The sequence below is a fragment of the Terriglobales bacterium genome, from assembly GCA_035573675.1.
Taxonomy (GTDB): Bacteria; Acidobacteriota; Terriglobia; order Terriglobales; family Acidobacteriaceae; genus DATMAB01.
The window spans coordinates 229,958-286,947 of the sequence record DATMAB010000018.1 but is presented as its reverse complement, the minus strand read 5'-3'; the positions used below and the strand labels follow the sequence as shown (position 1 = coordinate 286,947).

Genomic DNA, 56,990 nt, shown 5'->3' with positions numbered 1-56,990 from the left:
TCACCGGCCCGACGGGGACGAATGTGAGGGATGTGAGGGTGATGATGGCGTATTGAGGCGATTTGGAAGTTTGGAAATTTGGTAATTGAGTAATTTGGTGGTTGGAGAATCGAAGAATTGAATCAGTGAATCAGTCAATCATTGAGTCAGTGAAAGTCCTGGATTGAACATGGGGCGCAGACCGGAAAGCGGCCAGCCGAGAGCGGAAGGCCGAAACTGGAAAGCAGAGGCCGCAGAGCGGGAAGCCAGGAGCCAAGACCAAACAATCTAGAAGAAGCGCGTTACACCTTCCTCCAACACCACCACGCGATCGCTGACGCCGTGGCGGCGGGCTTCGTCGGCGAGGAACTGCAAGGGTTCGTGGAAGGGCTCGTGCGACAGGCGGAAGCTGCCATAGTGCATGGGTACCAGCCAGCGTGCGCCGAGATCGAGGAAGGCCTGCACGGCGTCGGCGGGGCTGGTGTGCACGGCGCGGAAGCTGGGCGGGTCGTAGGCGCCGATGGGCAGCAGGGCCAGGTCGGGACGCAGGCGGCGGCCGATCTCGCGGAAGCCTTCGAAGTAGGCGGTGTCGCCGGCGTGGTAGAGCGACTGGTGGCCGTTGCGCAGGACGTAGCCGCCGTATCCGCGATGCATGTCGGTGAGGACGCGCGCGCCCCAGTGGCGCGAGGGGACGTGAGTGATTTCGACACCGCCCAGGCGCCAGGTGTCCCACCAATCCATCTCGATGATCTCGCGGAAACCGAGGCGGCGAACCAGGTCGCGCACATCGCGCGGGACGACGATGGCGGGCGCGTGCCCGGTGAGCCGGCGGGTGGCGCGCGCGATGGCGCGCAGGGACGGCCGGTGCAGGTGGTCGAAATGGGCGTGAGTGACGAGAACGGCATCGATCGCGGGAAGGTCGGGGACGCGCAGGCCGGGACGCCGCAGGCGCTTGAGCACGAACAGCCAGCGGGCGAAGTTGGGATCGACGACCAGGTTCCGATGGCCGATCTGGATGAAGAAGGCAGAGTGGCCGATGAAGGTGAGGGCCAGTTCGCCGTTGCGCGCCAGGATGGGGCGGTGGGTGCGTCCGGTGCGCGGCGTGACCGCCGAATGGCGGATGAGGCGCGTGAAGTTGCGCGCCCGGCGGCGCAGAGGAACGTCCATCATAGATACAGATGTTGCCGGCCCAGCCGGCGATGCGGCGCCGAAGGCCGGAAAGTGGATGATACAGGAAAGTGGTTGTGATGCACGAGAGGAAGGGCGATCTCAGCGAGTCGGCCGTGCAGCCTAGCGGTTAGGCATTTGGTGAATCCGGGTAGGACCGAGTTTCCCTAACAGGCGAGCAACGAAGCGCTCGCCAGGGATTGGTGGTACCTCTTGGCCGTCCCTCGTTAGGATCGAAGCGCACACACGGACACACTCAGAGCAGATGAAGGCATTGTTGTCAGGTGCGGCGATGACAGACTCAAGTTCCTCGCCGACTTCTTGCAGAAGGAACACCTTGCAGGACCGGACATGGCAGTAGCCTACCGCTTCTCCCGGGGGTGACGCCACAGGTTCATTGAGAACTTCTTCCCATAAGGCGGTCGGCCGACCGGGAAGGGGTGAAAAAAGGCAACCCTACGGTCCCTCGACTCGCCCTCGCTTGCCCCCTCGTCCGCCATGGCGGACGAGCGGCCGCTCGGGCTCGCTCGGGGATGGCAATCAAAAATGGATGGATAACGGCACGGCTGAAGCCGTGCCCTGATACGAATCGAGAGAGGTAAGTGTCGTCCCTACGGGACTCCTTCCTACGTGACCAGTCTTCCCAGCACTTCCGTGCTGGGCTAACGGATTCCGTCCGCCTGAGGCGGACTGGATCCTATAAGGACCGCCGGTGCGTCGGGGCTCCACGGATATGGGCACCGTTGAGGTAGCTATCCCACGTCTGTGCCAAAAGGCGTGGCGCAGACGTGGGGCACCGTCGAGGTGGTGGGGCACCGTCGAGATGGCTCGAACCGGCAGCATCCGCGCACATTCAAGTTCGGCTGCTTGACCACGGGGCCACGCTCCTTTGTAATCGGAGATTCGATTTCCCGACAGGAGGAATCATGCGGATTGCGTTCCTTGGCATGGGCATCATGGGGCGGCCGATGGCGGCCAATCTGGTGAAGGCCGGACACGAAGTCACGGTGTGGAACCGGACGCCGGGGAAGGCACCGGAAGGAGCGCGTGAGGCGGCGTCGGCGCGCGAAGCGGCGCGTGACGCGGAAGTGGTGTGGATGTGCGTGCCGGATACGGCAGCGGTGGAGCAGGCCTTGTTCGGTCCGGAGGGAGCGGAGAGCTCGCTGCGGCCGGGCATGGTGGTGGTGGACTCGAGCACCATCTCACCGGAGGCCACGCAGCGCTTCGCGGAGCGGGTGCGCGGACGGGGCGCCGAGTATGTAGACGCTCCCATGACCGGTTCCAAGGCGGCGGCGGAAGCCGGCACGCTGATCTTCATCGTGGGAGGGAGCGAATCGGCGATCGAGAGGCTGCATCCGCTGTGGGGCGCGATGGGCAAGCAGGTGATCCGGATGGGGGGCACAGGTATGGGCCAGGCGGCAAAGCTCGGACAGAACCTGATGGTGGCCCTCGCGTACGAAGGCTTTGTCGAGGCGCTGACGCTGACACGCAGGCTGGGCGTGGCGCCGGATTCGTTCCTGGCGCTGGTGCGGTCGTCGATGGCGCGCTCCGGGGTGGTGGACTACAAAGCGCCGTTCGTCGAGCGGCGCGATTTCTCCCCCAACTTCCCGCTGCGGCTGATGCACAAGGACCTGCACCTGATGCTGGAAGCGGCGCGGCGGCACGGCGTGCGGCTGCCGGGCGTGGAGGCCGTGGACGCGGTGTACGAGGCAGCGAGTCGCGAAGGACACGATGATCTGGACTATGCGGCGACGTTGTTGATGATCGAGAAGTGGGCGGGGGCAGAGGCGGCGTAGAACAAGCAATTACAGAACTATTACAGATGGGGCGGCGGGGAGTTGGTAGGCTGAGCCATCGGTTGATGTGAGCCGACCCGCGAGCGAGGACATGGAACAGGAAACGGCGGCGCTGGAGAGGCCGAAGCAGATCAACTGGGTGACCGCTGTCTTCATGGCAATCTTCCATGCGGGGGCGGTGGCGGCGCTGTTCTTCTTCAGTTGGTCGGCGCTGGCGGTGGCGGTCTTCCTCTACTGGTTGGCGGGCAGCCTGGGCATCGGGATGGGATATCACCGGCTGCTGACGCATCGTGGATACAAGACGCCCAAGTGGGTGGAATATTTCCTGACCCTGTGCGGCGTGCTGGCGATGCAGGGCGGGCCGATCTTCTGGGTGGCGACGCACCGCATTCATCACCGCTTCAGCGACGTGGAGGGCGATCCGCATTCGCCGCGCGACGGCGGATGGTGGGCGCATATGGGATGGATCCTGACCGGGCGGGCGCTGCATCATGACGCCGCCATCCTGGCCAAGTACGCGCCCGACCTGGCGAGAGACCGCTTTCAGGTTTGGATCAGCAAGTATCACTACGCGCCGCAGGTCGTTCTGGGAATCGCTTTGTTGGCGGCGGGCGGGTGGCCGTGGCTGCTGTGGGGCATGTTCCTGCGCACGGTGCTGGCCCTGCACAGCACCTGGCTGGTGAATTCGGCGACGCACATGTGGGGCAGCCGGCGCTTCCAGACGCGCGACGATTCGACCAACAACTGGTGGGTGGCGTTGCTGAGCTTCGGCGAGGGCTGGCATAACAATCACCATGCGCATCCGACCTCGGCGCGGCACGGGCTGGCGTGGTATGAGCTGGACATGAACTGGATGGGCATCTGGACCTTGAAGGTGCTCGGCCTGGCGCGTGACATCAAGCTGGTGAAGCTGAAAGAACCGGCGAGAGAAGAAAGCGAAACCGTGCCGGCCTTGGCAGAAGCCGCAGGCGATTAGTCCGCCATCACCCCTCCCAAGCCTGCAGGGTACAATCCTTGCAGGCTCTTTCTCTTCTGCGGTCCTGGCGATGAACCTGCGCACACGACGCAAGTCGGTGGTGTTCTTCGTGACGCTCGGCGCCTGCCTGATCGCGGCGGCCGTGGCGCTGAACGTGAGCTGGATCGTGCTGCACTGGCGCACGCTGGGCTGGCTGCTGCTGGGCTCGATCCTGTCGCTGGCCATCATCGCGGGGCTGGTGCTGAACACCATCTTCCTGGTGCGGGAGATCCGGCGCAACGAACAGCACGACAGTTTCCTGAACGCGGTCACGCACGAGCTGAAGACGCCCATTGCATCGCTGCGGCTGTACCTGGAGACGCTGAAGTCGCGCGAGGTGGACGAGCAGCAGCGGCGGGAGTTCTACGACGTGATGCTGACGGACAGCGACCGGCTGCTGCGCACGGTGGAGCAGGTGCTGCTGGCGGCGCGCACCGGGCAGGCTGGCCGCAGCCTGGCGCGGACGCCGATCGACGTGGCGGAAGTGGTAGAGGAGTCGGTGGCGCTGGCGCGAACGGCATACAAGCTCAACCCGGAGGCGGTCCGCTTCCACGCCGCCAATGGACACGGCGCCCCGGTAGTGCTGGGAGACCGCAACGAACTGCACGCCGCATTCACCAACCTGATCGAGAACGCCATCAAGTATTCGCATCAAGGCGTGCAGGTGGAAGTGGAGGTGGCGACGCCGGACACGGAGCACGTGACGGTGCAGGTGCGGGACCGCGGCGTCGGCATCCCGCAGGACGAACTGAAGCGCATCTTCAAGCGCTTCCATCGCGCGCCGGGGCGACTGACCACGCGGGTGAAGGGCACTGGTTTGGGGCTGTTCATCGTGCGCTCGGTCATCGAGAAGCACGGCGGACGGGTGCGCGCGGAGAGCGCGGGTGCGGAGCGGGGCAGCACCTTCACGGTGCAGTTGCCGAGAGCGCGGGCATGAGCGCGGTGCTGATAGTCGAGGACGAAAAGCACCTGGCCAACGGCCTGCGCTTCAACCTGGAAGCGGAAGGCTATCGCGTGGAGCTGGCGGGGGACGGGGAGCGCGCGCTCGAACGGCTGAAGGCACCGGAGGCAAGCTACGACGCGGTCATCCTGGATGTGATGTTGCCGGGTGTGGACGGCTTCCAGGTGGCGACGGAACTGCGGCAGGCGGGCGTGTTCACGCCCATCCTGATGCTGACGGCACGCGGCCGGCCGGAGGACGTGCTGCGCGGATTCGAGGCGGGCGCAGACGACTATCTGCCCAAGCCCTTCGACCTGGCGATCCTGCTGGCCCGGCTGCGCGGCCTGCTGCGGCGGCATCGCTGGTCGCGGAAGAGCGGGGAAGAGGCGGCGCCCGCGAACGCCGGCACAAAGTCGCGTCCGGCCAACGGGCCGGAAGCGGATGAGTTCGTTTTCGACGGCAAGCGCATCGATTTCGGCGCTTTGGAGTTGCATGTGGCGGGCCAGGTGGTGCGGCTGACGGCCATGGAAGCGGAACTGCTGCGCTACCTGGTGCAGCACGCCGGCAAGGCCGTGTCGCGCAAGGCGATGCTGCGCGACGTATGGGGCTTGAGCGAGGAGACCGACACGCGGGCCATCGACAACTTCATCGTGCGGCTGCGGCGGTACATCGAGAAAGTGCCTTCCCGCCCGCAGCACCTGCTGACGGTGCGCGGGGTAGGCTACAGGTTCATTCCGGTCCCGGGGAAGCCTCCGGAGTAAAGGCCGCGCCCCGTTGCTTGAGCCCGCGGGCGGTGACCCGAGGCATTGATTTCGAGTAGAATCTGCGAGTTATAAGTAGTGGGGTTCCTGGGACCGGTTTCGTGCCGGTGGAAGGAGAACGTCCCATGACCGCCCCGCACCGCAATCGTCCGCATGATGGACAGGGCGTCGAGGTGAGCGCGCCGCGCGGCAAGCTGATCGTGCTGGCCGCCAGCGATTCCGAATCCTCCGAATACCTGCGCAGCACCTGGCGGCAGATGCTGCTGGCCACACTGCCCTATCGCTACGCCAAGTGGATGGGAACGGACTGGTCGCTGGCCAACGAACTGGCGGCCGACGGCCAGGCCAAGTACGTGCCCCACGGTCTGCGCGTGGTGGAAGCGCTGCTGCTGAAGAAGTTCACGCCGGAGCAGATTGCGGTCTGCTATCCCGACCAGTTGGAACTCTTCGTCGGTAGCGAAACGCGGGTGGTCGGCGTACACGCCCACAACCCGCTGGGCATCACGTTCGCCACCGACATCTACCCGATGCTGTACGGCGCCACCGCCGAGCCCATCAACGCCTACGAGTTCCGGCGCATGATCCTGCATCCGGCCATCTGGCGGCACAAGGAACATCTGAAGGTCATCGTGGGCGGGCCGGGCTCGTGGCAGATCGAGAAGAAGAACCTGCAGGACGAATGGGGCGTGGACTGCCTGGTGGACGGCGAAGCCGAAGACGCCGTCCTGCCGCTGTTCGAAGCAGCGGTGCGCGGCGAACCGCTGCCGCGCAAGGTGGAGTGCCACAGCCCGCGGCTCGACCACATTCCGCCCATCCAGCACCGCTCGACGTTCGGCGTGGTGGAGATCACGCGGGGCTGCGGGCGGGGCTGCCAGTTCTGCTCGGTGGCGCTCAGGGGAGGCAAGAGCATCCCGCTGGAGCAGATCCTGCACAACGTGCGCGTGCAGGTGGCCGAGGGCGCCGACACCATCCTGTTCACGACCGAGGACCTGTTCCTGTACGAGCAGGGGCCGAAGTTCCAGACCAATCGCACGGCGCTGAAGAAGCTGTTCGAATCGGTGGCCGCAGTTCCGGGCGTGAGGCACATCATGTTGACGCACGGCACCATCGCGCCGGTGGTGCTGGAGCCGGAGGTCATCGAAGAACTCTCGCCCATCGCCGTGCCCATGGCGGTGGGCCAGCACAAAGCCTCCACGCATCCGGACCACCGCTACGCCAACCTGTTCGTCGGGCTGGAGACCGGTTCGCCACGCCTGTTCACCGAATACATGAAGGGCAAGGGCTACCCGTTCCGTCCGGAGCAGTGGCCGGACGTAGTGTTGAAGGGGATGGAGATCCTGAACCGGCACAACTGGTTCCCGTTCTGCACCTGGATCATCGGGCTGCCGGGTGAGACGCGCGAGGACACCAAGCAGACGCTCGACCTTCTCTACTGCCTGAAGGACGCCAAGTGGTGCGCCATCCCCACGCTGTTCGTGCCGCTGGAAGACACGCGGCTGGAGAAACAGGAAAGCGCGAAGCTGGTGAGAATGACCGACCTGCAGTGGGAAGTGTTCTTCACCTGCTGGCGGTACAACCTGGACTTCTATCGCAACACTCCTTCCGTGCAACTGAAGTTCAACCTGGGCGTTCCGATCTATTACTACCTGCTGGGGCGGCGGCTGTTCGGTCCGGAGATGAAGTATCCGCTGTTCCGGCTGGGCCACTTTCCGGAACGCTTTCTGCGGCGCAAGCTCTACCTGGACTTCAGCGGAGGCACGAAGGCACGCTATCGCGTTCCCGAGTCCGTTCCCGTGCCGGAGCACCATTCGCGGCCGGCATTGCCGGAACTGGTGCCACTCGGGGGAGCGCTGAGTGCGGGAGCGAGCGCGGACGACTAAGTTCTTCAGGCAATCTGCGGCTGCCCCACGTTTCCGCTGCTGCGGAGGATAATCCTGACCATAATCGGGCAACAGCTCGGTCACTATCGCATCGAGGCGCAGATCGGCGCGGGCGGCATGGGTGTAGTGTATCGGGCGCAGGATGAGAGCCTGGGCCGCGCGGTGGCGCTGAAGCTGGTGGGCGAGCGCTTCCTGGCTGACCGCAAAGCTCGTAAACGTTTGATTGACGAGGCGCGGAATGCCTCCGCTCTGAACCATCCCAGCATCTGCACCATCTTCGAGGTCGGAGAAGCCGACGGTCACACCTACATCGCCATGGAGCATGTGGAAGGGCGCACGCTCAGCAGCATGGTCCTGGGGCAGGGGCTGCCGCCGGAAACGCTGCTGCGCTACGCGGTGCAGATTGCCGATGCGCTGGCGCATGCGCATCAGCGTGGCGTGATCCATTGTGACTTGAAAAGCGCGAACGTGATGATCACGCCGGAGGGGCGCGCCAAGGTGCTGGACTTCGGCCTGGCGAGGCGAGAGCGGGAACAGGAGATCGAGGAGGCGACACGCTCACGCATGTCGCTGACGGAAGCCAAGACGGTAGCGGGCACGCTGCACTACATGCCGCCGGAGGTGCTGCGCGGCCAGGCGGCGGATGAGCGCTCCGACATCTGGTCGCTAGGGGTGATGCTGTACGAGATGGCGGCCGGCCGGCTGCCGTTCACGGGAGCGACCACCTACGAGCTGAGTTCGGCCATCCTGCGGGAGCCGTTACCAGCGCTTCCGGCAAACACGGGAAGCGGGTTGCGGGCGGTGGTGCAGCGCTGTTTGAAGCGCGAGCCGGGGGAGCGTTACCAGAAAGCCAGCGAAGTGCGGGCGGCGCTGGAGACGCTGGAGTCGAGCACCGAGGTGACCGTTCCGGTGCGTCCGGCAGGAGAACGCCGACGCGTCCGGTGGTGGGCGGTGGCTGGTGCGGCCCTGCTCAGTGCCGCAGCGATGATTGCGGTAGTGATTGGTGAAATGCCATTCAAGGCCGGGGTCGCTCCTGTCGCGAAGCGCGACCCAATGTTGGACTCGGACGGCAAACCGTCTGCACATGAAGAAGCCAATGAATACTTCCAAAAAGGACTGTTGTTTCTGAACACGCAATTCCAGGTGCCGCGGGCGCGAGAAATGTTTGAACGGGCACTGGTAATTGATCCCCGTTTCGGCAAGGCGCGAGCGGTTTATGGGTTCTCTTTCGTGCTCCTGGTCGAGGGTGGCTACTCGAACGATTCCGCCCTGCTCTACCGGGCGGAAGCAGAAGCGCGGCGTGCGCTGCAAGACGACCCTACGGCCCGGCAGGCACGAATCACGCTGGCGGGCGTCTATCTGCTGCAAGGACGCAAAGAGATGGTTCCTGGGGAACTTGAGCAGGTATTTCAACTCGACCCGGGTTCCGGGCTGCCGGCCACGATGTGGGGGCTGCTTTACCACAGGTTCAATGGGGACTACGGGCGTGCGGAAGAGCTAGCCAAAGAAATGCTTGCCGGCAAGCCGACGTTTTTCCCGGCCCGCACCTACTTGGGAGAGATGTTGCGCGAGCAGGGCAAGCTGGAGGACGCCATTCGCGAGCAGGAAAAGGTATTGGAGCAGGACCCGACCAATATTCTGGCTCTCGGCCACCTCAGCCGCACCTACCTCGACCTGGGAGACACGGCCAAGGCGCGGGCGACGCTTGAACGTGTGAAGCCGGAAGACCGCCAGAACTACCGCGTCCGGCTCGCGCGCGCCCTGGTGCTGGCCCGGGAAGAAAAACAAGCGGAGGCGCTGAAGGAGATGGACGCCGAAGTGGAAAGGTATGCCGGAGCCCACTCGCTCATGAATGCCCAGGCGGCTGCCTTCTATGCGGCAGTGGGGGAGAAGGAAAGGGCCTTGGAGTGGCTCGACCGTGCCGTGCGCAATGGAGATGAACGAGCGGAGTATTTCCAGCGCGACCCGCTGTTGGCCGGCATTCGCGACGAACCACGGTTCAAACAGGTGCTGGAGTCCATCGCCTACCGGCGCCAGCAGAGAGTGGGGAAATGAGCGGTCCGGTTTGAGCGATTCGGAATCAGCTCTGCTCGTCCCCGACGTGAGCTCGCTACTCCGTGATCTTCACAAACGTCCGCCAGATTGGACGCGTCTCCAGGACCACGTCGAAGCGATAGACTCCCGGGGAGACGTTAGCGATATCCACGTCCCACGTGCTGTACGACGATGTGCCCGGATTCAGGCGCAGCGTTCCGGGTTTAGCCTGGTTGACCAGACGGTTGTTAACGTCGTAGATGAGCAGGGAACTCTTGCCCTTGCGCTTCTCCTGGGGTCTCCAGAGCACGTAGACGGTGATTTTCTGGTCGCGGCGCGAGTATTCCCATCGCTCATCGACCGGCAGGGCAAAGGGAGCGCGCTTGTCCAATGCGCGAGCCACAGTCCCGCGATCGACGTTGCGGTCGCCCTCGAGCGCGGGAATGAAATAACCAGCGGCGGCCATATCGAGCAGGCTCCTTCCGCCCGACGTGCGGCTGGTTTCGGGAACCAGGTCAATAGGAACCGCAGTCACGCTGCGAAAAGCAACGTTCTGACTGGCCATGTTGCCCGGAAACGCACTCCAGTGGCTGGAGAGCGAGCTGATTCCGGGGATGACGGCCCCACCCATTACGCCGATTACCTCGCCATATTCATTCAGCAGCGGCGAGCCGACTGCACGCGTTGACAAGTGGTGGGAAACCGTGAGGCGCCCGCCGGCGTCCGGAAATCTCTGTGCGCCCTGGATGTCGGCATCGACAATGTTGCGACCGCCCGTGGCAGGAGCTTCGAGCGTGAAGCAGCGATCCCCAACCTGCCAGGACTTGGCGGGAGCCCGCGGCAGCGGAGGAGGCGAGCCACCGTCAAGACGCAGCAGCGCCCAGTCCTGCCAACGGTTGAAGTTCGCCACCAGGCTGACAGGAATGCGACGGCCATCGGCGGTGACCGCCATCAATGCGCTCGCACCGTCGATGACCTGAAAAGCCGTCAACACCAAGCCATCACCGAAGACGAAGCCCGAGCCGGTGCCTGTCGTGCGGCCGGTGGAATCCAGCCGCTCCAGGAGCACGGTTGAAGCCAGAGCACGCTGGTAGATCTCCGAGACCGGAAGCAAGCGGCGCGAAGGCGTCTGCTCAGCCGGCTTGGGTTCGGCGACGATCTGGAAAGCGTGCGTTCCGGCGTGCTCGCCATCCACGTACGCCTCGAGCGCCCACAGCCCAGGTGCGGTGCCATCGGTCAGCGTAAGGGACCAGTAGGCGCCAAAGCGTTTCTGCCGCGCCTCATAACTGAAGTCGGAGAGCACGACCACCTTGCCCTCCGGATTCTTCCATCTGCCTTCGAAGCGATGGCTGCCCAATGGGCCGTCCCATTCGAAGTAAACGATGACGTGCCGGTCGTCCTTCAGGCTGAAAGTCGTACGTGGATCTTCGACGGTGTAGCGGCCGTTCTGCTCGGAGCCGTGAGACCCAGAGATGGAGCGCACCAGACGGAAGCGCGGCTCCGAAGCCGGCACGGCACCGGCCGATTGCGCCGCGAGATGAGCGGGGAGAGCGGCAGAGATGCAAAGATAACCTGCGAAACCAAATACGATGGAAGCAATACGGGGCCCAATGCGAGTCACTCCTGCAGCGGGCATGGGTTAAAGTCGTTCCTCCTCGACGTGGTTAGATCGTGATCCAGCACCACTCTTTCGTCAGCGGGGTCTGGTTGAACTGTTCGCCGCCCGTCTTCGTCACCCGCACCAGGTTGGAGTGGTTGTAGCCGAAGCCGCCCTCCGGATTGTAGAGGCCGGGCTCGTTGGAGAAGGTCATGTTCTCTTCCAGCACCATGGTGTCGCCGAGGGCGAGGTAAGGAGCCTGATGGCCTTCACTGCCTTCTCCGTGGGCGGGTCGATGATAGACGTATTTTTCCAGGCCCGCATCCTTGGCCAGCTTGAGCACACCTTCACCGACAACGTTGCAGGGCGTGCCCGCCTTCATGAGCTTCTGCTGCTCGAGGGTCATGGCGGTGTGCACTTCCCACATCTTGCGGTGGAGGTCGCCTACGCCGGGGCCGGCGATCTGCATGGCGCGATAGCCTTCGCCGCCGTAGCCGCCGATGCGGACGCCGGCGGCGATCTGGATGGCGTCGCCGCGCTCGATCTTCTTAAAGAAGAACTGGTTGGGGTGGGGGTAGGCGGTAGAGACGCCGGTGCGGCAGCCGAATCCGACATCGACGCCGACGCCGGTATGCGGCCGCCCGTCGAGCTTGAGGTACTTGCTGAGTTCGGCAGCGCCGAAGCCGCTGGCGGCGTGGCCGACTTCGAAGTCGGTGGCGTCGGTCCCGTAGGCCAGGATGTAGCTGCGGGCGAAGTCCATCATGCGGTCGTGCAGCGCGATGCCTACGCGGCAGAGCGCCAGCTCTTCCTCGGTCTTGACCTGGCGCATGCGCAGGAGCGTGTCCGCAACCGTCTTCCACTCGGCTTTCATCTGCGGCGTGGTCTTGCGCAGTGAGGCGGCTTCGTCGTCCGACAGGCGCGCCTCGAACCCGATGCGGCTGGAGCCGTGGCCGCGCTTCTCCAGCCCTTCGAGCATCCAGGCGAACAGATCGGCGGTGGGCCCGGCCGTCCACACCACCCGGTTGTAGGGGCCGTGATGGTGGTAGTCGAAATACCATTCGCCATCCTTGATCCACCAGGTCTGCCACAGGTCGCGGTCGAGGCCGGGATAAAAGATGGCCGGGTCGCCTTTCGCGGGCACGAACAGCCAAATGGCGCGCTCGGTGGTGGTGGCAAAGGCGCCGGTGAGGTACTGGATGTTGTCGGAACTGGTGATGACGGCGCCATCGAGCTTCTGTTCCACGAGCTTCTGCTGGAAGCGGCGCGTGGTCGCCTGGTACCACTCGGCAGGAAGACGGAAGGGACCGGTGAGCGGTGGATACTCCGTGGTGGGGAGCTTTCCGGCCTGGTTCTCGGCGCGCATCATGGCGCGCGCCGTATCGGGCGCAGCCAGCGCCGCGCCGGCCAGGGCGACCGACGACGACTTCAGGAACTTGCGACGTTGCATCAGCGAGTCTCCTCTCTGGTTAGGGCGCAGACATTCTACTCTGCAGGAAGCACATTCCAGGTCACAAGCCACGGTAGCTGCCACCATCGACCAGCAGCGTTTGCCCGGTGATGTAGGAAGCGCGCTCGGAGGCCAGCCAGACGATGGCGTCGGCGACTTCTCGCGGCTCTCCGATGCGGCGCAGGGGGACGTCGGTGGCCCAGCGCTCGTACATCTGCTGCACGCTGATGCCGGCCGCCAAGGCGCGCGTGGCTGCGAGCTCCCGCAGGCGGTCGGTGGCGGTGTATCCGGGAGCGACGTTGTTGACGGTGATGCCGTCCTTGCCGAACTCATTGGCCAGGCTCTTCACCAGCCCTACGACCGCGGCGCGTACGGCGTTTGAGAGCACCAGGTCCGCGATGGGCTGCTTGACTGAGACCGACGTGATGGTGATGAGGCGTCCCCAGCGATTGCGCTGCATGTGAGGCAACACGGCGCGAGCGAAGTGCACCACGCTGAGAAAGTTCTGCGCTACGGCCTTTCGCCAGTCGTCCTCCGAGGTGGAGAGGAAGTTTTTGGCGGGCGGGCCGCCGGCGTTGGTGACGCACACGTCGAGGCGCCCGAACTCGCGGGCCACCGACTCGACAAAGCGCGCCACGGCTTCAGCGTCGGTGACATCGAGGGCCTGCGCGAACACGCGGGCGCGGTGCTGGCGGCGGATCTCCTCGGCGGTGGACGCCAGGGTCTTTTCGTTGCGGGCGCACAGGGCAACGCTGGCGCCTTCCGCCGCGAAGGCTTCGGCGGCGGCGCGGCCCATCCCCTGGCTGGAGGCGGCGACGATGACGGCGCGGGCCTTCAATCCGGTGTCCATGAGGAAGGGAGATTATGCCAGAGTTTTGCCGTGCCTCCGGCCTCCGGGCGGGTTCGGTGCGCTTCCATAGCGCACCGTATAATCGGTGTGATTCCTTTGTGAGGACCTCATGTTTTCCTATGCGCGTGGCGCTCTGCTTTTCCTGGTGATCCTGCCGGCCGGATCGCCGGCTTTGGCCCAGGAGCCGCAAGAACCGCCGGATACCAGCGCCGAGATGTCCGCGACGCCACTGGAGCCGCAGTTTCCCCCGGGTCGCCGGCGTGAGAAGGATCCGCAGCAGATCGAGATGGAGCGCCGCCAGGCCAAGGCGCTGAACAAGCAGCGGCACGAAGAGCTGAAGAGCGACACCGAGAAACTCCTCGGGCTGGCCGAGCAACTCAAAGAGTACGTGGACAAGACCGACGAAAACATGCTCTCGCTCGACGTCATCAAGAAGGCCGAGGAGATCGAGAAGCTGGCCAAGCGGGTGCGCGAGAAGATGAAGGGCTACTACGGCCCGGTCATCAAGCCCTGAGGGCCCCGCCCGCAGAAAAAATCTGTAACCTCGAGGGCGGCGAGTCGCTCTCTTGCATACAGGAGATCAGTCATGCCTGAGGAGCAGGTGGTGACGGTGGGCGCGGCTGCCCATCTGAGCGACGAAGAGATCGTCGCGCGCGTGTTGGCGGGCGACCGGGCGCTGTTCGAGATCCTGATGCGGCGTTACAACCAGCGCCTGTATCGCGTGGCGCGGGCCATCCTGCGCGAGGACGCGGAGGCGGAGGACGTCATGCAGGAAGCCTACGTGCGCGCCTACGAGCATCTGGACCAGTTCGCCGGGCGCGCCAAGTTCTCCACCTGGCTGACCAAGATCGCCGTGCATGAGGCGCTGGCCCGGGCGCAGAAGCGCGGCCGTTTCGACGGGCTGGATTCCATTGCGGATTTGGAAGGAGACATCATGGCGAGCCTCAGCAAGCCCGAGCAGACACCCGAACGAGCGGCCGCCCAGGGGGAAACGGCCCGGCTGCTGGAGCAATCCATCGAGGCGCTGCCGGCCGCCTACCGGTCGGTGCTGGTGCTGCGAGACGTGGAAGAGATGAGCACGGCGGAGACGGCCGAGGCGCTGGGCCTCACGGAGTCCAACGTGAAGATACGCCTGCACCGCGCGCATGCCCTGCTGCGGAGGGAACTTTATGCGCGCGCGGGCGCGAAGAGCGTGGACGCGTTCCAGTTCCACGCTTCGCGTTGCGACCGAGTGGTGGAGAACGTGATGGCGCGCATCGCGATGCAGCCGGCAGGGCGCGCCTAAGCTCTAGGGTACACCCGGCGTCGTTCCGATCATCTCTGGCTTTGTTTCGGCGGCGTGGGTGATGCGCATGCCGTAAAACGACCGGTAGACGAAGAACACCGAAACGGCAAAGAACGCGGCGGCCAGCACATGGCTGGCGGCGGCGCCGGCATCGTAGGTCAGCTTGACGGCCAGTTCCACGGCCAGCAACCCGAACAGCGTGGTGAACTTGATGATGGGGTTCATGGCCACCGACGAGGTGTCCTTGAAGGGATCGCCCACCGTGTCGCCCACCACGGTCGCGTCGTGCAGGGGCGTGCCCTTCTGCTTCAGTTCGACCTCGACGATCTTCTTGGCGTTATCCCAGGCGCCGCCGGCGTTGGCCATGAAAATGGCCTGGTAGAGGCCGAAGATGGCGATGGAAATCAGGTAGCCGATGAAGAAGAACGGCTCCACGAAGGCGAAGGCCAGCGTGCCGAAAAACACTGCCAGAAAGATGTTGAACATGCCGCGCTGCGCGTACTGCGTGCAGATGTGGACGACCTTCTTGCTGTCCTCGACCGAGGCCTTTTCCACGCCTTCCAGCCTGATGTTGGCCTTGATGAACTCCACGGCGCGGTAAGCGCCGGTAGTGACGGCCTGGGTGGAGGCGCCCGTGAACCAGTAGATCATGGCGCCTCCGGTGATGAGGCCGAGCACGAAGGGAGCATGCAGCAACGAGAGCAGTTCCTTGTTCACCGTGAGGCCCTGCGTAAGGGCCATGATGATGGAGAAGATCATGGTGGTGGCGCCCACGACGGCGGTCCCGATGAGCACCGGCTTGGCCGTGGCCTTGAACGTGTTGCCGGCGCCGTCGTTTTCCTCCAGCATGTGCTTGGCGCGATCGAAGCTGATGTCGAAGCCGTGTTCCTTGCGGATCTCCTCCTTCACGCCGGGGATCTGCTCGATGAGCGACAGTTCGTAGATGGACTGCGCGTTGTCCGTGACCGGGCCGTAGGAATCGACGGCGATGGTCACCGGGCCCATGCCCAGGAAGCCGAAGGCGACCAGGCCGAAGGCGAACACCGGCGCCGCCACCATCACGCTTTCCAAGCCCTGCGAGGCCACCAGGTAAGAGATGGCCATGAGCGTGACCATGGAGAGGCCCAGCCAGTATCCGGAGAAGTTGCCGGCCACAAAGCCGGAGAGGATATCCAGCGAGGCGCCGCCCTCGCGGGCCGAGGTCACGATCTCCTGCACGTGACGGGATTGCGTCGAGGTGAAGACCTTCACCAGCTCGGGGATGAGAGCGCCGGCCAGGGTGCCGCAGGAGATGATGCTGGCCAGCTTCCACCACAGGCTGCCATCGCCGCCGAGCTCCGGAATAATGAAGTAGGAAACGACGTAGGTCAGCGCGATGGAGACGAAGGAAGTAAGCCAGACCAGCGTGGTGAGCGGGGCCTCGAAGTGCATCTCGGTAGCGTGGCCGTAGCGCGCCCGCGCTACCAGGTCGTTCAGAAAGTACGCGCCCGCACTGGCGACCAGCATCATGATGCGCATGAGGAAGATCCACACCAGGAGCTGCACCTGGACGACGGGATCCTTGACCGCCAGCAGAATGAAGGTGATCAGGGCCACGCCGGTAACGCCGTAAGTCTCGAAGCCGTCGGCGGTGGGGCCTACCGAGTCGCCGGCGTTGTCGCCGGTGCAATCGGCGATGACGCCGGGGTTGCGGGCGTCGTCTTCCTTGATCTTGAAGACGATCTTCATCAGGTCGGAGCCGATATCGGCGATCTTGGTGAAGATGCCGCCGGCGATGCGCAGCGCGGCCGCGCCCAGCGATTCGCCGATGGCGAAGCCGATGAAGCAGGGGCCGGCGTAGTCGCCGGGCACGAACAGCAGGATGAACAGCATGATGAGCAGCTCGACGCTGATCAGCAGCATGCCGATGCTCATCCCCGCCTTGAGCGGGATGGCATAGATGGGGAAGGGCTTGCCGCCCAGGCTGGCGAACGCCGTGCGCGAGTTGGCAAAGGTGTTCACGCGGATGCCGAACCAGGCCACGCCGTAGCTGCCGCCGATGCCCACCAGGCTGAAGAGCAGGATGATGACCACACGGATGGCCTCGAACTTCAGCAACACGCCGAAGTAGAGGACGATGACGGCGGCGATGAACGCTTCCAGCACTAGGATGAACTTGCCCTGGGTGACGAGGTAGGTCTTGCAGGTCTCATAGATGAGCTCGGAAATGTCGCGCATGGCGCGGTGCACGGGCAGGTTCTTGAGCTGCATGTAGATGACCAGGCCGAACACCAGTCCGAGGATGCAGAACAGGATGCCCACCAGCAGCAGGCGGTGGCCATCCACGCCCAGGAAGTGGACCTGGGAGACGTCGGGCAGAATCAGGGACGCTTCGCCGCCGGGCTGGTGCTCCGGGGTTTGGGCGAACGCGGGCGCTGCCAGAAGCGCCAGCAGCGAGAGAGCCACGATGAGGGCCTTGGCAGGGCGGACAAGCGCCGCCGGGACCGTGCGCATAGTACCTCCGAAATCCAACCTCATGTAGGGGTGTGACGCGCTTCCACTAGAAGGGAACAGAGGTAGCTTGGCCGCGCCGCGCGTCCCCCAGAGCACGCGGCACTGGCGGGACGAAACATTTTTATAGCACCGGGCCTCGGGGGCGGTCAACGCGAGGCGCCCGATCCGTCATTCGTAACGCAAGGCTTCAATGGGGTCGAGCCTGGCCGCTTTGAGCGCCGGCCAGAAGCCGGACGCCACGCCGACCAGCGTCAGAATCACAAACGAGATGGCCATCACAGAACCGGAGGCGCGCAGGATGATATCGCCCTCGTTGTTGGGCGTCTTGTAGAAGTCGCTGTAGAGCGGCATGGGCGGGATGATGTGGGTAAGGGCGATGGCCAGCAGCATGCCGATGAGCCCGCCGGCGAAGGTCAGCACCAGCGACTCGATGAGGAACTGCATCAGGATGTGGCGCGGGCGGGCGCCGATGGCCTTGCGCAGCCCGATCTCGCGCGTCCGCTCAGTCACCGAAACCAGCATGATGTTCATCACCCCGACGCCACCCACCCCCAGCGTCATGGCGCCAATCAGGCCCATCAGGACCTCCAGGGCGATGGCGAACTGCCGCATCTCGATGTTGTTCTCCACCGTATTCCAGACCGGCGTGGCCTTCTCATCGTTGGGATGGAAATGGTGGCGGCGCGCCAGGACGGCACGGGTGGCCGCGATCGCCTTCAGGTGCACGGCCTCGTCCACCGGCTGAATCAGGATCATGTCGGGGTCGCGGATGCTCATCAGGCCGCGCAGGGTCACGTAGGGGACGAAGGCGCAGTCGTTATCCTGGCAGTTGTTGGAGCTGTCCTGGATCTTCAGGCGCAGCATGCCGATGACTTCGAACTGGCTCCCGTTGATGCTCACGAACTCACCCACCGGGATGCGGTTGCCGAAGACCTTCTTGGCGGCATCCGGACCGAAGATGACCACGCGGCGCTGTTCGATGAAGTCGCTTTCCTGGAAGTAGCGGCCGTGCTCGACATCGAGCTTGCGCATCTCGCCATAGGGGTATTCGACGGCCTTCACCATCACCGAGACGACGCGATTGTTGTACTTGAAGCCGAAGTTGTCGTCATATTCGGCGCTAGCGTTCTTGACCAGCGGCACTTCTTCGCGGATGGCCTGCACGTCCTCGAAGGTGAAGCGGATGCGCTTGCCGGCGCGCTGGCCTCCGGCCTGCATGCTGGTCTGGCCTCCCCAGAAGTGGACCACATTGTTGCCGATGCCCAGCATGGCGTTGATGACGCTGTCGCCCAGCCCCTGTCCGTAGGCCAGCAGGATGACCACCGAGGCCAGCCCCCAGACGATGCCCAGCATGGTCAGGGCGGAACGCAGGCGGTTGCGCATCAGCGAATGCCAGCCCTGCACGATGGTTTCTCTCAGCAGCATAGGTTCACTCGTAGCGCAACGCCTCCACCGGGGTCATCTCGGCGGCGCGGTTGGCCGGATACATGCCGGCGGCGATGGTGATGATGGAGAGCGTGAGGAACGAAACCACCAGCGCCCAGGGCGAGATGACCGGAGCGGGGATGAACTCGGGCCGAGGCATGTTGTCCATGGCGATGCAGATCCCCAGGCCGAACAGCAGCCCGCCGACGCCGCTCACCAGAGTGATGACGGCGGATTCAGCGAAGAACTGGCGGGCGATATCCTGCTTGGTCGCGCCGATGGCCTTGCGCACGCCGATCTCGCGCGTCCGCTCGGTCACCGAGACCAGCATGATGTTCATCACCCCAATACCGCCCAGGCACAAGGTGGTCACCGCGATGGCGCCGAAGAAGATGGTCATCACGTCGAAGATGCGCTGCACCAGCTTCGACCCCTGCATGGTGTTCCAGATGAAGAGCGCGTCCTTGTCGTTCCCGTCGAAGTGGTGCATGCGGCCCAGGACGCGCCGCACCTGCATCTCCGCTTCCTCGTGGTTCTCCGGATCGACCACCTCGAACACCAGGTTGTTGATCCAGCCCGGGAAGGTGCCGGGAAAACGGGGCGGGAAATCACGCGCCATCGCGGAGTAGGGAACGAAGAGCTGGGTATTGTCCGGGCCGCTGCCGTAGCTGGAGTTCTGGTTCTTCTTCTCCAGCACGCCGATGACGGTATAGGGAAAGCCGTTCATGGAGAGGGTGGCGCCCACGGCCGGCTTGCCCGGAAAGAGCTGGTTGCGGGCTTCCACCCCCAGCAGGACGACGCGCCGCGCCTGTTGCTCGTCTTCGTCGTTCATCAGGCGGCCCTCGGCGGGGCGCAGGGAGCGGAAGTTCTGGAATGCGGGCCAGACGCCGCGCACCGGCCGGTTGGCAGAATTGAATTCGCTCACTTCGAAGACCGCTCGGCGCAGTTCGGGGCTGACGTTCTTCACCAGATAGCATTCCTTGCGGATGATCTCGGCATCGCGCACCTGGAGCTGGATCTCGCGTCCGGCGGCGTAGCCACCGGCCTGCTGGCTGGTGCGGCCACCCCACACGATCACCAAGTCGGTGCCCAGGGTCTTCATGCGCTCCCTCTGGTCGCGGCTGAAGCCTTTGCCCAAGCCCACCATGAGGATGACCGAGGCGATGCCCCATACGATCCCGAACATGGTGAGGAAGCTGCGCATCTTGTGGGCGCGCAGCGTGGAGAAGGTCTGCCGCAAGATCTCGTACAGGTTCATGGCCGCCTGCGGACCTGCGAGATTGGACGCAGTGGAGAAGTCTTGGTTATCCGCCTAGCGGATGTCGATGTTGCCCGAGCCAGTTTCCAGGCGGATGAGCGAGCCGCCGCCGCCCACCGTGCCCCGCACCAGATCGCGACGCAGCGCGCCCTGCATGGTGATGGGGCGGCCGATGCGCACCGTGCCCGAGCCCGTCTCCGCATAAAGCTCGAAGCCGGAGCTCTCGGGGATGTGCAGGGTGATGTCGCCGGAGCCCGCCGTCAGTTTCCAGGGAGCGGTGGGTACGCCTTCCGCCTCGATCTCGCCGCTTCCGGTTTCCGCGGCGAGCGCCCCGCGAACGCCACGGATGCGCGCATTGCCGGAGCCTGTCTGCACCCGCACTTCGGAAGACTCGGTGAGCTCAAGGGTGACGTCGCCCGATCCGGTCTGGGCCGAAGTGCGGCCGGTGATCGCAAATGCGCGGATGTTCCCGCTGCCGGTATTGGCGCGTAGGCCGCCGGCGAGCGAATTCAGGTCGAGGTCGCCGGAGCCGCTTTCCGCGAACACTTCCTGGCGAATGGAGGAGATGCGCACGTTACCGGAGCCGGTGGAAGCTCGCACCGGGCCCTCCACGCCTTCTACAGACTGGTCGCCTGATCCGGTCGACGAACGGAGCTTGCTGGTGGCGGGTGTTACCACCTCGTAGCTGATGGAGACGTTCTGGCGCAGGTCTTCATCGCGAATCTTGCCGATGCGGATGATGTTGCCCACCTGGTCGATGGGCGGATTCGCCTGGATGCGCTGCACTTTTTCGGTGGCGGTGAGGCTCTCGAACAGCTTGCTGCGGGCGTGGATGCGGGCCCGGATCTGAACTGTGCCCGCAGTTCCCGGACGCACAGTGATGTCGCCCGAGCCGGTCTCGACGCTGAGATCGACCGGGCCAGTGACCTGAAGCGTGCGCTCGAATTGGCCAGTCGCCTCGTCGGCCAGAGCCGGCAGGGAAGCACTGAACAAAAGGGTCAGGAGCGCGGCTGGCCCGAGAAGTCGGCGGTAGTTCATGATCGCCTCCGGCCCGGCGGCGCGCAGGCCGCCGGGCTCGACAATCTGTCGTCACTGCAGGACAACCTGGTCGTTTTCCTTCAGCCCTTCCAGGACCTCGGTCTTGGCGCCGTTGGAGATCCCGATCTTCACCGCCAGCTTGCGCTTTCCGTCCTTGCCTTTCTTGTCCGGCACTTCGACGGATGCGTTGCGGTCCTTGTCGTAGATGAGGGCGCCCTCGGGAATCATCAGCACGCCTTTGTGCTCCTCCAGGAGGATTTCCGCGTTGGCTGTCATGGCGGCCTTCAGCTCGCCGGTGGCATTGTCAATGGACACCCGCACCTCGAAGGTGGTCACGTTGTCCTTCTCCACGCCCAGCGGCGAGATTTTGGTGACTTTGCCGTTGAAGGTCTTGTCCTTGAACGATTCGACCTTGATGCGAGCGGGCTGCCCCAGGAACACCTTGCCGATGTCGCTCTCGTCCACCTTGCCCTTGACGTAGACCTCGTGGGTGTCGCCGATGGTCATCACCAGGGTCGCCGAAGAACCGAGCACCAGGATGGAGCTGACGGCGTCGCCCACTTCCACGTTGCGGGAAAGCACGGTGCCGTCCATGGGCGCGATGAGGGTGGAATTACGGAACTCCTCCTCGGCGCGCTCCAGGTTGGCGCGAGCCTGCTGTACCTGGGCCTGGGCCTGGGCGACCTTGGCGCGTGCCACCACCATCTGGGCGCGCGCGATGTCGCGCTTGTTCACCGCCAACTCGTAGGCCTTCTGGGCGTCATCCAGGTTGGCCTGCGATACCACACCTTCGCGCGCCATCTGCTGGGCGCGCTCGTAGGCGCGCAGCAGAAGGGGAACGTCGGGACCCTGGGCGTCCACGCGGGCGCGTTCCAGGTCGGCTTCGGCGGCGCGGCGGTTGGCTTCCGCGGCCTCCAGCGCGGCCCTCGCTTCGCGCACCCGGGCCTGGATCTCTTCCTTATCCAGCTCGGCCAGGATCTGGCCGGTCTTCACGGTATCACCGGCGTCGACCATCAGTTTCTTGACGATGCCGCTGGCCTTGGACTTGATCTCGACCTTGGTGATGGGTTCGATCTTGCCCGTGGCCACCACGCTCTTGGCCAGGTCGCCCTTCTCCACCTTGGCCAGCTTGCTGGGGTCGATGGTGCCGCCGCCGCGGGTGAAGGCCACCAGCCCGCCGGCCATGACCAGCACGCCGAGCACGACTCCGCCGATGATCAGGAATTTCTTCTTGCGATTTTTTTTCTTGCCATTGCCGTTGGCCACGACTGCCTCCTGGCGGTGCCTTCCGGGGATACGTGCTGCGAGCAGCTAATCGTATGGTACGGCGGATCGTGCCGGTTGGTTCCCTCCGTGGGCACGAAACCTCGGGGCGCCCGAAAGCGTCCGGGCCCGGAGCGTGCCCGATCGGCCTCACCCTACGCCCTTTTAGACCCCGGTGCCTAAAAAAGGGAAGCGGCAACTCCCGCTTTTTGCAGGGGATGGACAGGCGTGGAAATCCTTCCCGGGCGGAGTGCTATAGAATCATGGTTTCCCATGATCACCTACGTGCTGCTGCGGGTGTTCCTGGTTCTGCTGCTGGTGGCGCTGAACGCGTTCTTCGTAGCCGCGGAGTTCGCGCTGGTCAGCGTGCGGGACACGCGCATCCAGCAGCTCATCGAGCAGCGGCGCATCGGGGCGCGGACGGTGCAGAAGCTGCACCAGAACCTGGACGAAGTGCTCAACGCCGTGCAGTTGGGCATCACCATCGCCAGCCTGGCGCTGGGCTGGATCGGGGAGGCCACCATGGCCGCGGTGATCGAGCCCCTGTTCCAGCACGTGCCCTACGCCGCCGTGTACGCCCACGCCATCGCCATCGGGGTGGCGTTCACCCTGATCACCTACCTGCACGTGATTCTGGGCGAAGTGGTGCCGAAGTCGCTGGCGCTGCAGCGCGCCGAGCGCCTGGCGCTGGCGGTGGCGGGACCCATGGACGTCGTCATGACCATCTTCCGGCCGTTCCTGGCCATCATGAACAGTTCTTCGCGGGTGGTGCTGCGGCTGTTCGGCTCGCGCCAGGTGCGCGAGGGCGGCGTCCATTCGCCGGATGAGCTGAAGCTGATCGTCACCGCCAGCCGGCGCGTGGGCCTGCTGCCGCCCCTGCAGGAGGAGATGCTGCACCGCGCCCTGGAACTGGGGAACGTGACGGTGCGCGAGATCATGACCCCGCGTCCCGACATCTTTTCGCTGCCCGGGGACATGTCGGTGGAGGAGGCGATGACGCGAGTCATCGAGAAGCAGCGCTCGCGCGTGCCGGTGTACGATCCCAAGCTGGGCCCGGAGTACATCGTGGGTGTTCTCTACGCCAAAGACCTGGCCCGCCTGATGCACCAGAAACTGGTGAAGTTCCGCGGCGGCGTGATACCGGATTCGCCCAGCGTCCACACTCCCATTCGGCAGGTGATGCGCGATGTGCTGGTGGTGCCCGACACCAAACCCGTGGCGGACCTGCTGACCGAGTTCCAGAACCGCAAGCGCCACCTGGCCGTGGTCGTGGACGAGTTCGGATCGACCGCGGGCGTGGTCACTGTGGAGGACGCGCTGGAGGAGATCGTGGGGGAAATCGAGGACGAGTACGATGTCACCGAGCAGCCGCCGCTTCCTCTGGGTTCGACCACCTTGATCCTCGATGGCGGCGAAAACATCCGCGACCTGGAGGCGCGCTACCAACTGCTCCTGCCGCGCGAGCAGGGTTTTGAGACCCTGGCCGGCTTCGTGCTGGCGCGCCTGGGCAAGATCCCGGCGCCCGGCGAGTGGTTCGACTTCGAAGGCCATCGCTACACGGTGCTGCAGATGGAGGGCCGCCGCGTCTCCCGCGTCAAGGTGGAGAGCTCGCGACCCGCACCGGTGGAGCGCGCCGGCGACTAGCCCTCGCATGTGATCCGCTACCTCGCAAGCCGCTTGCTGTACACCCTGCCGGTCATCTGGCTGGTGGTTTCGGTGGTGTTTCTGCTCATCCACCTGGTGCCCGGCGATCCCATCCAGCAGATGCTGGGAGAAGGAGCGGCCAGCGCCGATATCGAGAAGGCGCGTCGCGATTACGGCCTGGATGTTCCCCTGGGCCAGCAGTACGTCAACTACTGGAAGGGCGTGGTGCGCGGGGACCTGGGGAAATCCCTGCGCTTCGACCGCCCGGTGGGCGAACTCATCCGCGAACGCTATCCCTATACGCTGGGCTTGACCATCGCGGCGCTGGTGGTGGCAATCGCACTCTCCATCCCCGCGGGTGTGCACAGCGCGCGGCGGCGCAATCGCTGGGATGACCGGCTCATCAGCTTGGTCAGCCTGCTGGGCTTGTCGTTTCCCAACTTCGCCCTGGGCCCGATCCTGATTCTGGTGTTTTCCATCGAGCTGGGACTGTTGCCGGTTTCCGGTTCGGGCACGGCGGCCCATCTGGTGCTGCCCGCCATCACCATGGGCGGCGCGCTGGCCGCCATTCTGACGCGCATGATGCGCACCGCCATGCTGGAAGAACTAGGCCAGGACTACATCCGCACGGCCCGCGCCAAAGGGCTGAGGGAGCGCACCGTGGTCTACCGGCACGCCCTGCGCAACGCGCTGATCCCCATCCTGACAGTGGTGGGACTGCAATTCGGCGCGTTGCTGGCCGGCGCCATCGTCACGGAGACGATTTTTTCCTGGCCGGGCATCGGAAGGCTTACCGTGCAAGCCATCGGCAATCGCGACTACTACCTGGTGCAAGGCTGCATCCTGGCCATCGGGTTGACGTATGTGGCGGTGAACTTTGTGACCGACCTCCTGTACTCGGTGGTGAATCCGAGAATCAGGGGGAATTGAGGAATTGTCGGATTTACGAATTGCCGAATTGCAAGCGCTCCGGACCGTGGAAGCGGCCCGGCAAATTCGTCAATTCATCCATCCGGCGATTCGTCGATGGCAATGAATCAGTTCCGTCATAATCCGTTAGCCTTGGCCGGCGCGATGCTCATTGCGCTGTTCACGATTTGCGCCGTATTGGCTCCCTGGCTGGCGCCGCGTGATCCGGCCTACATCGAGTTGCCGGCTCGGTTGGCGGGCCCTTCGGCCGCGCACTGGTTCGGCACCGACGAACTGGGCCGCGACATCCTCTCGCGCTTGGTGTATGGCGCGCGCATCTCCATGGCGGTGGGGGCCAGCGTGGTGCTGGTCTCACTCACGCTGGGCCTGATCGTGGGCTCGGTGGCCGGCTTCTACGGCGGGCGCATCGACCGCTTCTTCAACGTGATCGTGATGAACGCTTTCCTCTCCTTTCCCGGGCTGCTGCTGGCCATCGCGTTCGTCGCCTTCCTGGGACCGGGACTGTTCAACCTGGTGCTGGCGCTCTCCCTGGGAGGATGGGTGGGCTACGCGCGCCTGGTGCGCGGCCAGGTGCTGGCGGTTCGCGAACGCGAGTTCGTGGAAGCCGCCCGCGCACTGGGGGCCAGCGACCTGCGCATCATCGTGCGGCACATCGTGCCCAACATCATCCAGCCGGTGATTGTGCAGGCGGCCATCGGGATGGCGGGCGCGGTGCTGGCCGAGGCCACCATGAGCTTCCTGGGGCTGGGCGTGCCGCCGCCCACGGCCAGTTGGGGCGCGATGCTGAACGACGGGCGCTCGCACCTGTTCGACGCGCCGCATCTGGTGCTGTTTCCCGCCGGGGCGCTGATGCTGGCCGTGCTCTCCTTCAACTTCCTGGGCGACGCGCTGCGTGACTTCCTCGATCCGCGCGCCCGCATCGAAGCGGGCTTGTAAGAAGCGCGGCGGCGGGGCTGGAGACGCTGCCCAAAGCGATGCCGCCCCCTATACCGGGGTCTTTGATAACAAAGGAGTTAAACCCACGGTCTGGGGAGAAGCCGTTGATTTCAAAGAGCTTAAGCCCTCGGTCTTTGATTCTCAAGGACTTAGCTGACTGACACAGTCAACAGCACAATATTAGCAAATAGGAAGTGACCTGTCAAGAGAAAATTTCGCCAAGCTTCTGACGTAAGTGCCTTGCTCCGGCTTTCCGTGTCGGGGGATAATGCGCCGAGAAACGGACTCTTCCTTTGTTACCCCTGGGTGGCGCGAAACGCTGGTATACGCGGCTTGCCGGGCCGGACGCCGCAAGCGAAAGCCTGCGGGAGGAGCGCGTGCTGGCGGCCGGCCGAGGCTTCCTGGCGATCACCGCCATGGTGGCCCTTCACCTGGCTCCGACCGAGCCGGTGCGCTTCTCCTTCGCTGCCTATTTCCTGCTGCTGCTTTATCTGGTGTACAGCACGGCGGTGCTGGCCATGCTGCGGGCCCACGCGCAGTGGGAGCCGAAGCTCCGTCTCTGGATCCATGCAGCCGACATCTTCTGGCCCACGGCCCTGACCCTGGTGACCGAAGGGCCCAACAGTCCCTTCTTCCTGTTCTTCAGCTTTGTGCTGCTGGCGGCGGCGTATCGCTGGGGATTCGTGGAGACGGTGATCACAGCGATGGCGACCGTCCTGCTGCTGATGGGAGAGGCGGCGTTGTTTACGGTCGGTCCGCTGAAGGGCTTCCTGGGCGAGGGCCTGGTCGTGAACCGCTTCGTAATGCGCTCCACCTACCTGCTGATCCTTGGTTTCCTGCTGGGCTATCTGGCGGAGGAAGAGAAGCGCCTGCGGGCCGAGATCGCCATCGTTCCCAGGCTGTTGGGGATGGCGCGGGTGGAAGCCGGCCTGCGCGGGACCCTGGAGGCGGTGCTGCTGGAACTGATACGCATTTTCGATTCGCAGCAGGCCCTGTTCGCGGTGCAGGAGGTGAGCACCGGCCGGGCTTTCCTGTGGCAAGCGCGTCCCGCCGCAGGCGGGCGAGCGGCGCTGCAGAACAGTGAACTGAGCGGCGACGACCGCGAGACCTATCTGTTCCCGATAGAGGCCCACAGCTGGTACGCGGCCCGGCGTCACCGCGGCCGCTTCGGTTTTGTGGCTTTCCAGGCGGAAGGCCGCCGCCTGCGAGGAATACCCGCGGAGCTGCCCGCGCGCCTGCTGAAGAGACATCCCGCCCAATCCATGCTGGCTTCCAGCTTCGAATTCGGGCGGGAGTGGACCGGCCGGTTGTACCTGCTGGATCCGAGCCTGGCGGGCTACCCGGAGGCGCGCCTGCGCTTCTTCGAGGGGTTGGTGCGCCAGGTCAGCCCGGCGATCTACAACGTGTACCTGCTGCGCCGCATGCGTTCGCGCGCCGGAGCGGTGGAGCGCGCCCGGGTGGCGCGGGAGCTGCACGACGGCACCATCCAGTCGCTGATCGCGGCGGAGATGCGGGTGGACGTGCTGCGCCGCAAAGACCTGAGCGATCCCGCGCGCGTGGCCGAGGAGCTCACCACGGTGCAGAAGATCCTGCATCGCGAGGTCCTGAACCTGCGCGAGCTCATGCATCAACTGCGGCCGGGGGAGATTGACCCGCGCAAGCTGCTGGAGTACATCGCCGGCCTGGTGGACAAGTTCCGGCTGGAAACGGGCATCGCGGTGCGTTTCGACACCGATTTGCAGGAGCTGGCCCTGCCGCCGAGCGTGAGCCGCGACCTGGCGCGCATCGTGCAGGAAGCGCTGGTGAACGTGCTGAAGCACAGCGACGCCCGCAGCGTGATCCTGCGGCTGAGCGCCCACGACGGCTCCTACCGGCTGGTGATCAGCGACGACGGGCGCGGATTCGATTTCGTGGGGCGCCTGACCTACGCAGAACTGGAAGAGGAGCGCAAGGGACCGCGCATCATCCGCGAGCGGGTGCGCGCCATCGGAGGCGAACTCACGATAGAATCGCTTCCGGGGCGCGGTGCGCGGCTGGAAATCCTGTTTCCCCAGAGGCCCAAGGAATAAATGGACAAGACACAGAAGATCCGCATACTGCTGGCCGATGACCATGCCATCTTCCGCGACGGCTTGAAGAAACTGCTGGAGGGCGAGCCCGACATGCACGTGGTGGGCGAGGCGGGCGACGGCGCCGAGGCGCTGAAGCTGGCCAAACAGCTCAAGCCCGATATTCTGCTGCTGGACCTGGCCATGCCGCGCATGCCGGGCATGACGACGCTGCGCCAGTTGGCCGACAGCGCGGTGCCGGTGCGCACCATGGTGCTGGCGGCGGCGGTGGGCAAGGAGCAGATCGTCGAGGCCCTGCAGCTTGGCGCTCGCGGCGTGGTGCTGAAGGAATCGGCGACGGAATTGCTGCTGAAGAGCATCCGCACGGTCATGTCCGGACAGTTCTGGGTGGGCCGGGAGAGCGTCAACGATCTTGTGCAGTACCTGCGTGCCGCCCTGGCATCGGGCGGCGAGGGACGCAGAAAGAATTTCGGCCTCACGCGCCGGGAACTGGAGATCGTCGCGACCATCGTGGCCGGCCTGACCAACAAGGATATCGCGCAGAAGTTCACGATTTCCGAAGACACCGTGAAGCACCACCTTACCAACATCTTCGACAAGCTGGGAGTCTCGACGCGCCTGGAGCTGGCGCTGTTCGCCATCAACCACAACCTGGTGGACGTGCAGTAGGATTCGGTGCCCTGCGCCGGCCGGAACGGCGAGCACCACCTTGGTGCCATGCGAACATGGCACAGCGGACGGGACTGGGCACCACCTTCGGTCAATTGCCGATTGTGGGTTGCGCGCGTAGGCTTCACCTCGAAAAGGCCGTTTGGCAGGGACTTCCCAGGGTAGCGGCCCTCCTCAAATCCCAGCGAGAGAGTCTGGATGAGGCAATTGGACACCGGCGAAGGCCGTCGTGCGCGTGCGCCGCGCTTCCGCATCCAACTGCCGCTGCGCTATCGCGCGCTCGGCCAGCAGGAGTGGCACAGCAGCCAGACGCATGACATCAGCCACTCGGGCGTCCTCTTCGATGCGGCAGAGCCACTGCCACCGCATACCCCGCTGGCGATGACCGTGATCCTGCAGTGGGCGCGGGGCCCAGTGGTGGATCCTCCCGAGGTTTCCTGTCTGGCGCATGTGGTGCGGGCGGTCCCTGCAGACGGCCCGGGAAGCGGTGCCAGGCTGGCAGCCAAGTTTGCCGAGTACGATTTCCCCTCCGGCAAGAGCGAGCCAAAGCAATCACAGTCCTGAGCTAGTTCAGCCGTTAGAACGGACGTACGACTCGTCCTGACCACCGCGATGGGAATGGAATAAGGAGACATGAAAGCCATAGCACCGGCACCACTCCGGGGCCAGAGCCGATGGCACAGCGGCACCAGGGAAACTCCACCTTCGTTCGATTGTCAGAAATCGGCGGCACCGCTAGGCTGCACCCAGTAGGGACCGCTACGGCACACATCCCAGGGACAGCGGGCCCGCTCCCACCCCAGGAGAAGCTGGATGGAAAGGTGGAACGGCCGCGACGGACTGCATCCCCGCGCGCCGCGCTTCCGCATCCAACTGCCCCTGCACTACCGCGCGCTGGGCCAGACGGATTGGCACAGCAGCGAAACCCGCGACATCCGTACGTCCGGTGCGCTGTTCGACGCAGAAGAAGCGCTGGCACCCAACACGCCGCTGGCCATCACGCTGATCTTGCGATGGGCGCCGGGAGCGAACGCGCCTCCGGAGGTGTCCTGCCTGGCGCATGTGGTGCGCTCCACCCCATGCGAAGGTTCGAAGAACCGCTATGCGCTGGCGGCCAGGTTCTCGGATTACGACTTTCCCGCCAACGGAAGGCAGAGGCAGACGCAAGGCGCCGGAGGCAAAGGGGAAATGCCATGACCAGGTTCGACGAAGAGCGGCTCGCGATCGCACGCATGTGCGCCGACCTGGTGCAGCAACTGCGCGCGGCGAAGGCGCAGTTGTGCGCCGACCGGGTGCTCGAACTCTGCCTGGCCAAGGCGTCGGGCGCAGAAGCCGGCTACGCGCCGGCCAAGTTCTCTGAGTACGACTTTCGTTCTGACCGGCTTCAAGGCAAGCGAAGCAGGAGCGTGGACAAGACATGAGTTGTCGCTAGGGGCCCTCAACGTTCGTCAACCAGCCGGCAGGATCCGGCAAGAGCGAGCAAGAACCAGATGGATTTCGCTCGGTTGAATGCCAAGCCGCTGGTGTACGGCTCCTGCCTGACGCTGCTGGTGTTCATGTTGGCACCGCGCGGGGTGGCCTTGACGCCCGTGGGCCGGATGGCGGCACTCGATAATCCCGCCAACGACGACGCCTCTGTGGATGTCCCCAAGGGCAAGCGGGAAGCCACACCGGCTGTGGCTCCACAGCCCTGGCGTCCGCCAGCCCAGGTGGTGGGCAGGGTGGATGATGAAAGGCCTTCCTGCCGGTCCGCTCAAGTCTCCTTCGTCTGTAAGAACCGGGCCCCTCCCACGCGCTGAGAGAAGACGCACCGCCTTCCCCGGAGAAGAACCTCTCCACTGGGCCTGGAACAACGTTCGCAACCATTCGCCGGCGACAGAGGCATGAGCGTGCGAGGCGCGGCGAGAAGAGGAGACTAAGGTATGAGAAGAGAGACGAGCTTTGGCATCTTTACGATGCTCGCGCTGGCGGTGCTAATCGCCGGGGCGAGCCTGACAGCGTGGGCGGTAGGACCGCCGCCGAAGGACGAACTACAGGTTGTGGCCCACAACAGCACCGGAGGAGTGCCGGCGGTAGACAACGCTGCCCCGGTGGAGTGGTTCTTCGACTACAACGTCAGCGCCGGATCATCGATCAACGACAGCATTCCTGTGGACTTGACGTTAGTCGATAACGATGGAGATGCAGACTGCGCAACGGTTGCCCTAGCCGTCAGCGGAAATGCACCTCCGATCCAGAGCGCGACCACAGTGGCACCGTCTCCAGTCACGGTTTGCAACGGGACGACACAGTCATCCACCATCACTATCAGCACTGGACCGCTAGCTGCCGGAGACTATGCGGCCAACGTCCAGGTAGGTTTTGACCCGGAAAATCAGGCGGCCAACTTCAAGCCGATTTCCCACAACACAATTCACATTCACGTTCACGTTGCGGAAGGATCGGCAATCAGTTGCTTCGTCACCGACTCCGGGTTCAATTTCCTTAACGACTGTGGAGGTAACGCGATCAGTTCGGGCGATGGTGGCCGCTTCACAATCGTGACCAACAAGAAGAATATCGAGGTTGCTACCAACCCGGGCCAATTCTACTACAACGTGCTGTGGACGAATAACACAGGTTCGGATGTGACCGTTAGTGTCCACTTTGACCGAACCGGCGTTCATGCACACGGGACGCAGGCGATTCACGCCTCACTCTTCCCGGCGTTTCCTGACCTGAGTGCGGCCAACTTCCAGCAGGTGAACGACGACATTCCTAGCGGAGCAGATGACAACCTGGAGAACATCACTGTCCCAGCTGGGTACACGTTGTGGGTGGACTACCACTTGGAATGGAACGGTCTCGGATCTCCGGCTCCAAGCAACATTGCAACGAGCTGCGCGACGGCCAACCAGCCTTTCCATGTGACGGCGACCATTACGAACCTCGGTAGCAGCACAACGATTGGTACGTGCACGGCAGGAGCAATCGGCTACAAGAAGTAACCGTTCTGTGGTGGGCCAATCGGCCGTCTCCGAACCTGGGGACGGCCGATTTTCTTGGCACGTGAGTAACCCGCTCACCGAAATGCGGGTAACCGAGGTAACGCTCCAACTGTATCCTGCTGAAACCGAGGAGCTTACTTCTCCCACCTCCGTGCCATGGGTAATCAGACTGGTGGCCGATTTTCAAACTTCCGCCCATGCCCCATCCTCAGGGCATCCCCAGCAAGGCTTGGCCTCCACCTCTCAGGAGCCAGCCCCAGGAGAGGGCTTTGGCCCCGGGGTAGTTCAGAAGCCGGCTGACCCGGCGCATGAGGAGGAAGTAGACAATGCAGAGCAAGACGAAATACGCAGTGCTGGCGCTGGCGCTGCTGCTGGCTGCGGCGAGCGAAGCCGCGCTGGCGAAAGATTCCATCTCGGTCACAGTGAACAACGCGACCGGCTCGCCGGTGATCGTGAACAATGGCCAGGCGGTGGGAACCATCCAGCTCTTTTACACGGTGAACGCGTACCAGTTCCCGATCGGGGAATTCGCCACCTTCGATGTGAACTGGGTGGATAACCTGGGCTCACCGGCGACCAATTATGGTTCGGGCATCGCGTTCAATCTGCTGCAGAGTCAGCAGGGCGGGAACGTGGAGCTTTCGCCTGACCCCGCGAGCTTTACGCTTACGGCGGCGGGACAGAGTGGCGTCTCGACGGTAACCGTGTCCATTACCAACGACAACGAGGGCAACCCGCCTCCCAGCGCCGACGGCACCGACCTGGTGGGCAACCTGAAGCTGGATGCCGGCCCGAAGGTGGGGACGGTGACCAACATCCAGGTCCACATCCTATTGGCGCATCCCACGAGTTGTTTGAAGGTCTACAACTTCGTGACCGATCAGGATTTCGCCGTGGGCATGCTGAGCACGACCAACATGACTGTGCCTGCAAACGGCGCAAAGGCCGGGAAGGTGACGGGGACGCAGCCCGGGCAGTATTCGGACAACGTGCTGATTGCCAATACCTGCGCGACCGACCAGGCGTTTGACCTGGGGATCGTGCTCGATTCCAGCTTCACAACCAATCCGAGCGGGAATCCGGGCAACGCGGTGCTGGGCTACACTGCGGCCGGGGAGTATGACACGTCGAACTTCAACGTGCTCTTGTCCGGCACAGGAACCGGATACCAGCAGAACCTTTGCTTGCAGAACGTGAGTGTGGCCGCCGGAGGCAGCTTTCTGGCCACGGTGCATTCGAAGGTAAAGGACAACTGGCCGCAGGGCTCGTTGCCCGCTGACGGGAGTTTTGACTTCTCCGCCAGCCTGTATCAGAACGTGAACTCGGGTTGCACCGGGCCGCTGGATACGCTGGCGGCTCCGAACCCGGCCACGTTTACGCTGCCCTTCACCATCAACGGCAACTGAAGAGCAGGAACCAGCCACATCCGGCCGTCCTCGAAACACCCGGGGGACGGCCGGTTTGTTTTTGGGGCAGCAGCTATAGGCGCTAGCAGTAGGCGAGGAGCGATAAGCGATAGGCATACGGGCGTAAGTCCGTCGCTACGTGCGGGAGAGTCAGAATGACACCCTCCAAGGGTTTTTGTAGACTCGGGGCGTGAGGGAATTGGCGGAGTTGCTCAACGAGATGCAGTCTCGGGGAGTCATCCGGAACTACGCACTGTTTGGCGCGACCGCGCAGATGCGCTACACCGAGCCGGTAGCCACCCTGGATGCCGATGTGCTGGTGGAGGTACCGGAGCCGGAGCGGGTGGATGCGCTGCGCGGCATTTACGAGTTCTGCACCGCGAAAGGACTCCAACCCGAGCGCGAAACCATCCAAGTAGGAGCGTGGCCGGTGCAGTTCGTGCCTGTGTTCAGCCCGTTAACCCGCGAGGCGGTGGAGCGAGCCCAGACGGCTGACTTCGAAGGCGTTCCCTTGCGGGTCGTGCGCGCGGATTACCTGGCAGTGATCGCCTTGAGTGTGGGCCGGGCCAAGGACTACGCGCGCATCCTGGCGTTGCTTGAATCGGGCAGTGTCAGCCGTGAGGAAGTCAAACGCCTGGCGGAGCAGCACGGCCTGGCCGAGGCGTGGCAGCGATTTGACAAGAGATTCCCCAATGAATGAGCTCAAAGAACTGCTGGCGCGACAGGCCCGGTGGCAGAAAGAACAAAGAGCGCTGACCTGGCCGGAAAAAATCCGCCTGGCTGAGCAGATACGCGCCTGGGCCAAGCGGTGGCGCTCCCTCGGCGCCAAGGAGAACGCACCTCACCGCAAATCGGAAAGCCCTAAGCCATAAGCGATACGCACTCACGCTGAGCCGTCAGCACTCAGCAGGCACCTGCTGAACGCGCGTGCGTGCGGCGTGGCGGTGCGGCTGGGTCGGATCTCACGGATCTCGCGAATGCGTGAGGTCACGATAGGGACGCGATAGTCCGGGTGGTGGAACTCCAGGCGCATGCCGCGGCCGATGAACGCCACCTTGAGCATCGAGCCGCCCCAGTTCGACCCCAAGATGCGCACCTGCACCGGAGCCGGACAGAAATCCGGGTGTCCCGAGATCCATGTCTCTCCCATCCCGCGCCGGTGGACAGTGTAGAAATGGTTCTGAGTAGTGATTTCGAGCCCGCTTTCCGGAGGAAGATCCGCCAGGTAAACGCCGCCTTCCACCTCCGACCGGATGATGTTCCGATTGATGGCGTCGCTCAGGTTGGGATGCGGCGAGAACAAGCCGGGCGAAAGCGGAGCCAGACCTTGCATGCGCAATAGCCCTCCCCTGGGGCCACAGATTATGATGCAGTCAGCCGGCGTTGGGCAACCGGGGACCCTGGTCCGTGCGCCCTCCGCGAGCGTTCAGCGCCTGGCGCGGCTGGCCATGCAGTGCAGGCTCTGCGGCACAGTGCTGGTATGGCACGTTGGTGCCAACCGCCCCTCCACCGCCATCCGATTGACCGGTTTCGGGCGCGCCTCTACCCTGCAAGTGCACTCCGCTCCGGGCGAGTTCTTCCCCAGGGCGCGGCTGGAGGACAGGGTGAACGCAGCCGAACTGAAGCAGGAATGGCAACGCGGCCAGCCTCGCGCCCGTCGCTTTATCCTGGACCTGCCGGTGCGCTACCGCGCCGTTGGGGAGGCGGAGTGGCATCACGCCCGCAGCCAGAACATCAGTTGCTCCGGCATCCTGTTCCGCACGCCTGAAGTGGTGGAAACCCGCACCCAGGTTGAGGTCATCTTCCGCCTGGAAGTCGATGTGGTGGAGGAGAGCTCCCCGGAAGTGTATTGCACCGGAGAAGTAGTGCGGAGGGTCGCTCCCAGCGCAGGCGATCCCATGCCGGGCCTGGCGGTGCGCATCTACGATTATCAGTTCCCGACGGATATGCCCATGGGCAGGGCGTAGGCCTGCCACCTTCGTGCCATCGCACCCCCCAATCGGGCCATTTGCAAGCACGGGCCTTGGCCGTATTCTTGGTGCCCAGGGAAAGAATCTCGGGCACGCCCCCAGGTGCCGCACAAAGGCAGTTCAGGGACGGTCCAATGCAAGCAAACGAAAGCAGAACTGAAGTGAAGGACAGGGCGCGCCGGTTCGCGCTGCAGTTGCCTGTTCGCTACCGCACATCCGGAAAGGGCGGCTGGCAGACAGCCCGTACGGAAAACGTGAGCTGCACCGGCATGCTGCTGCGTGGCGCCGAGACGTTGGAACCCACGGCCCCGGTGGAAGTGGTTCTGGTGCTCGAAATGGACGCCATCGGCAGCGTGTCTACCGAAGTCCTGTGCATGGGCAAGGTAGTCCGCAAGGTGCAACCCGGCGGCCGAACGGACCTGCCCGGTGTTGCAGTCCGCATTGACGATTATCGTTTTCCCGGCGAATGGCCGGTAGCACAGGCCTAAACGCCGCTCCTCTCCAGGCTAGCTTCTTTCCGTTGGGGCCCCAAAAGCCGGGGCCCCTTTTTCTTGTTGAACGAGCGGTTCGGGCGCGAGCGGGACTTCGCGAACACGGACAGGCAGCTAGAATGCAAGCATGAGTTCCGGACTGCACACTCCGGGTGAATCGCGCGTGCGCATCTTGATCGGTCCCGCCGGCTGGTCATACAAGGACTGGGAAGGCGTCGTGTACCCGCCGGGCCTGAAGAAGAAAGAGCATCCCGCAGCTTACCTGGCGCGTTACTTCGACACCATCGAGATCAACACGTCGTTCTACGGGCACATCCGGCCGGAGCTGGGCAAGCTGTGGTGCCGCAAGGTAAGCGAAACCAATCCAGACTTTCTGTTCACGGCCAAGTTGCATCGCTCGTTCACGCACTCCCCGCACGCCGAGGTGGAGTCCACGACGGCCTCCACGATCGCGCCCGGCGCCGAAGACGAAAGCCTGGCGCGGCAGGGCCTGGACTCGATCGCCGCCGAAGGCCGGCTGGGCGCGCTGCTCATCCAGTTCCCGTTTTCCTTCAAAAACACCAATGAGAACCGCGATTACCTGGAAGGGTTGCTGGGGCGCTTCCGCGAATATCCGCAGGTGGTCGAGGTGCGGCACTCGAGCTGGAACAACGAAGGCATCCTGCGCTACTTCAGCGAGCGAGGCGTGGCGTTCTGCAACATCGACCAGCCGCTGATTGGGCGCTCGCTCAAGCCGACCGCCCACGCCACCTCAAAGCTTGGTTACATCCGGCTGCATGGCCGCAATTACGACCAGTGGTTCGACAGTCCCACGGGCGCCGACCGCTACAACTACCTCTACAGCGATGCAGAACTGGCCGGCTGGGAGAAGAAGATCCGCTCGGTGGCAGCCAAGACCGACCTGGTGTTCGTGATCGCCAACAATCACTTCGAAGGAAAGGCGACGGTGAATGCGCTGCAGTTGAAGCACTCCTTCACGGGCCAGCCGGTGGCGGCGCCGGAGACGCTGGTGCGGCACTACCCGGAGCTGGAGACGATCGCCCAGCCGCCGCCGGATTCGCTGTTTCGCAACCGTGCCTGACCGCTTCGTCCCAGGCTTCGCCGGGCGGGAGGAACCTGTCTTACCTTTCGCGCGTATTCCCGTCTAAGAAGGGCAGAGGGACGGGGAGTAAAGGAATGGTGAAAGCAATGAGCGGCGAATACAACCACATCATCGACAACATGGCGGTGCGGGTCACGCTGATCGTGGTGGGCTTCGCACTGTGGGCGGTCGCGTCGGTGGGACTCCTCGCCCTGGCGGTATAGCGCTAAACGGCGCTGGCGGCCTCGGCGCGCACGGAATAGTGCGACTCGACGTACTCGTTCAGGATCTTGATGAACTCCGGCACAATGTTCTCTCCCCGGAGCGTGGTGAAAAGGCGCCCGTCGACGTAGACGGGCGCTTTCGGTTCTTCGAAGGTGCCGGGCAGGGAGATGCCCAGGTTGGCATGCTTGGACTCGCCCGGGCCGTTGACCACACAGCCCATCACCGCCACTTTCATTTCCTCGACGCCTGCGTAGCGACCCTTCCAGGCGGGCATCTGCTCCCGCAGGTAAGTCTGGATCTGGTCGGCCATCTCCTGGAAGAACGTGCTGGTGGTGCGGCCGCAGCCGGGGCAGGCGGTCACCTGGGGCATGAAGCTGCGGATGCCCAGCGACTGCAGGATCTGCTGGGCGACGCGCACTTCTTCGGTGCGGTCGCCGCCCGGGGCCGGCGTGAGTGAGACGCGGATGGTGTCGCCGATGCCTTCCTGCAACAGCACGCCCATGCCGGCGGTGCTGGCCACGATCCCCTTGGCGCCCATGCCGGCTTCGGTCAGGCCCAGATGCAGCGGGTAGCGGCAGCGCGCCGCCAGAGCGCGGTAGACGTCGATGAGGTCCTGCACGCCGCTGACCTTGGCGCTCAAGATGATCTGATCGGTGCGCAGGCCGTATTTTTCCGCCAGCGCGGCCGAGCGCAACGCGCTTTCGATCATGGCCTCCAGGGTGACTTCACGGGCGTCGCGCGGCTCGGTACGGCGGGAGTTCTGGTCCATCATCTGCGTGAGCAGCGCCTGGTCCAGCGAGCCCCAGTTCACACCGATACGCACCGGCTTCTGGTTCTGGACCGCGACTTCGATCATGGTGCGGAAGTTGTCGTCGTCCTTGCGTCCGATGGAGACGTTGCCCGGATTGATGCGGTACTTGGCCAGAGCGCGCGCACACGCCGGATATTTCTTGAGCAGGATGTGGCCGTTGTAGTGGAAGTCGCCGATGATGGGCACGCGCACGCCCTGGCGGTCGAGTTCTTCGACGATCCGCGGCACGGCCGCGGCGGCATCGTCGTTGTTCACCGTGACCCGCACCAGCTCGGAGCCCGCACGGGCCAGCGCCGCCACCTGCGCCACGGTGCCGGGAATGTCGGCCGTGTCGGTGTTGGTCATGGATTGCACCACCACCGGCGCGTCCGAGCCCACGCGCACCCCACCCACAAGTACAGTCACGGTCTGCCGGCGTCGGATCTCGGCCATGTACGTTAGTTTAGCATGTGGCTTTGAGCCGCCTGTGGCGGGCAACCCCGAGCTTATCTTGCTGAATCCTAAGACTGTCGTAACTTTACGCATGCACTGCGGGCATCGGCGACACGCCGAGCCGCAACTCGAGGAAGCTGGGACCATGCCTGGCCGGGCGCTGGTTTTACCAGGCACTCATCCGGTGGTAGGCTTGCACATCCGTTTTCGGTCCCTTCCGGGAATGTTCCCCGCCTCCTCCCCGAAAACGCCGCGCGCAGGGCGCGCACATGGAGGCCGTTCTAATGACACAGGGAAAACACGCACTCATCGTGGTTCTGGCTTTGCTCTCGCTGGTGGCTGCGGGTGCAGTCCTGCTGGCTTGCAGCAGCAAGGGTGAGATCACCATCGATCCCGACAAGACCGGCACGGTCGCAGTGAAGGTGAGCGACCCGGCAACCTGCGAAGCGCCGCAAGGTCCGTACAGTCACGTCTACGTAACCATCAAGGAGGTCCGGATTCACTCCAGTTCCTCGGCTGGGGCCGGGGACGGGGGCTGGGTCAATCTGACGCCGAACCTGGCGGCCAACCCGGTCCAGGTCGATCTGCTGGCTGCCGGAAACGCGGAATGCTTCCTGGCGACGCTGGCTCCTGGCACGGAGATCACGGCGGGAACCTACCAGCAGATCCGCCTGATCCTGCTGGACAACAACTCCGGTGCGACGCTTTCCGGGAACCAGTGCACGGGCAACGCCGCCAACTGCGTGGTGCTCGCGGCAGACGGCAGCGTGCACACGCTGCAGCTCTCCAGCGAAGCGCAGACCGGCATCAAGATCCCGTCCGGGCAGCTCGCCGGCGGCAATTTTGTGGTCGAGGAGGGGCAGACGTCGACGCTGAACATCGACTTCAACGCCTGTTCCTCGGTCGTGATCCAAGGGAACGGTCAGTTCCGGCTGAAGCCAGTACTGCATGCGGGTGAAGTCAACACCACCAATAACGCCATCAGCGGGACGGTGGTGGATTCCGCGACCGGCCTGCCCATCTCAGGCGGAACGATTGTCGTGGCGCTGGAGCAGAACGTGGGCGGTATCGACCGTGTAATCCAACAGACCACGGCGAACAGCAACGGCCAGTTCACCTTCTGCCCGGTCCTTCCCGGAACCTATGACGTGGTGGTGGCTGCGGTGGATGGTTCCAATAATGCCTTCGCTGCGACCGTGACCACCGGCGTCCAGCCGGGCAACAGTCTGGGCAACGTGCCTTTGGTGACCACGGGCGGTGCTGCGGCCTCCATCGCCGGCCAGGTGACCACGACTACGGGAGCCGCCGGGACGGCAGCAGACATTCAGCTCTCGGCGCTGCAGCCCATCCCGGGCCAGCCCCTGAGCGTCACGGTGCCTCTGCCGGCGCAGTCCGCCACCACGCTGAGCTTCCCGACGGCGTCCGACGCCGCGTGTCCCGCCAACACCTTTTGCGCCAGTTACACGGTGATGGTGCCGGGCGCGCATCCCAACGTGGGCGCGTTCAGTTCCGGCGGCACGACCTACACCCAGAATACGGTCGACCCGGTGGTGTTCACGGTGGAAGGGAAGGCGTTCGTGCCCATGTCGGGAGGAACCGAGAGTTGCAGCCCCTCGACACTCTCCACCAGTAATCAGTCGGGTGGCGGGTCGCTCACGGTGACGCCCGCAGCTTCACTCACCGCGGAGACGCTGGCCTTCACCGGCTGCACGTAGTCGGAAGAAATCGGCAGAAGTGGAAGGGGCCGTTGAATCTCAGCGGCCCCTTTTCATTCTGATAGCCCGACGGCGCGAGCCCTCAGGGCACGTACTTGGCCAGCCCGGGCAGCGTCTTGGCGATGTCGTTGTAGATCACGATGGCCGCGAATAGCACCAGGAAGACGAACGCCGCCTGGTAGATGCGCTCCTTGATGCTGATGCTGATGTCGCGCCGCATGGCGCTCTCGATCAGCAGCATCAGAATGACGCCGCCGTCCAGGATGGGAATGGGGAAAAGGTTGAACACGCCCAGGTTCAGGCTGATCATGGCCATGAGTGTGAGCAGCGGCATCCAGCCTTTCTGGCGAGCGGCTGCGCCGGCCGCTCCGGCGATGCCGATGGGGCCGTCGATCTGGCGGAGCGACACCCGCCGCTGCACCAGCCGCTGCACCAGCTCCACGATGAGCAGCGAGTATTTCTTGTTCTGCTCGATGGACTTCTGCAGGGCTGCCACGAACGGCAACTGGTGAATCTCCTGCGGGTCGGAGTAGATGCCGATGCGATAGAACTGCTCGCCTTCCAGCTCCGCCTTCACGGGCGCCAGGGTGATATTGAGCTGATGCTGGTCGCGCACCAGGTTCACCACCACCGGCTTTTCCCGGTTCTGCTGCAGATAGCGCTGCAGTGCCGGCATGGACCGCATGGGAATCCCGTTCATTCCCACGATCTCGTCGCCTACCTGGATGCCGGCTTTCTCAGCGGGCAATCCCGGCTCCAGAGCGGTCACGGTGTTGGGCTTGTCGGGCAGCAGCCCGAGGCTGCCGACTTCCGAGGGCCCCACGGCGTCCGGCCGGATGGTCTTCACCAGGAGCTGATCGCCACGCTTCAGCGTGATTTCAATCGGCTGGTTGGGGCTCAGCATCACCTGGGGGAAGACCTGCTCCCAGGTCGGGTTCTCGATGCCGTCGATCTTGACGATGAGATCCCCGGCTTCGATACCAGCCTTGGCGGCCGAGGAGTCTTCCAGCACCCAGCCGATGAGCGCGGGTTTGTCCAGGAAGACGGGGTGCTCGTAGCGCACCATGTAAACGCCGGTGAGCAGGCCTACAGCCAGCAGGATGTTCATGGCCGGCCCGGCCAGGGCGATGAGCAACCGCTGCCAGCGCGGGTGCGACATGAACTCGTAGGGCGCCCCGCTGATCTCGTCCATGGGGTTTTCGCCCGCCATCTTGACGTAGCCGCCCAAGGGGATGGCGCTGATGCGGTAGTCGGTGTCGCCGCGCTTGACGCCCCAGAGCCGTTTGCCGAACCCGACCGAGAACACTTCCACGCGCACGCCAAATAGCTTGGCGACGGCGTAGTGGCCCCACTCGTGCACCAGGATCATGATTCCGAGCACGATGGCCACCGAAACGATATTGCTGAACAGGATTTCGATCACAGAACGCTAAACGACCTCTATTCTACCGGAGTTCCCGTTTTCTACCTTGCGGCGCGGGAGGCCGCGGTACGGCGGCCGGCCAGGCGGGCCACCTGCTCCCGGGCTTGTCGGCGGGCCTCGGCGTCCATTGCCAGAACCTGCTTAATAGATTCCGGACGGGCCGCGTTTGTTGCATCCAGCACCCTCTCTATTGTACGGGGGATTTCGTCGAAGCGGATGTCGCCGTCCAGAAACGCGGCCACCGCGACTTCGTCAGCGGCATTCAGGGCCACGGTCTTGGCACCTCCGGCCTCGGCCGCCTGGTAGGCCAGCGCCAGACATGGGAACTTTGCCACGTCCGGGGTGCGGAAATCCAGATGACGAAGGTCACCCAAGGGCATCTGGAGGTCACTTGCGACGCGCTCCGGATAGGTGAGCGCGTAGAGGATGGGCAGGCGCATATCGGTAAGGGAAAGCTGCGCCAGGATGCTGCCGTCCACGAATTCCACCATCGAGTGGACCGTGCTCTGCGGGTGGACAAGGACCTGGACCTGCGCCGGAGGCAGGCCGAACAGGCGGCAGGCCTCGATGACCTCGAAGCCCTTGTTCATCAGCGTGGCCGAATCGATGGTGATGCGCCGCCCCATCTTCCAGGTGGGATGGTTCAATGCTTGCTCTACGGTGATGCCGGGAAACTCGCTGATGGGCACGTCCAGAAAAGGCCCGCCGGACGCGGTGAGCCAGACGCGCCGGACCTCCGCCAGCCGGCCGCCGCGCATGCACTGGTGGACGGCGTTGTGCTCGCTATCGATGGGCAACAGCGGCTTGCCCTGCTTTTTCGCCTCGGTCGTGAGCAGTTCTCCCGCGGCTACGAGACATTCCTTGTTGGCCAAGCCCACCTGCTTGCCGGCCTTGACGGCCTCATACGTGGCCTCCAGACCCGCCACGCCCACGATGGCGCTGACTACGAAGTCGGCTTCCGGGTGGGTTGCGACTTGCACCGCGCCCTCCGGCCCGCTGACCACCTCAACGGATTGGAGGTCCTCGGCCGCTAGTTTCTTCGTCAGTTGCTCGGCAGCCTCGGCCGTGGCCATCGAAACCACACGGGGCTTCCATCGCCTGGCTTGGGCCAGGGCCGCTTCAACGTTACCTCCCGCGGCAAGCGACACCACGGCGAACCGCTCTGGGTAGCTTTCGACGATGCTGAGCGTGCTGTTCCCGATGGAACCGGTCGAGCCCAGGATGGCGATGCGCTTGGTCAAAGCCGGTCGCTCGCAGCTAGGACGGAGGAATGAAGTAGCTGTAGGTGAAAACGAATACTACCATGCCCACAGGAGCCGCGAAGAGCAGGGCATCAATGCGGTCCAGCATGCCGCCGTGGCCGGGCAAGGAAGCGCCGGAATCCTTCACGCCGGCGCCCCGCTTGAGCACAGACTCCGCCAAATCCCCGAGCTGGGCAGCGACGTTGATTGCCACGGCGAGCAGCAGCGGAACCCACAGGGGCGGCGCCTGCAACCCGCGGGGCCCGAAGTTCAAGACCAGAGGCGACTGGCTCAGCCACTGGCCGATCCAGGGTGCGTAGCGCGCCAGGGCAATTGCCAGGCCGACCGCGGCAATGACCGAAGCGGCGGCACCTTCCCACGTCTTCTTTGGACTGATGCGCTGCGCCATCCGGCGACGTCCGAATGTCCGGCCGACGTAGTAGGCGGCGATATCGCCTCCCCAGACCAGGATCAGCAACAGAGCGAGAAAGAACGCGCCCGCCGGCAGCAACCGGATCAGCACCACAGAGAGCAAGGGGAGCGCTATGTAGGGCAACGCAAACAGCGAGAGTGCGGCTGCCGGCAAGGTGCCGGGCAGGTTCTCGCGCCGAAAGCCGGCGATGAGAAAGAAAAAGGGCGCACCGTACACCGCCAATGTGGCCGCCACAACCGGTATAGCAAGCCAGTCCGCTTGCCCGAGACTGCCTTCCAATCCGAGTGGAACCAGAAAGGCGGTCGCAATCAGGATGAGTGTGAGCCGTCGGAATGGCTGGACACCGTAGTGCATCAGAAGGTCCAGGTATTCGCGTGCCGTCCACAAGGCGATCAGGCCGACCAGGATGGCAAAGGCCCATAACGGCGCACGGAACACCGCCACCAGGACCAGCGGGATGAGCACCACCGCGGTCGCGACGCGCTTCATCGCTCAGTGCTTGCCGTTGGAGGACACCAGGCCGCCGTAACGCCGTTCGCGCTTCTGGAACTCGGCGATGGCTTCCAGCAGGTGGCGGCCGCGGAAGTCGGGCCACAGCGTCTCGGTCACGTAGATCTCCGCATAGGCCACCTGCCAGAGCAGGAAGTTCGACAAGCGCATCTCGCCCGAGGTGCGGATGACCAGGTCGGGATCGGGCAAGGCGCGGGTGTAGAGGTGCCGGGCAATGAGTTCCTCATCGACCTTCAGATGGTTGACGCCGCCGTTGGAGGCCGCCGCGCGCACGATGTCGTTGAACGCATCCACCAGCTCCAGGCGCGCACCGTAATTCAGCGCCAGGGTCAACACCATGCCGGTGTTGCGGCGCGTGGCTTCGCGCGCCCACCGCATGCGTTCCTGCACGTCCGCCGGCAGCTCGTGCTGCCGTCCGATGTATTCCAGACGGATGTTATTGCGGTTGAGCGTGGGCACTTCCTGCTTGAGGTAGTGCTTGAGCAGGCGCATGAGGAACTGGACCTCGGCGCCGGGCCGTTTCTGCCAGTTCTCGGCGGAGAAGGCATACAGGGTGAGGGCCGGAACTCGGACGCGCGCCGCGGTTTCCACCACCGAGCGCACGGCGTCGGCGCCTGCGCGGTGACCGGCGATGCGCGGCAGGTGCCGCCGTTTCGCCCAGCGCCCGTTGCCATCCATGATGATGGCCACGTGCTGCGGCAACCGCCCGGGGTCGAGCCCGGCGTAGATTTCCGCCTCCTTGCGGTCGAGTCCTTCGGGAATGGAGGTGCGCAACGCTTCCTCTATGGTATAAAGTGCAATCCAACCTAGCACATTCAATCCCGGGCTGGCAATTGACGCCCGGCATGCGCTCTGCCATCCTAGCCGGGCGGCCCTGAACGCTCCCGGGGCTCCACTTCTGCTCCCCCGGATTGCCGCGAACTCGCGACGATGTTGACTGGGACAACCACAAGCCCGAGGCCTCCCATCCAATCCGAAAGCATGCCCCCAGCCTTTTTCGGCACGCGCAGAAGGCAGCCCGCGCTCTTCCTGGTCCTGCTGATCGTCTGCCTCCTGGGCAGCCAGCTCGTGGCGACGACACACGAACTGGCGGTGCGCCACGCCACCTGCCCGCAACACGGTGAGTTGATCGATGTGGAAGGTGGGAAGGCTGTGGCGGAGCCCGCCTCGGAAGTCGCAAGACAGGTCACGACTTCACAGGTCGGCGACACGCAGATTCACCATCAGCACTGCCTGTTCGTTTCCTCGCGCGGCAATCACAAGGGCTTCGGAGTCGCCGGGCCGGCCGTGGCTGCGATCGCTCCGCTCGCGCATTCCGCGAGATCCGCGTACAACGCAGTTCCCGTTCCTTCGGTCGTCGTTTATTTGACCGCTCCCAAGCACTCGCCTCCGTCCGTCTAAGTCCGGTCCGAAAGCGAAACGGGCTGGCGCAGCCGCTCTTGCTGCCCGTTCTCAGCGGCGCACGCCGCATCTCACATATGAGGACAGATTGGAAAGCGATCGATCCGGAGGATTCATGAGCTTTGGACACAGGCCCTTTTTGGCGCGCGCATTCGCGCCCGGGCTATGCATTGTGATAGTTACAGCGTCGCTGTTCGCACAGAGTGTCGGCACCGTTACCGGCACCGTCACCGACCCGACCGGCGCGGTAATCCCGGGCGCTTCCGTAACGCTCACTGCTGCCATCAGTGGTTACCGCCAGAACGTCCAGACCGATGCCAACGGATACTTCAAGTTCGTCAACGTCCCGTTTTCGCCCTTCACGCTGCACGTGGAGGCGACGGGCTTCGAGCACTACGATGCCACCGGCGAGCTGCGTTCCAATATCCCTCTCATCCTGAACGCCAAACTGGCGCTGGCGGAAGCCAAGCAGGAGGTCACCGTGGTGGAACAGGGGCCGCTGCTGGAAACCACTTCCGCCTCCACGCACCACGACATCGACTACCTGCAATTGCAGAAGCTGGGACTGGCGCAGGCCGGGCGCGGCCTGGAGGCCGTCGTGCAGAGCGTTCCCGGCGTGGTGCAGGACGACAACGGCCGCATGCACCCGCGCGGTTCGGAGTCCCAGGTGCAGTACGTGGTGGATGGCGTCCCGGTCACCGACAATCTGGCGGCCACCTTTGCTACGGCGCTCGACGCCCGCAACCTGCGCTCCGCGGAGATCCTCACCGGCAATGTGCCCGCCGAATACGGCGGCAAGCTGGCCACCGTCATCAACGTCAACACCAAGTCCGGACTGGAGATGCCCTGGAGCGGCAGCCTGTTCCTGGGCGGCGGCAGTTTCGGCCACGCCGAGGCTGGCGCCGAGTTCGGCGGACACACGCAAAAGTTCGGCGTTTTCGTTTCCTCCGCGGGCAGCCGCAGTGAGCGTTATCTGGACCCGCCGGAAATCCAGAACTTCCGCAACGAAGGTGGCAACGCTCGCCTGTTCGTCAAGTTCGACTGGGTCCCGAGGGAAAAGGACACCTTGCGCCTGTCGCTCACCACCAACGGCACCAACTTCCAGGTGCCCAACACGGCGGAGCAGCAGGCGGCCGGCCAGCGCCAGGGACAGGAGCTGCGCGACGACGCCCAGTCGCTCTCCTGGACCCATCTGTTCGATCCGCAGACGGTCAGCGACATCGTGCTCTACCGGCGGTCGTCGAGCGCGCGCCTGCTCGACCCTGACCAGACCGGCTTTCCCTTCTTCGCCGAACAGAATCGCCGCCAGCGCACCGAGGGTCTGCGAGCCAGCCTCAGCCGCCAGCAGGGCGGCCACAGCCTGAAGTTCGGCGTCCAGGTGGCGCGCATTCCCTTGAGCGAGTTCTTTACCGTGGCCGCCACCGACCCCGCCATCCTTGCCGATCCCGCCAATCCGGCATCCGCCTTTCCCATCACCAGCCCCTTCGTGTTTCATCAGAAGGAGACGGGGCGGGAAGTGGCGCTGTTCGTGCAGGACCGCTTCACCCTGGCCGGCCGGCTGACCATTGACGCCGGTCTGCGCTACGACAACTACCGCATCGTCGCCGAGAAGGACTTTGTCAGCCCGCGCGTCGGCCTGGCCTACTACATCAAGCGCACCGGCACCGTCTTCCGCGGCTCCTACAACCGCTTGTTCCAGACGCCTTCGGTAGAGAACCTGCTGCTTTCTTCTTCCCCGGCAGGGGCGGTGTTCTCGCCCCTGGGCAGTGCCGCGGGTGTCCGCGTGGTGCCGCCCGAAGAGCAGAACTTCTACGAGTTCGGGGTGCAACAGCAACTGGGCAAATACGTGCGCCTGGACGTGGCTCGCTACGTCAAGAACATCCACAACTACGCCGACAAGGACCAATTTCTCAACACGGGCATCATTTTCCCCATCGCCATCGCGCGCGGAGATGTGCGCGGTAGTGAGGTCCGCCTGGATCTCGCCTTGGTGCGCGGCTGGACCGCCTTCCTCAGCTACGCCAACTCCAAGGCGGTTGCCACCACGCCTCTGGTAGGCGGTTTGTTCCTCGGGGAGGAGGCGGCGGAACTTCTGATTCCCGGCATCCAGTTCAACGCCGACCACGACCAGCGCAACAGCGGCCAGTTCGGCGTCACCTACTCCCATCGTTCGGGCGCCTGGGCGAGCCTTACCGGGCGCTACGACAGCGGCGTGCCCTCGGAGTTCGATCCGGCGGACCTGGTCGGCCTCGATCCGCGCATCGTCGAACAGTTGGATACCGTGCGCTTCCGCATCAAGCCGCGGGCCACGCTGGACGTGATGGCCGGCATCGACCTGCTGCGCGACAGCTCCTGGCCCATCTCCCTACAACTCGACGTGCAGAACCTGCTCGACCGCTTCTACCTGTTCAATTTCGAGAGCGTGTTTTCGGGGACGCACATCGGGCGGCCGCGCGAAATCAGCGGCCGTATCGTCTTCCATTGGAAGTCGAAATCGGTGCGCAGCCCGTAGGCGAAAAAACTGGGCCGGGGTCTCGAGAACCCCGGCCCGGTCGGCTCAGCGAGCTGCCCGGAGAAAACCCTAGGAGTGGCGCCGCGGGCGCAGCGAGAGGTCGCGCACCTGCGCCAGAATGCTGGATAATTGCATGCCGTCGAGCTTCTGCAGATAGGGAATCAGCTCGGCGATGAAGTCGTCGGCCATGAGCTCGCGGATCTCCGCGTCGCGGCTGTGGCCGCCGTTGAGCAGTTCAGGCACGCTTACCTCCAGGGCTCGCGCCAGCCGCTCGATGGATGAGAGCGTGGGCGTGGCTTTTTCATTTTCGATCTTGGATACGTAGGTCCGCGGGACGGACATGCGCAGCGCCAGTTGCCGCTGGCTCAATCCGGTGCGCTGCCGCAGCGTGCGGATGGCCGCCGCCAGTTGCAGATGCGAATGGCCGTTGCCGTTTTCCGGGCGCGCCGCTTCCGCGGCCGGTTCCGCCACCTGAGGCTCGGGTTCCTCAGCGTCCAAAGAAGTGTGGCACTTGCGGCAAAGATTATTCGTGGTCCGGAACTGGACCAGATGACAACGGTCACATCTCACGACTTCCCGCGAGTCGACGGGCGCGAGAGTTGTAGCCATGCCGGGTTGTGGAAGATGCCAGAGCCGGGCATCCCGCCTGCGATACACTTGCAGGCTGGCGGTACTTTGCGGCACCGCCGCCGGAGTTGTCAACAGAAAAGTGGGCGGAAACTCGGTTGACACGGGGTAAAACCCCACGGGATGCCGCCATGAAAACCGGAGAAAACCGGGCGAAAACCGGGGAGACGAATGATGCCGACGCGGGACGATGCCTGGGGTTTACTTTGTGAGTACACCCAGTCCGAGAGCCTGAGGAAACACGCCCTGGCGGTCGAGGCCTGTATGCGCGCCTACGCCCGCCGCTTCGCCGCCGACGGCACCGACCCCGCCGCCGACGAAGAACTCTACGGCCTCTGCGGACTGCTGCACGATTTCGACTACGAAAAGTTCCCCACGCCTGACCAGCATCCTTTCGTGGGCAACAAGATCCTGGAGGAGCGCGGCTACCCTGAAGCCCTGCGCCGCTGCATCCTCTCCCATGCGCAGTACTCCGGCGTCCCGCGCGTCACGCCCATGGAGAAGGCCCTGTTCGCCTGCGACGAGCTGGCCGGCTTCCTTACCGCCACCGCGCTGGTGAAGCCCAACAAGTCGCTCGCCGAGGTCGAAGCCAGATCGGTGCGCAAGAAGATGAAGGACAAGGCCTTCGCCCGCAGCGTCAGCCGCGAAGACATCCTCTCCGGCGCCCAGGACCTGGGTATCGACCTGGAAGAGCACATCACCTTCTGCATCCAGGCCATGCAGGGCATCGCCAAACAGCTCGGCCTGGATGGGGTGCAGCCTGCGGTTCCGCAGTCCTGAACAGTCACCGCAGATTGAGGCGGATGACGCAGATAACTGTTAGGGTGTCATCCTGAACTCGCCTTGGCGGGCGAAGGATCTATGCATTTTGCCGTTGCGGCTGCGGCCTTACCCGCGCGAACGCACCGATACTTCGTCGCTGCGCTCCTCAGAACGACATTTCAGCCGGAGCACCTAACACCCGGGACCAGCCTCTGGGCAGCAAGGAGCTTCGAATCTCGCGTCGGCTACCGCCTCGGCTACCTCGTGACGCCGTTTGTCTGAACCGTTGATGGGCAGGGAGCCAGAGTGCGCGGGTAGAAGACCTCGTATCGGCTCAGCTTACGGCCGTGGTCATCAACCACGTGCAGTTTCCAGTCGTGCGGTTTGTCAATCTCCGCTGGCAGCTCGACCATGAGCTCATAATAATTCTGCATGTCAAAATAGAGGCGACGAAGCAACGAATCCAGAGTGCGGCGGCCTCCGGGAGTCAAGTTCGAACTCCACACCACCGTGATTCCACCGGACATCTTGCTCAATCCGGACATAAGACCTGGCCCTTCCCGCTCCTCCGGAGTTGTGGGAAAGAGATCCGCGAAAAGAACCCCGAAGATTCTGGCCCCGGACGTCGCCACGGCCATGGTGAATTCACTCTCTTTCGTCCAGCTCATATTGTCTCCGCCATCGGTGATCAGGTAGATCACATCTCCCGGCCTTGGTCGACCCAGCATGGCGACGGCTTCCATAACAGCATCGCGGATTGCGGTGCGCCCCTTGATGATTCCCTTAGTCGTCATGGCAGCCTTCAGCTCTTCAAGCAGGGCCGCTCGGTCTTGTGTAAGCCCAATACGAAGCCCGATCTTTTCGTTGAAAAGGATTAGACCGACCGCACTACCGGGAGGAGCGGATTCGATGGCATTGCCCGCGATCGTCCAGGCAATGCCCGACGGACGCAGGCTCCGCTCCATGCTGCCTGAGATATCGAGAGCGACCACGAAACGGGGAGATCCCGAAGTCATTCTCGCGTGGTGGATCCGCACGGGCTGGCCCCGGAACTGGCCCTGAAAACTATTCGCTGTGAGCCCCGTCACTGGTTTGCCCTTCGCGTCGGCGACCGTTACCGTGACGCTCCGCAAACGGCAGCCCAGGTTGTTCTGTGCGAAAACCCCGAACGGAGCGAGAACGGAAGCCACTACAAGCACGAATGTGAACAACTGCCGGAGCATTACCGTATCCGCGCCGACCCTATCACAAGTTGCGGGTAAATGAGCAAGACCGTTCGGGCCGTTCCGTTGTTGGAACGCACCCCGGGTCAGGAGAGAATGCGTCCGGCCGTCGATTTAGCGAGTCCGCTTCCGACGAGGCAAAAGAGCAAGAGCTGGTCCACAGACGCCCTCACGGCGCCGCTTTGTATTCTCCACCCCTGAACACGTACACCTGGCGCTTCTTAACCGGGACCACTTTCCCCTTGTCGTTCAGGCGGGTGCCGGTGCTGGTGACGACCAGGTCTTGATCGGGCTGCGTGGTGTTGGGCTGGAAGGCGTATGTCGAATCGAAGTTGTCGCAGTTCACCCAATCGTTCCCTGCGCCGCTGTGCCTCGGTGGCCAACCTCTAGGCCAGCGCCGCCGCCACCTTGCCGCTGCGCACGAGTTCCGCCACGCGTGCGAAATCGGCTGCCAGCACGCGGTCCTGTTCCACCGCCGGGCTGACGGAACGTATCGCAGCATGCGCTTTCTGGCCGCGCGGGCTGGGCGCGAGCGGCGCCAGAAAGTCGATAGCCTGCGCGGCAGCCACCGCTTCGATGGCCAGCACGTTGCGCGTATTGGCCACGATGCGCTTCAGCTTCAGCGCCGCCGCCATCCCCATGGAAACATAGTCTTCCTTGTTGCCGGAGGTGGTGATGGAATCCACGGACGCAGGATGCGCCAGCACCTTGTTCTCGCTGGCCAGCGCGGCCGCCGTCACCTGCGCCATCATGAAGCCGGAGTGCAGGCCGGCATGCTTGGCCAGGAACGGCGGCAGGCCCTCGTTGAGCGCCGGGTTCACCAGCCGTTCCACGCGCCGCTCGCTGATGCCCGCCAGCGACGCCAGCGCGATGCCCAGGAAGTCCAGCGCCATGGCCACCGGCTCCCCATGAAAGTTCCCGCCGGAGAGCACTTCGGCGTTCGCACCCGGATTCAGGAACACCAGCGGATTGTCCACCGCGGAGTTCATCTCGATCTCGAAGATGCGGCGGCAATGCGTGAGCGTGTCGCGCACCGCGCCGTGCACCTGCGGTATGCAGCGCAGCGAGTAGGCATCCTGCACCCGGCCGCAATCGCGGTGCGACTCGCGGATCTGGCTGCCCTCGAGCATGCGCCGCAGATTCTCCGCCACGCGAACCTGGCCGGCATGCGGACGCGCCTGGTGGATGCGCGCGTCGAAAGCCACGTCAGTGCCGCGCAACGCGTCCAGCGACAGTGAGCCGATGACGTCAGCGCTGTCGGTCAGCGTCTCCGCTTCCAGCAGCGCCAGCGCACCCACCGCCAGCATGGCCTGCGTGCCGTTGATGAGCGAGATGGCTTCCTTGGCCTCGAGCACTAACGGGGTGAGACTCGCCCGGCGCAGGGCCTCCGCGCCTGCCACGCGCTGCTCGTTGTGAATCGCTTCTCCTTCGCCGATCAGCACCAGCGCCAGATGGGCCAGCGGCGCCAGATCGCCGCTCGCTCCCACACTCCCTTGCGAGGGTATGACCGGATGCACGCCGCGGTTCAGCAGTGCGCACAGTGCCTCGACCACCTCCGGGCGAACTCCGGAAAAGCCTTTGGCCAGCGAGTTGGCGCGCAGCAGCACCAGCGCCCGCGTTTCTGCTTCGCTCAACGGCTCGCCCACGCCCGCGGCATGCGAGCGCAGCAGGTTGACCTGCAGCTCGCGGATCTCGCCCGGTGCGATGCGCACGTCGCTCAACTTGCCCACGCCGGTGTTCACGGCGTAGGCCACGCGCTCGCCTTTGAGCAAGGCTTCGACGGCGGCCCGCGCCCCGGCAATGCGCCTGCGCGCCGCCGGATCCAGTCCTACCGGCTGCCGGTCATACACTACGGCGCGCAATTGCTCGAGCGTCAGGTCGTTGCCGTTGATGGGGATCACTTCGACGCGTTCCACATGGTCCGGTGGACTTTCCACGACCCGTCCGCGGCGCGCTTCAGCACCCGCAGCACGTTGTAGTTCTGCCGGATCTCGTCGCCGCCCGCCTTGGGCCGCACTGCGCTGGTGAAGGTGCCCCACTCGAAGGCGTAGTCGCCTGCGAGCGTCACTTCCTCCCACTTTTGCTCGTAGGTCAGCACCTCGTAGGCGGCGCTGGCGGCCTTGCCCGCTTCCAGTTGCTTGCGGCCCACGGCTTTGCCGATGGTCGGCGAGCCGTCCGGCGGCAGCGCCACAATGTCGTCCGTCCACAGCGAAACCAGCGTCTCGACGTCGTACGTCTTGGTGGCGGCGATGTCCTTCTGATGCAGCTCCTCGATGGCAGCCAGATCGGCGGCGCGGCGTGCGTTTTCGTTCATTTTGGCGTGGAGAATGATCAGCGTTCCCGCCGCCCCTACCAGCAAGAGCGCGGCAGGCCAGCGGCGCGGCTTGCGATTGTCAATCATGAAGCTTTCCTCTTCAAGTTCCGTGACGCTCAATGGTCTTGCGGAACGCCGTGAGATACTTCTCCGGCAGCGGCCGCTTGTGGAAGTTGCGGTCCACCACGATGTGGGTGGTCTCGCCTTGGGCGAGCAGCTCACCGTCCGCGGCGCGCCGCACTTCGTACCCGAAGTGCAGCAGGGAATCGCGCAGGTTGCGCAGCTCCGTGCGCACTACGATCTCGTCGTCGTAACGCGCCGGAGCCTTGTAGCGCACCCGCAGGTCGACCACCGCGATATGGCAGTCGTCCTTCTCCTCCATCTCGCGATACTGGAAGCCCATCTGGCGCAGCGCCTCCACCCGTCCCACCTCGAACCAGATGGCGAAGTTCGAGTGATAGACCACGCCCATGCGGTCCGTCTCGGCGTAACGCACGCGGAGCTTGGTTTCGCTGAACATGGTTCTTCAGATGACCAGATGAAGAGATGACCCGATCACCAGATTTCTCGGCGCCTCTATGACTCTGTGGCCAATCTCATTTCCCCGTCCACTTCGGCTTGCGCTTTTCCAGGAACGATGTCACGCCCTCGCGGAAATCGGCCGTCGCCCGGATGCGCGCGTTCTCTTCCTGGCCGAGTTTCATCTCCTGGTCCAGTTGCGCGCGCGCGTATTCCGAGAGCAGCGCTTTGGTGAGCCGGATCGACGTGGGGCTGTTTTCCATCAGCGTGGCGGCCAGCTCGCGCACGCGGGGCATCAGCTTCTGCGGCTCCAGTACCTCGTTGACCAGTCCCATGCGGTAGGCTTCTTCCGCCCCGAAGATGCGCCCCGTCAGCAACAGATCGCGCGCATGTTTTTCTCCCACCTGGCGCTTGAGCAGGGAAGATACGATGGCGGGAATGAACCCGATGCGCACCTCCGTGTAACCGAACCTGGCCTCGGTGGAGGCCAGCGTGAAATCGCACGAGGTGGCGAGGCCCATGCCTCCGGCGATCGCCGGCCCGTTCACCGCCGCGATGGTCGGCTTGGGAAAATCGTAGATGGAGCGGAACAGTCGGGCCATGGTTTCTGAGTCCTTCAAGTTTTCCTCGAAGGAGCGACCTTCAGCGCTAAGCGTTTTCAGGCTTTCCAGATCCATGCCGGAGCAGAACGCCTGGCCGGCTCCGGTGAGCACCAGCACCTGCGACGCCGACTGCCGCGCCGCTTCCAGCGCTGCCGTGAGGTCGTCGATCAGCTCGAAACTGATGGCGTTGCGTTTTTCCGGCCGGTTCAACGTGAGGGTCGCGATGCCGCCGGATTCCGCCAGCAAAACGGTCTTCAGTTCCATGGGGTCGCTATTGTTTCACTTCCGCCTGATGCGCCGCACCGATTTCCGCCGACATGCGCAACACGCCATCGAGCGCCGCGAGCTGCGGCGTTTCCGCGCCTCGCTGTCTCAGCGCCTCCAGCGCCCGCTCCGTCGCGATGTTGCCGACCAGAAGGTCTTGCGCGAACGGACATCCGCCCAGTCCGCCCAGCGCGCAGTCAAAGCGCCGGGCTCCCGCCTCGTACGCAGCCAGGACCTTTTCGGCTGTCTGTTCCGGACGCGAATGCAGGTGCGCGCCGATTTCCAGGTACCCGTACTTCGCCGTCACCGCGCCGATGACGTCCGCGATCTTCGCCGCATCCGCCACGCCCACGGTATCGGCCAGCGACACGGCGCGGATGTCCATGCTCTCCAGGAGGCCGACGGCTTCCACCACTTCCTCTGTGCTCCATTCGTCGCCATACGGATTGCCGAAGGCCATCGAAATGTACACCACCAGATCGAGTCCGACCTGGTGCGCTTTGAGGTCGATTTTCTCCAGCTCGTCGAGGGCCGCTTCGAGTGTCTGCTTCTGGTTGCGCTCGAGGAACGTCGGCGAGACCGAGTATGGAAATCCCAGCGTGCTCACGGCTTCGGTCTCGATCGCGCGGTCGGCGCCCTTCTCATTCACCACGATGCCGATGATCTCGACGTCCTCCGGCGGACGCAATTGCCGCAAGACTTCTTCCGAATCCGCCATCTGCGGCACCGCCGCCGGCGAAACGAACGACACCGCGTCGATGTGCTTGAACCCGGCCTCGATCAGCGCCCGCAGGTACGCCACCTTGACTTCGGTCGGGATGACGCCCTTCAGCCCTTGCCAGGCATCGCGCGGGCATTCGATCAGCTTCACCGCGCTCATCGCTCACCGTCCCGCCCGCGCCGCAGCCGCCTGCGCGTCACCAGCACCACTGCGGCAAGCCACGGCGCCATCCAGGTCACGAGACTCCATGCGAACGCCGCGTCGCTCACCGCGTAGCCGCCAAACGGCACGCTGTAGAAGCGCCCCACTTGACGATACCGTGCGATGCCGATTCCCAGCGCTCCATACGTAAGCAGTCCCAGCGGCAGCGAAATCACCAGCGCTCCTACCACGCGTCCCAGCGTCGCCAGCCCGCCGCTGCCTCCGGCCGACTTCAGCAGCAGAAACGCGCCTGCCCCGACGAACACCACGAAGATGAGCGGCAGGATGGGCACGGCTCAGGTCTGCAGCACTCCCGTCCTGAACTCCGCTACATGCGGGTTGAGCGCCGCCGCTTCCAGCGCCAGCGCAATGGCTTCGCGCGTCTCCAGCGGATCCAGGATCTTGTCGATCCACAGCCGCGCCGCGCCGTAGCGCGGGTCGGTCTGCTCGTCGTAGGTCTGCTTCACGGACTGGAACAGCGCGCGCTTCTCCTCCTCGCTCAGCTTCTTGCCGCCGCGTTCCAGTTGCTTGATCTTGATTTCCACCAGCGTGCTCGCGGCCTGGTCGCCGCCCATCACGGCGTAGCGCGCCGTCGGCCAGGCGAACACAAAGCGCGGGTCGTACGCCTTGCCGCACATGGCGTAGTGTCCGGCGCCGAACGATCCGCCCAGGATCACCGTGATCTTGGGCACCACGGCGTTCGACACTGCGTTCACCATCTTCGCGCCGGCGCGGATGATGCCGCTCCACTCCGCGTCCCGTCCCACCATGAACCCGTTGACGTCGTGCAGAAAGACCAGCGGCACCAGGTTCTGGCTGCAGTCCATGATGAAGCGCGCCGCCTTCTCCGCCGACTCGGTGTAGATCACGCCGCCGAACTCCACCCGCTTGTGTCCTGCGTGGTCGAGCTGCGTGACGTGCGTCTTCTGGTTGGCGACGATGCCCACCGCCCAGCCGTTCACCCGCGCGTAGCCGCACAGCACCGTTTCGCCGTACTCCGGCTTGTACTCGTCAAAGCGGCTGCCGTCCACGATGCGCGCAATGATCTCCTTCATGTCGTACTGCCGCGCCGGATCGGATTCGAAGATGCCGTACAGTTCCTCCGCCGCGTACGCCGGCGGTTCAGGCTTCTTGTGGTCGAACGGCGCCCCCGGCCGCCGCCCCATTTTCTCCACCAGACCGCGGATGCGCGCCAGGCAGGCTTCGTCGTTGGGCTCGCGGAAGTCGATGGTGCCGGAGATTTCCGCGTGCACGCGCGCGCCACCCAGTTCCTCGGCCGAGATCTTCTGCCCGATCGCCGCCTGCACCAGCGCCGGCCCGGCCAGAAAGAGGCCGCTGCCCTCGGTCATCAGGATGTGGTCGCACATCACCGGCAGGTACGCGCCGCCGGCCACGCACATCCCCATGATGGCCGTGATCTGCGGAATGCCCAGCGCGGACATCACTGCGTTATTGCGGAACACGCGTCCGAAATCGTCGGTGTCCGGGAACACATCCTCCTGCAGCGGCAGGAACACGCCCGCCGAGTCCACCAGGTAGATGGTCGGGATTCGGTTTTCGATAGCGATGTTCTGCGCCCGGATGACCTTCTTCGCCGTCATGGGGAAAAACGCTCCGGCCTTCACCGTGGCGTCGTTCACGATCAGCATGAACAGCCGCCCGTGGATTCGCCCCAGTCCGGTCACCACGCCCGCTGCCGGCGCGCCGCCCCACTCTTCGTACATCCCGTGCGCCGCATGGATTCCCAGCTCGAACAGCGAAGTCCCCGGGTCGAGCAGCAGCGCGATGCGCTCCCGCGCCGTGAGTCGCCCTTTCTTGTGCTGCGCCTCGATGGCCTTGGCCCCGCCGCCCTCGCGGATCTTCTCTTCTTCGTTATGGAGGGCCGCTGTCAGGTCGGCCATGGCCCGCATGTTCTTCTCGAAGCGCGCCGACGTGGGGTCGACGCGCGAGATCAGCCCGTGCGGGCGCGCCGTGGGCGTACTGGGTTTGCTGGTCATAGAGCGCGAGAGGCGAATTGCTAGGTTAAATGACCCGCCGAGGCTCGGCAATCAGGCGACCCAGCGGAATGCCGAGAGCGCCAACGCCACCGGGTCCTCCGCCAGCGCGTCCACCAGCCCGATACGCAGCGCTTCCGCGGCGTGCAGCTTTTCCGCCGCGACGAACATCGCCAGCGCCCGGCCCTTGCCGATCAGTCCGGGCAGCCGCTGCGTTCCGCCCCAGCCGGTCATCAGGCCGAGCGCCGCTCCGCGATGCCCGAAGATGGCGTTGGGCGCCGCGACCCGCCGCGCGCAGGCCAGCGCCAGGTCCAGCCCTCCGCCCATGCAGTAGCCGGAGATGGCCGCCAGCGTCGGCGCCGGGAAGCTGGCGATTGACTCCATCAAGGCCTGTCCCTCGCGCGCGAACGCCAGCGCTGCCGGGCCGGTCAGCTCCGCGATCTCACGCAGATCGGCGCCGGCGGAAAAAAAGCGATGATTCCCCGTGATGATGAGCGGCCGCACCTGCCCGGCGCTCGCTAGTTCCGCTGCCGTTTGCGTGAGTTTTCTTACACACTCCCGCGTCAGCCGGTTGGTGCCGTCCGCCGACTCCAGCCGGATGAGGTTGCAGCTTCCTGTTTTTTCGAGCTTGGGGGAAGTGGAACTCAAG

56 protein-coding genes (1 of these 56 cut by a window edge) are annotated in these 56,990 nt (G+C 64.4%); 30 read left to right on the top strand and 26 right to left on the bottom strand.

Annotated features, from left to right (window positions below; genetic code table 11):
* Positions 1–56 carry the 3' end of a DUF4147 domain-containing protein gene (locus VNK82_09265; protein ID HXE91138.1) on the top strand. 1,276 nt of this gene lie to the left of the window's left edge, so the window shows 56 of its 1,332 coding nt (coding positions 1,277–1,332); its start codon lies off the left edge, out of view; the stop codon is at positions 54–56.
* Between the two features lie 211 nt (positions 57–267).
* On the opposite strand, the gene VNK82_09260 is transcribed toward VNK82_09265, so the two are convergent.
* Positions 268–1,149: an MBL fold metallo-hydrolase gene (locus VNK82_09260; GenBank protein HXE91137.1), complete on the bottom strand. Its 882-nt coding sequence runs from the start codon at positions 1,147–1,149 to the stop codon at positions 268–270.
* A gap of 923 nt (positions 1,150–2,072) precedes the next feature.
* Between VNK82_09260 and VNK82_09255 the strand changes: the two genes are divergently transcribed.
* From VNK82_09255 to VNK82_09230, 6 genes are all read left to right on the top strand, one after another.
* Positions 2,073–2,942, top strand: coding sequence for an NAD(P)-dependent oxidoreductase (locus VNK82_09255; protein HXE91136.1), 870 nt, complete (start codon positions 2,073–2,075; stop codon positions 2,940–2,942).
* A gap of 91 nt (positions 2,943–3,033) precedes the next feature.
* The gene (locus VNK82_09250; protein HXE91135.1) at positions 3,034–3,918 is read left to right on the top strand and encodes a fatty acid desaturase; all 885 of its coding nucleotides are present in this window, start codon (positions 3,034–3,036) and stop codon (positions 3,916–3,918) included.
* Between the two features lie 70 nt (positions 3,919–3,988).
* Positions 3,989–4,894 (top strand): HAMP domain-containing sensor histidine kinase, encoded by a 906-nt coding sequence (locus VNK82_09245; protein ID HXE91134.1) that lies wholly within the window; start codon positions 3,989–3,991, stop codon positions 4,892–4,894.
* Entirely contained in the window at positions 4,891–5,658 is a 768-nt protein-coding gene (locus VNK82_09240) for a response regulator transcription factor (protein ID HXE91133.1), read from the top strand. Before VNK82_09245 ends, VNK82_09240 begins: the two co-directional genes overlap by 4 nt.
* A 125-nt stretch (positions 5,659–5,783) precedes the next feature.
* Positions 5,784–7,538 carry a radical SAM protein gene (locus VNK82_09235; protein ID HXE91132.1) on the top strand — a complete coding sequence of 585 codons (1,755 nt, stop codon included), beginning with the start codon at positions 5,784–5,786 and terminating at the stop codon, positions 7,536–7,538.
* A 12-nt stretch (positions 7,539–7,550) separates the two neighbouring features.
* Positions 7,551–9,593: a protein kinase gene (locus tag VNK82_09230; protein ID HXE91131.1), complete on the top strand. Its 2,043-nt coding sequence runs from the start codon at positions 7,551–7,553 to the stop codon at positions 9,591–9,593.
* 55 nt (positions 9,594–9,648) lie between these two features.
* Here the strand turns inward: VNK82_09230 and VNK82_09225 are convergent, their stop codons facing one another.
* From VNK82_09225 to VNK82_09215, 3 genes are all read right to left on the bottom strand, one after another.
* Positions 9,649–11,085, bottom strand: coding sequence for a serine protease (locus VNK82_09225; GenBank protein HXE91130.1), 1,437 nt, complete (start codon positions 11,083–11,085; stop codon positions 9,649–9,651).
* A 151-nt stretch (positions 11,086–11,236) separates the two neighbouring features.
* Entirely contained in the window at positions 11,237–12,616 is a 1,380-nt protein-coding gene (locus VNK82_09220) for a Xaa-Pro peptidase family protein (protein HXE91129.1), read from the bottom strand.
* Between the two features lie 61 nt (positions 12,617–12,677).
* Positions 12,678–13,466 carry an SDR family oxidoreductase gene (locus VNK82_09215; protein HXE91128.1) on the bottom strand — a complete coding sequence of 263 codons (789 nt, stop codon included), beginning with the start codon at positions 13,464–13,466 and terminating at the stop codon, positions 12,678–12,680.
* 109 nt (positions 13,467–13,575) lie between these two features.
* Here VNK82_09215 and VNK82_09210 point away from each other — a divergent pair, with 109 nt between their 5' ends.
* Entirely contained in the window at positions 13,576–13,980 is a 405-nt protein-coding gene (locus VNK82_09210; GenBank protein HXE91127.1) for a hypothetical protein, read from the top strand.
* A gap of 72 nt (positions 13,981–14,052) precedes the next feature.
* The gene (locus tag VNK82_09205; protein HXE91126.1) at positions 14,053–14,751 is read left to right on the top strand and encodes an RNA polymerase sigma factor; all 699 of its coding nucleotides are present in this window, start codon (positions 14,053–14,055) and stop codon (positions 14,749–14,751) included.
* A gap of 3 nt (positions 14,752–14,754) precedes the next feature.
* Here VNK82_09205 and VNK82_09200 read toward each other — a convergent pair whose 3' ends face one another.
* From VNK82_09200 to VNK82_09180, 5 genes are all read right to left on the bottom strand, one after another.
* Positions 14,755–17,244: a sodium-translocating pyrophosphatase gene (locus VNK82_09200; protein HXE91125.1), complete on the bottom strand. Its 2,490-nt coding sequence runs from the start codon at positions 17,242–17,244 to the stop codon at positions 14,755–14,757.
* Between the two features lie 168 nt (positions 17,245–17,412).
* Positions 17,413–18,669: an ABC transporter permease gene (locus tag VNK82_09195; GenBank protein ID HXE91124.1), complete on the bottom strand. Its 1,257-nt coding sequence runs from the start codon at positions 18,667–18,669 to the stop codon at positions 17,413–17,415.
* A 4-nt stretch (positions 18,670–18,673) separates the two neighbouring features.
* Positions 18,674–19,927, bottom strand: a complete 1,254-nt coding sequence (locus VNK82_09190) for an ABC transporter permease (GenBank protein HXE91123.1) — start codon at positions 19,925–19,927, stop codon at positions 18,674–18,676.
* A gap of 54 nt (positions 19,928–19,981) precedes the next feature.
* Entirely contained in the window at positions 19,982–20,965 is a 984-nt protein-coding gene (locus tag VNK82_09185; protein HXE91122.1) for a DUF4097 family beta strand repeat-containing protein, read from the bottom strand.
* A gap of 51 nt (positions 20,966–21,016) precedes the next feature.
* A complete protein-coding gene (locus VNK82_09180; protein ID HXE91121.1) occupies positions 21,017–22,231 on the bottom strand; it encodes an efflux RND transporter periplasmic adaptor subunit in 1,215 nt (404 codons plus the stop codon).
* A gap of 270 nt (positions 22,232–22,501) precedes the next feature.
* Here VNK82_09180 and VNK82_09175 point away from each other — a divergent pair, with 270 nt between their 5' ends.
* The 13 genes from VNK82_09175 to VNK82_09115 all read left to right on the top strand — a co-directional run bounded on the left by VNK82_09175 (position 22,502) and on the right by VNK82_09115 (position 33,741).
* On the top strand, positions 22,502–23,872 hold the full coding sequence (locus VNK82_09175) for a hemolysin family protein (GenBank protein ID HXE91120.1): 1,371 nt from the start codon (positions 22,502–22,504) through the stop codon (positions 23,870–23,872).
* Positions 23,873–23,881: 9 nt separating this feature from the next.
* A complete protein-coding gene (gene nikB, locus VNK82_09170; protein HXE91119.1) occupies positions 23,882–24,802 on the top strand; it encodes a nickel ABC transporter permease in 921 nt (306 codons plus the stop codon).
* Between the two features lie 96 nt (positions 24,803–24,898).
* A complete protein-coding gene (locus VNK82_09165) occupies positions 24,899–25,738 on the top strand; it encodes an ABC transporter permease (protein HXE91118.1) in 840 nt (279 codons plus the stop codon).
* Between the two features lie 293 nt (positions 25,739–26,031).
* Positions 26,032–27,807, top strand: a complete 1,776-nt coding sequence (locus tag VNK82_09160; GenBank protein ID HXE91117.1) for a sensor histidine kinase — start codon at positions 26,032–26,034, stop codon at positions 27,805–27,807.
* Entirely contained in the window at positions 27,808–28,476 is a 669-nt protein-coding gene (locus VNK82_09155; protein ID HXE91116.1) for a response regulator transcription factor, read from the top strand.
* Positions 28,477–28,674: 198 nt separating this feature from the next.
* Entirely contained in the window at positions 28,675–29,040 is a 366-nt protein-coding gene (locus VNK82_09150; protein ID HXE91115.1) for a PilZ domain-containing protein, read from the top strand.
* A 249-nt stretch (positions 29,041–29,289) separates the two neighbouring features.
* Positions 29,290–29,673, top strand: coding sequence for a PilZ domain-containing protein (locus VNK82_09145; GenBank protein HXE91114.1), 384 nt, complete (start codon positions 29,290–29,292; stop codon positions 29,671–29,673).
* Positions 29,670–29,897, top strand: a complete 228-nt coding sequence (locus tag VNK82_09140; GenBank protein HXE91113.1) for a hypothetical protein — start codon at positions 29,670–29,672, stop codon at positions 29,895–29,897. Before VNK82_09145 ends, VNK82_09140 begins: the two co-directional genes overlap by 4 nt.
* Positions 29,898–29,966: 69 nt before the next feature.
* On the top strand, positions 29,967–30,275 hold the full coding sequence (locus VNK82_09135; GenBank protein HXE91112.1) for a hypothetical protein: 309 nt from the start codon (positions 29,967–29,969) through the stop codon (positions 30,273–30,275).
* Positions 30,276–30,398: 123 nt separating this feature from the next.
* Entirely contained in the window at positions 30,399–31,463 is a 1,065-nt protein-coding gene (locus VNK82_09130) for a hypothetical protein (protein HXE91111.1), read from the top strand.
* A gap of 326 nt (positions 31,464–31,789) precedes the next feature.
* Positions 31,790–32,869: a hypothetical protein gene (locus VNK82_09125; protein ID HXE91110.1), complete on the top strand. Its 1,080-nt coding sequence runs from the start codon at positions 31,790–31,792 to the stop codon at positions 32,867–32,869.
* A 190-nt stretch (positions 32,870–33,059) separates the two neighbouring features.
* Entirely contained in the window at positions 33,060–33,569 is a 510-nt protein-coding gene (locus tag VNK82_09120) for a hypothetical protein (protein HXE91109.1), read from the top strand.
* Positions 33,562–33,741 carry a hypothetical protein gene (locus tag VNK82_09115; protein HXE91108.1) on the top strand — a complete coding sequence of 60 codons (180 nt, stop codon included), beginning with the start codon at positions 33,562–33,564 and terminating at the stop codon, positions 33,739–33,741. Before VNK82_09120 ends, VNK82_09115 begins: the two co-directional genes overlap by 8 nt.
* Positions 33,742–33,752: 11 nt before the next feature.
* On the opposite strand, the gene VNK82_09110 is transcribed toward VNK82_09115, so the two are convergent.
* Complete coding sequence (locus VNK82_09110; GenBank protein ID HXE91107.1) at positions 33,753–34,202, bottom strand: hypothetical protein; 450 nt, start codon at positions 34,200–34,202, stop codon at positions 33,753–33,755.
* Between the two features lie 115 nt (positions 34,203–34,317).
* Here VNK82_09110 and VNK82_09105 point away from each other — a divergent pair, with 115 nt between their 5' ends.
* From VNK82_09105 to VNK82_09090, 4 genes are all read left to right on the top strand, one after another.
* The gene (locus VNK82_09105; GenBank protein HXE91106.1) at positions 34,318–34,836 is read left to right on the top strand and encodes a PilZ domain-containing protein; all 519 of its coding nucleotides are present in this window, start codon (positions 34,318–34,320) and stop codon (positions 34,834–34,836) included.
* A gap of 164 nt (positions 34,837–35,000) precedes the next feature.
* Positions 35,001–35,327: a PilZ domain-containing protein gene (locus VNK82_09100; protein HXE91105.1), complete on the top strand. Its 327-nt coding sequence runs from the start codon at positions 35,001–35,003 to the stop codon at positions 35,325–35,327.
* 130 nt (positions 35,328–35,457) lie between these two features.
* Positions 35,458–36,411 (top strand): DUF72 domain-containing protein, encoded by a 954-nt coding sequence (locus VNK82_09095; GenBank protein HXE91104.1) that lies wholly within the window; start codon positions 35,458–35,460, stop codon positions 36,409–36,411.
* 95 nt (positions 36,412–36,506) lie between these two features.
* Positions 36,507–36,635 carry a hypothetical protein gene (locus tag VNK82_09090; GenBank protein ID HXE91103.1) on the top strand — a complete coding sequence of 43 codons (129 nt, stop codon included), beginning with the start codon at positions 36,507–36,509 and terminating at the stop codon, positions 36,633–36,635.
* 2 nt (positions 36,636–36,637) lie between these two features.
* On the opposite strand, the gene ispG is transcribed toward VNK82_09090, so the two are convergent.
* Positions 36,638–37,879 (bottom strand): flavodoxin-dependent (E)-4-hydroxy-3-methylbut-2-enyl-diphosphate synthase, encoded by a 1,242-nt coding sequence (gene ispG, locus VNK82_09085; protein HXE91102.1) that lies wholly within the window; start codon positions 37,877–37,879, stop codon positions 36,638–36,640.
* A gap of 284 nt (positions 37,880–38,163) precedes the next feature.
* Here ispG and VNK82_09080 point away from each other — a divergent pair, with 284 nt between their 5' ends.
* Positions 38,164–39,594 carry a DUF4382 domain-containing protein gene (locus VNK82_09080; GenBank protein ID HXE91101.1) on the top strand — a complete coding sequence of 477 codons (1,431 nt, stop codon included), beginning with the start codon at positions 38,164–38,166 and terminating at the stop codon, positions 39,592–39,594.
* Positions 39,595–39,676: 82 nt separating this feature from the next.
* Here the strand turns inward: VNK82_09080 and rseP are convergent, their stop codons facing one another.
* Genes rseP through VNK82_09060 form a run of 4 tightly spaced genes read right to left on the bottom strand, consistent with a single transcriptional unit; the run spans position 39,677 to position 43,975 of the window.
* Positions 39,677–41,017: an RIP metalloprotease RseP gene (gene rseP, locus VNK82_09075; GenBank protein HXE91100.1), complete on the bottom strand. Its 1,341-nt coding sequence runs from the start codon at positions 41,015–41,017 to the stop codon at positions 39,677–39,679.
* A gap of 41 nt (positions 41,018–41,058) precedes the next feature.
* Positions 41,059–42,258: a 1-deoxy-D-xylulose-5-phosphate reductoisomerase gene (locus VNK82_09070; GenBank protein ID HXE91099.1), complete on the bottom strand. Its 1,200-nt coding sequence runs from the start codon at positions 42,256–42,258 to the stop codon at positions 41,059–41,061.
* 16 nt (positions 42,259–42,274) lie between these two features.
* Entirely contained in the window at positions 42,275–43,180 is a 906-nt protein-coding gene (locus VNK82_09065) for a phosphatidate cytidylyltransferase (protein ID HXE91098.1), read from the bottom strand.
* A gap of 3 nt (positions 43,181–43,183) precedes the next feature.
* Positions 43,184–43,975, bottom strand: coding sequence for an isoprenyl transferase (locus VNK82_09060; GenBank protein ID HXE91097.1), 792 nt, complete (start codon positions 43,973–43,975; stop codon positions 43,184–43,186).
* A gap of 207 nt (positions 43,976–44,182) precedes the next feature.
* Between VNK82_09060 and VNK82_09055 the strand changes: the two genes are divergently transcribed.
* Together VNK82_09055 and VNK82_09050 are read left to right on the top strand one after the other, a co-directional pair.
* Positions 44,183–44,602 (top strand): hypothetical protein, encoded by a 420-nt coding sequence (locus tag VNK82_09055; GenBank protein ID HXE91096.1) that lies wholly within the window; start codon positions 44,183–44,185, stop codon positions 44,600–44,602.
* A gap of 172 nt (positions 44,603–44,774) precedes the next feature.
* Positions 44,775–47,114, top strand: coding sequence for a TonB-dependent receptor (locus VNK82_09050; protein HXE91095.1), 2,340 nt, complete (start codon positions 44,775–44,777; stop codon positions 47,112–47,114).
* Positions 47,115–47,183: 69 nt separating this feature from the next.
* Here the strand turns inward: VNK82_09050 and VNK82_09045 are convergent, their stop codons facing one another.
* Positions 47,184–47,585 carry a helix-turn-helix transcriptional regulator gene (locus tag VNK82_09045; protein HXE91094.1) on the bottom strand — a complete coding sequence of 134 codons (402 nt, stop codon included), beginning with the start codon at positions 47,583–47,585 and terminating at the stop codon, positions 47,184–47,186.
* Positions 47,586–47,915: 330 nt separating this feature from the next.
* On the opposite strand from VNK82_09045, the gene VNK82_09040 reads away from it, so the two are divergent.
* Positions 47,916–48,521, top strand: coding sequence for an HD domain-containing protein (locus VNK82_09040; GenBank protein ID HXE91093.1), 606 nt, complete (start codon positions 47,916–47,918; stop codon positions 48,519–48,521).
* Positions 48,522–48,760: 239 nt separating this feature from the next.
* Here the strand turns inward: VNK82_09040 and VNK82_09035 are convergent, their stop codons facing one another.
* From VNK82_09035 to VNK82_08990, 10 genes are all read right to left on the bottom strand, one after another.
* Complete coding sequence (locus VNK82_09035) at positions 48,761–49,726, bottom strand: VWA domain-containing protein (GenBank protein HXE91092.1); 966 nt, start codon at positions 49,724–49,726, stop codon at positions 48,761–48,763.
* A 169-nt stretch (positions 49,727–49,895) separates the two neighbouring features.
* A complete protein-coding gene (locus VNK82_09030; GenBank protein ID HXE91091.1) occupies positions 49,896–50,072 on the bottom strand; it encodes a hypothetical protein in 177 nt (58 codons plus the stop codon).
* A gap of 40 nt (positions 50,073–50,112) precedes the next feature.
* The gene (gene hutH, locus VNK82_09025) at positions 50,113–51,663 is read right to left on the bottom strand and encodes a histidine ammonia-lyase (GenBank protein HXE91090.1); all 1,551 of its coding nucleotides are present in this window, start codon (positions 51,661–51,663) and stop codon (positions 50,113–50,115) included.
* Complete coding sequence (locus tag VNK82_09020) at positions 51,624–52,127, bottom strand: DUF4440 domain-containing protein (protein HXE91089.1); 504 nt, start codon at positions 52,125–52,127, stop codon at positions 51,624–51,626. The genes hutH and VNK82_09020 overlap by 40 nt, the downstream gene beginning before the upstream one ends.
* A 13-nt stretch (positions 52,128–52,140) precedes the next feature.
* Entirely contained in the window at positions 52,141–52,560 is a 420-nt protein-coding gene (locus VNK82_09015; protein ID HXE91088.1) for a thioesterase family protein, read from the bottom strand.
* Between the two features lie 76 nt (positions 52,561–52,636).
* Positions 52,637–53,425 (bottom strand): enoyl-CoA hydratase-related protein, encoded by a 789-nt coding sequence (locus tag VNK82_09010; GenBank protein HXE91087.1) that lies wholly within the window; start codon positions 53,423–53,425, stop codon positions 52,637–52,639.
* A gap of 7 nt (positions 53,426–53,432) precedes the next feature.
* Positions 53,433–54,305 carry a hydroxymethylglutaryl-CoA lyase gene (locus tag VNK82_09005; GenBank protein ID HXE91086.1) on the bottom strand — a complete coding sequence of 291 codons (873 nt, stop codon included), beginning with the start codon at positions 54,303–54,305 and terminating at the stop codon, positions 53,433–53,435.
* Entirely contained in the window at positions 54,302–54,640 is a 339-nt protein-coding gene (locus VNK82_09000; GenBank protein ID HXE91085.1) for a hypothetical protein, read from the bottom strand. Before VNK82_09000 ends, VNK82_09005 begins: the two co-directional genes overlap by 4 nt.
* Before the next feature lie 3 nt (positions 54,641–54,643).
* Positions 54,644–56,344 carry an acyl-CoA carboxylase subunit beta gene (locus tag VNK82_08995; protein HXE91084.1) on the bottom strand — a complete coding sequence of 567 codons (1,701 nt, stop codon included), beginning with the start codon at positions 56,342–56,344 and terminating at the stop codon, positions 54,644–54,646.
* A gap of 51 nt (positions 56,345–56,395) precedes the next feature.
* Complete coding sequence (locus VNK82_08990; GenBank protein HXE91083.1) at positions 56,396–56,989, bottom strand: enoyl-CoA hydratase/isomerase family protein; 594 nt, start codon at positions 56,987–56,989, stop codon at positions 56,396–56,398.
* Between the last annotated feature and the right edge of the window lies 1 nt (position 56,990).

Bases quoted from the DNA above. Each gene is read 5' to 3' on its own strand.
- VNK82_09260 (HXE91137.1), bottom strand. From the start codon at position 1,149: ATGATGGACGTTCCTCTGCGCCGCCGGGCGCGCAACTTCACGCGCCTC.
- VNK82_09255 (HXE91136.1), top strand. From the start codon at position 2,073: ATGCGGATTGCGTTCCTTGGCATGGGCATCATGGGGCGGCCGATGGCG.
- VNK82_09250 (HXE91135.1), top strand. From the start codon at position 3,034: ATGGAACAGGAAACGGCGGCGCTGGAGAGGCCGAAGCAGATCAACTGG.
- VNK82_09245 (HXE91134.1), top strand. From the start codon at position 3,989: ATGAACCTGCGCACACGACGCAAGTCGGTGGTGTTCTTCGTGACGCTC.
- VNK82_09240 (HXE91133.1), top strand. From the start codon at position 4,891: ATGAGCGCGGTGCTGATAGTCGAGGACGAAAAGCACCTGGCCAACGGC.
- VNK82_09235 (HXE91132.1), top strand. From the start codon at position 5,784: ATGACCGCCCCGCACCGCAATCGTCCGCATGATGGACAGGGCGTCGAG.
- VNK82_09220 (HXE91129.1), bottom strand. From the start codon at position 12,616: ATGCAACGTCGCAAGTTCCTGAAGTCGTCGTCGGTCGCCCTGGCCGGC.
- VNK82_09215 (HXE91128.1), bottom strand. From the start codon at position 13,466: ATGGACACCGGATTGAAGGCCCGCGCCGTCATCGTCGCCGCCTCCAGC.
- VNK82_09210 (HXE91127.1), top strand. From the start codon at position 13,576: ATGTTTTCCTATGCGCGTGGCGCTCTGCTTTTCCTGGTGATCCTGCCG.
- VNK82_09205 (HXE91126.1), top strand. From the start codon at position 14,053: ATGCCTGAGGAGCAGGTGGTGACGGTGGGCGCGGCTGCCCATCTGAGC.
- VNK82_09200 (HXE91125.1), bottom strand. From the start codon at position 17,244: ATGCGCACGGTCCCGGCGGCGCTTGTCCGCCCTGCCAAGGCCCTCATC.
- VNK82_09195 (HXE91124.1), bottom strand. From the start codon at position 18,669: ATGCTGCTGAGAGAAACCATCGTGCAGGGCTGGCATTCGCTGATGCGC.
- VNK82_09190 (HXE91123.1), bottom strand. From the start codon at position 19,927: ATGAACCTGTACGAGATCTTGCGGCAGACCTTCTCCACGCTGCGCGCC.
- VNK82_09185 (HXE91122.1), bottom strand. From the start codon at position 20,965: ATGAACTACCGCCGACTTCTCGGGCCAGCCGCGCTCCTGACCCTTTTG.
- VNK82_09175 (HXE91120.1), top strand. From the start codon at position 22,502: ATGATCACCTACGTGCTGCTGCGGGTGTTCCTGGTTCTGCTGCTGGTG.
- VNK82_09165 (HXE91118.1), top strand. From the start codon at position 24,899: ATGGCAATGAATCAGTTCCGTCATAATCCGTTAGCCTTGGCCGGCGCG.
- VNK82_09155 (HXE91116.1), top strand. From the start codon at position 27,808: ATGGACAAGACACAGAAGATCCGCATACTGCTGGCCGATGACCATGCC.
- VNK82_09150 (HXE91115.1), top strand. From the start codon at position 28,675: ATGAGGCAATTGGACACCGGCGAAGGCCGTCGTGCGCGTGCGCCGCGC.
- VNK82_09145 (HXE91114.1), top strand. From the start codon at position 29,290: ATGGAAAGGTGGAACGGCCGCGACGGACTGCATCCCCGCGCGCCGCGC.
- VNK82_09140 (HXE91113.1), top strand. From the start codon at position 29,670: ATGACCAGGTTCGACGAAGAGCGGCTCGCGATCGCACGCATGTGCGCC.
- VNK82_09135 (HXE91112.1), top strand. From the start codon at position 29,967: ATGGATTTCGCTCGGTTGAATGCCAAGCCGCTGGTGTACGGCTCCTGC.
- VNK82_09130 (HXE91111.1), top strand. From the start codon at position 30,399: ATGAGAAGAGAGACGAGCTTTGGCATCTTTACGATGCTCGCGCTGGCG.
- VNK82_09125 (HXE91110.1), top strand. From the start codon at position 31,790: ATGCAGAGCAAGACGAAATACGCAGTGCTGGCGCTGGCGCTGCTGCTG.
- VNK82_09115 (HXE91108.1), top strand. From the start codon at position 33,562: ATGAATGAGCTCAAAGAACTGCTGGCGCGACAGGCCCGGTGGCAGAAA.
- VNK82_09110 (HXE91107.1), bottom strand. From the start codon at position 34,202: ATGCAAGGTCTGGCTCCGCTTTCGCCCGGCTTGTTCTCGCCGCATCCC.
- VNK82_09105 (HXE91106.1), top strand. From the start codon at position 34,318: ATGCAGTGCAGGCTCTGCGGCACAGTGCTGGTATGGCACGTTGGTGCC.
- VNK82_09095 (HXE91104.1), top strand. From the start codon at position 35,458: ATGAGTTCCGGACTGCACACTCCGGGTGAATCGCGCGTGCGCATCTTG.
- VNK82_09090 (HXE91103.1), top strand. From the start codon at position 36,507: ATGGTGAAAGCAATGAGCGGCGAATACAACCACATCATCGACAACATG.
- ispG (HXE91102.1), bottom strand. From the start codon at position 37,879: ATGGCCGAGATCCGACGCCGGCAGACCGTGACTGTACTTGTGGGTGGG.
- VNK82_09080 (HXE91101.1), top strand. From the start codon at position 38,164: ATGACACAGGGAAAACACGCACTCATCGTGGTTCTGGCTTTGCTCTCG.
- VNK82_09065 (HXE91098.1), bottom strand. From the start codon at position 43,180: ATGAAGCGCGTCGCGACCGCGGTGGTGCTCATCCCGCTGGTCCTGGTG.
- VNK82_09055 (HXE91096.1), top strand. From the start codon at position 44,183: ATGCCCCCAGCCTTTTTCGGCACGCGCAGAAGGCAGCCCGCGCTCTTC.
- VNK82_09040 (HXE91093.1), top strand. From the start codon at position 47,916: ATGCCGACGCGGGACGATGCCTGGGGTTTACTTTGTGAGTACACCCAG.
- VNK82_09035 (HXE91092.1), bottom strand. From the start codon at position 49,726: ATGCTCCGGCAGTTGTTCACATTCGTGCTTGTAGTGGCTTCCGTTCTC.
- VNK82_09020 (HXE91089.1), bottom strand. From the start codon at position 52,127: ATGATTGACAATCGCAAGCCGCGCCGCTGGCCTGCCGCGCTCTTGCTG.
- VNK82_09015 (HXE91088.1), bottom strand. From the start codon at position 52,560: ATGTTCAGCGAAACCAAGCTCCGCGTGCGTTACGCCGAGACGGACCGC.
- VNK82_09010 (HXE91087.1), bottom strand. From the start codon at position 53,425: ATGGAACTGAAGACCGTTTTGCTGGCGGAATCCGGCGGCATCGCGACC.
- VNK82_09005 (HXE91086.1), bottom strand. From the start codon at position 54,305: ATGAGCGCGGTGAAGCTGATCGAATGCCCGCGCGATGCCTGGCAAGGG.
- VNK82_08995 (HXE91084.1), bottom strand. From the start codon at position 56,344: ATGACCAGCAAACCCAGTACGCCCACGGCGCGCCCGCACGGGCTGATC.